The following is a 53,265-nucleotide window of genomic DNA, read 5'->3' on the forward strand; positions in this document are numbered from 1 at the left end:
CAGTGCGGCTAACCCGGCGTCCTGCCGGGTTGCCCACGGATTCAAGCCTGCGTTCGGCCAGCGTGGTTTAACGGGGCGCCTAGGATCAAAAGCAAAAGCGCGGCGGCCTTGGAGCCGACCGGTATCTTGTGCCGAGCCTGGTGAGAATGTGGGAGGGGGCTTGCCCCCGATGGCGGCCTCTGGGCCGACCAGGATGCTGGATTGGACCGAGTACATATCCGTTTCTGCGGTAACGGCTGCTATGGGTTCCGCTTTTACAGCGGCTCACTTTTGAAAAGCGTAAAAGTAAGCAAAACGCTCTTGCCCCACCACTCGGCACCTCGCCTAGGCTCGGTGTGCCCGATCGAAGGCTTGAATCCGTGGGCCGCCGCAATGGGCCATCCATGGCCCAGTGCGGCTAACCCGGCGTCCTGCCGGGTTACCCACGGATTCAAGCCTGCGTTCGGCCAGCGTGGTTTGACGGGGCGCCTGAGATCAAAAGCAGATCAAGAGCGACTCGCTTCGCATCGTGGTTACCGTTGACCGCTATGCATAGCCACGATCCGGGCCGTTCGGCCCCGGCGTTTCTTACGGCACCAATTCAGCGTCTGACACGCCATATTCGCCCAACGAATACAGCAATGTTCCATACCCCAGTTGCTCGTAACCGCCGCTGTCTCGGCCATAATCGCCGCCGCCACCTTCCACCTGGATCTTATTGGCCATGGCTTTCACATTCGGCGCGCTGAGGCTTTTGCCCACGACGTAATGGTTGTAGAGCAGCTCCCATATCGGGCGGATTTCGCCCCGATGGTTGGGCGAGATGACCCTCTGGTTGAACCTGCGATCGAGCACAGGGGTAAACGGAACATCGTGGCCCAGGTTGTACTGGGCCACGTACTCGGCGCCCAGCAGTACGCGGTTGTTCTGGTAGCCGAACAGGTCGTCGCCCTGGCTCCAGGCCATCTGGCAGAAACTGCCGAGCAGGGCGATGTCGAGCAGGGCGTGTGCCTGGTCACGCCCGCTTTCCTGGACTTGACCCAGGCCATTGCCGTGGAGCTTCCAGACCGCGTGTTCGATGGCGCCGTTACCGCTGCCGTGCTTGAAGTAGTCGACGGCCTCGTTGTAGAGGTCGCGGCGATCCGTCAGTACGCCGATGGCCAGTATCGAGTTCATGTTGGCCAGGTCCCAGTGAGCCCCATGACGATCAGGCGGGCTCCCCTCGTGACGCAGCAGGAAGTCATGATTGATGGGATAGAACGCGCTGAGCAACATGCCCTGAAATCGATGAAAGTCCGTCACCTGCCACTTCGGGTAGCTGCGCAGCAATTCGGCCGCGTTGGCCAGTTGATAACCGGCCAAGCCTGCCGCCAGGGACTTGTCGGGCTCGCCCTTGATCGCGGTGAGTGTGGAAGACCACTGGTTCAAAATGCCCACGGCCTTGTCGGCATAGGCGGGGTCTTGCGAGATCTGCCAGCGCAGGGCCAGTGCATAGGCTGCGGCGGCGTCGTTGAACAGTGTGCTGTCGTTATTCAAGCCATCTGAAGTGCGGTACACCACGGGCACCGGATCGGTCTGCCAGGCCAATGATGCATGTGGATTGGCGATCAGCTTTTGCCAGCCGGCCAGCCATGGCGCGTTCTGGTTGGCCAGTTTTTCGCGTATTCGCGTGAAGTCCGCCTGGGTCTGGAGCAGGCCCGGATGGACGAATGCATCGGCGGGCCGGGGGGAGGAGGCTTGGCTGTCGATGCTTGTCGACAGCGCGCCGAGCAGCACGGCCATTGTGCAGAGGTGCTTGAAAGAAATCATCGTGTGTCCAACTCTATCCGGCGTAGACAGCCGTACGAACAGGGCCACGCTCGGCCCCAGGGATGAAAAGGCTGGCGCTTGCATGGAGCCTTTCAGGCGAGTGGATAGGCTTGGACAGCGGTGCGGTGGTGAGCATAGGATCGGTTCGCGAAAGTCGGGCACAGGGCAATCCTGGCAGCGGACTTTCAATAAACCATTCGTAAATTATCAAGGTTTCATCAAGAGGCTTCTTTGTGTCAGGAAAACGTATCCTCATTGTCGAAGACGACGCCGACAGCGCCAGCATTCTCGAAGCCTATCTGCGCCGGGATGGCTATGAGGTGGCCCTGGCCGAAGACGGTCAGCGCGGTCTCGACCTGCACAAAAGCTGGCAGCCCGACCTGATATTGCTCGACGTGATGCTGCCGCGCTTGAGTGGCACCGAGGTGTTGTCCGCCGTGCGCCGCAGCAGTGACACGCCGGTGATCATGGTCACGGCCATGGGCGACGAACCGGAAAAGCTTGGCGCCTTGCGCTACGGCGCAGACGATTATGTGGTCAAGCCCTACAGCCCGCGTGAAGTGGTGGCGAGGGTACAGGCGGTGCTGCGACGCACCACCGGCCACCAGCCGGTGGCACACCTGTTGCGCCATGAGAACCTGCGGGTGGATCTTGACGCTTTTACCGCAGCCATCGAGCAGGGCGATGCACCACCGCAATGGCTGGAGCTGACGCCGACGGAATTCAAGCTGCTGGTGACGTTGCTCCAGACTCCGTCCAAAGCCTTCACCCGTGACGAGCTGCTGGAAATCTGCCTGCCGGAAAGCGAAGCCCTGGCCCGTGTCGTCGATACCCATGTGCACAACCTGCGCCGCAAGCTGGAAACCCATGGCATCGCCGGGGTGCTGGTGACGGTGCGTTCCATTGGCTATCGGTTCAGGTAAACACCATGTTGGATAAACCCATGCCGGATAAATCGCTGAACAACGACAAACCGCTGTGGCGCTGGATCGGCATGCGCATGAGCCTGCTGGCGATCGGCGCCGTGGTGGTGATCTCGGTGTGCATGTGGCTCAACATCACGCTGTCGGATCGGGATTTTGTGCAGCACCTGCCGCCGGGGCTGCGCGAAGAGCTTCAGCAACTGCGCGCCGACCCAGGACTCAACGAGGCGCGCTTGCGTCAATTGGTGGCCCAGTACTACCCGCTGGACTATTTCCAGCCGGCCATCGCCAATCAGGACTGGCTGGTACTGGTTGGCCTGGTGCTGGCCGCCATCCCCATCATCATTGCCTGCGGCCTGTGGTTTTCGCGGCCCTTGTCCAGTCAGTTTTCGACGATTGCCCAGGGCGCCAGGCGCGTCGCCGGCGGGGATTTCCTGACGCGCCTGCCGGTCCATCGCGATGCACCCGACGAGTTGCAACGGCTGGTCGGCGACTTCAACAGCATGAGCACCCAACTGGAGCGCTATGAGCGTGATGTGCGCGAGTCCAGCGCGGTCATTGCCCACGAACTGCGCACGCCGCTGAATGCCGCCATGGGGCGCGTGCAGGGTATGCTCGACGAGGTGTTTCCCAGCGATGCCGCGCAGTTGGGCATGGTCAAGCGTCAGCTCGATCAGTTGAGCAAACTGGTGGATGATCTGCACCTGCTGTCGATGGCCCGGGCTGGCCGGTTGGTGCTCGAGCGCAGCGATTTTCCCCTGATGGCGCTGGTGGCCGAACGGTTGGCCTGGTTTGAGCCGCAGTTGGATCAGGCCGGTGTTCGCACGCAGATTACTATGGCCGATGGACTGCGCGTGCATGCCGATCGCGATCGCCTCGGGCAGGTCATCAACATTCTGGTTGATAACCTGTTGCGTTATGCGGCAGGCGGCGGTGAGTTGAATATCATGGCGTGCCAGGTTCAAGACCTGATCGTGATTGAAATCGGCGATCGCGGCCCGGGTATCGAGGCACAGCACCTGGACAGCGTATTTGATCGCTTCTGGCGGGCGGAACGCTCCCGGGCGCGTTACTCGGGCGGCAGCGGGCTGGGCTTGTCCATCGCCAGGGCGATCTGCCAGGCCCATGGCGGCGCCATGACCGCCAGCAACCTGGCCGAGGGTGGCACGCTGATCAGGGCGCAGTTTCCGGTGTAGGGCTGACTCGGCGTAACATGAGCCTGAGTTCATGCCCTGCCTGTTCCTGCCCACTCGCCGAGACCCTGCCTATGAGAGACCTGCCGCCGACCGCCACCTTGCGCGCATTTGAAGCCGCCACGCGGCATCCGACCTTTACGGCCGCCGCCCAGGAACTGCATGTGAGCCAGAGCGCGGTCAGCCATCAGCTCAAGCACCTGGAAACGCTGTGGGGGCTGCAGCTGTTTGAACGCGGTCAACCGCTGCGCCTCACGGCGGCGGGGGCTACGCTGGCGCCTATCGTGCGCGAATTCTTCATCAGCCTGGAGGCGACCCTGGGCGATCTGCGCGAGCAAAAAGGCCGGGTGCGACTCAGCGTCAGCAGCACCTATTCGTTCGCACTCAAATGGCTGTTGCCGCGCCTGCCGAGCCTGGCCCGTCAGCACCCCGAGCTGCTGGTCTCGCTGGACACCACCGACAAGATCATCCACTTCGCGCAGGGCCAGGCCGATGTCGCGATTCGGCTGGGCAAGGGCAGTTATCCCGGTCTGTACTCGGAGTTTCTGTTCGGCGAGCAGGTGTTTCCGGTGGCCAGCCCCGACTTGTTGCAACGCCTCGGAACCCCGCGTGATCCGGCCGAGTTGTTGCGTTTGCCGCTGCTGACCCGCGATGGCGCCGAGCTGGTGCCGAAATGGGAGGCCTGGTTCCAGTCCGTCGGGCTGGCGTTTTCACCGCTCAGGGAAAGTGTCAGGTTCGGCGACAGCAACATGACGGTCGAAGCCGCGTTGCTCGGCCAGGGCGTAGCGTTGGTGCGCAGCGGCCACGTGGAAAACGAAATCAGCGATGGCCGTCTGGTACGGCTGTTCGATGTGCCGTTCCCATCGCCGCTGGCCTACTATTTCGTCTGCCCCAAGGGCATCGAGGCACAGCCGCACATTCTCAACTTGCGACAATGGTTGATGGGCGAGGCACTGAAAGTGCAACAGGCGGCTCAATAGGGCATGAGTATTCGTTCATGCTGCGATGAGCAAACTTCGCTGTCGTTCCGGTGCCGGGCTGCCTAAGATGGCGCATGCCTATTCATCTTGTTTGCCTGGTTCTTTTCGCCGCGCTCCTGCACGCCAGCTGGAATGCGCTGCTGCGTGGCGGTGCCGACCGGCTGTGGTCGATGACGGTGATGTGCATTGCCATCGCCATCACCTGCAGCGTCGCCGCAGCATTCATGCCAGTACCCGCCAGTGAGAGCTGGGGGTATGCGCTGCTCTCGGCGTTACTGCATGTGGGCTACAACCTGTTTCTGGTGCGCAGCTATCGGGTCGGTGACCTGGGGCAGGTCTATCCGATTTCGCGTGGATCATCGCCTGCGCTGATCACCCTGGGGGCCGCCGTGTTTGCCGGCGAGCGCATCGCACCCGGCCAGTTGCTGGGTATCGCGCTGGTCTCTGGCGGGATCATTTCGCTGGCTTTCAAGGGGCGCAGCCTGTCGGTTCCCAGCCTGCCCTATGCGCTGGGCACCGGCTGCTTCATCGCGGCCTACAGCGTTGTCGATGGCATCGGTGCCAGGCTCTCCGGCGCGCCGCTGGCTTACACTGTGTGGATGTGCGCCTTGTGGGGCGTGCTGATGCCGCTGGTGTACATCGGCCTGCGCGATGCCCGCAGCTTGTTCAGTGTGCGGCCCGGCCTGTTGACCGCCGCGCTCGGCGGGTTGGTCTCCTTGCTGGCCTATGCAATCGTTATCTACGCCATGAACGAAGCGCCCCTGGGCGCGGTGTCGGCATTGCGCGAAACCAGCGTGCTGTTTGCGCTGTTGATCGGTTACCTGTTTCTCGGCGAGACGCTCACCCTGCGCCGCATCCTGGCCTGTGTCGTGATCGTAGCCGGCATCCTCATCATCGGCTGATACAGCCAACAACGCAGGAGGTCATTCAAATGGACAAAGTCACACAGGCACCCCTGATCCTGATCACCGGAGGCAGTCGCGGCGTGGGTGCAGCCACCGCTCGACTGGCCGCCGCCAGGGGCTATGACGTCGCGATCAGCTACGTGGCCAACGAACCGGCGGCGCTGGCGGTGGTGGCGGATGTGCAGGCAGCGGGGCGCAGGGCCCTGGCCGTGCAGGCCGACAGCGCCGACCCCGAACAGGTCGCGCAGTTGTTCGCGGCCATCGACCGCACCTTCGGGCGCATTGATGTCCTGGTCAATAACGCCGGGGTGCTGGCGACCCAGTCGCGCCTGGAGGATCTTGGCCATGAACGCATGCAGCGCATCTTTGCGGTCAATGCCATCGGCCCCATGCTCTGCGCCCAGCAGGCGATCAAGCGCATGGCTTACCGGCACAACGGGGCTGGCGGGGTGGTGATCAATGTCTCTTCCGGCGCCGCACGCCTGGGCAGTCCCAACGAATACATCGACTATGCCGCATCAAAAGGCGCCCTGGAGACGTTTACCATCGGGCTTTCCAAGGAAGTGGCGCGCGAGGGCATACGCGTCAACTGTGTTCGCCCGGGGCACATCTACACCGACATGCACGCCAGCGGCGGCGAGCCGGGCCGCGTCGATCGCGTTAAAGACTCGATTCCCATGGGGCGCGGCGGCCAACCGGAGGAAGTGGCACAGGCCATTCTCTGGCTGGCCGGCGCCGAAGCGTCGTTCGTGACCGGCACCTTCCTTGACGTGACGGGCGGCAAATGAGCGCGCCTCACGTCGGCGCCCGCCAAGGCTTCAGGAATTGATCGAGTGGCTCCCGATTTTCTCGTTGACGCTGACGAGCACCTCGGGGACTACCCTTGATGCCTCCACTGCTTGCTGAAAAAATGATCCGTGTGCAAATACCCAACCCTGCTATGGTGACGATGAGTCGGCAATCAGTTCTGCCCAACTTCATCGTGCCTTAGCTTCGAACGTCTGCCGGCCCCCTCATCGCTGGCATCTGCACCTGCCACCCGCGCCATTGCTGGCCACTTTGCACTGTGCCTGGCTGAGACTGAGCGAGTGTTTTTTCCTTCTTATTTGCACTGCGACAACGTGAGCAGCGTATTGCTGTTTCCGCATGAAACATTCAGGAAGCGGGCCATGACGGGTCACATGCAAAACGTAGAGCCCGAGGCCGCCCTGGAAGCTGCTCTCGCGAACTGCGCCTCTGAGCCGATTCGCATCCCTGGAGCCATACAGCCTCATGGCCTGTTACTCGCGCTGCGCGGTGAGCAGCTGTGTATTGAACAAATCAGTGCTAACTGCGAGACAGTGTTGGGACTCAAGAGCAGTCAGTTACTGGGTAGACCCCTGTCAGCGCTGGTCTCGTCAGCGCAGGCCCAGCTTGTAACACTCGCGTTTTTGAATCCGCGCGGACCTGAGAATGATTCTGTCGTTCTCAGCATTGGCGTTGCAGATTACAACGCCTCCTTCCACCGAATCGACGATGTCCTGATTGTCGAATTGGAACCCTTCGTAGAACCTGTGCATGAGCAGGCCAAGTTGGTCACGCGCGTGCTGCGCAACCTTCAAGCCGCTACGACGCTGGAAACGCTATACGACATCAGTGTGCATGAAATCCAGGCGCTGACCGGGTACGACAGGGTGATGATCTACCGCTTCGAACCGCAGGGGCACGGAAAGGTCGTGGCCCAGGCATTATCGGGCACGTTGCCGAGCTACCTGGGTTTGAACTTCCCAAGTTCCGACATTCCGGCGCAGGCTCGAGCGTTATACCGCTTGAACTGGATCCGGGTTATTCCTGATGCCGCGTATATTCCCGTGCCGTTGATACCGGTTTTGAGGCCGGACAACCATCGGCCACTCGATTTGAGTCTGTCAACACTACGCAGCGTTTCCCCCGTGCATTGTGAGTACCTTAAAAATATGGGCGTTCGATCGTCCATGAGTATCTCTCTTCTCGATAATCGAGAGCTGTGGGGGTTGATTGCGTGTGGTCATCCATCACCCTTGCTCGTGCCAAGGGAAGTAAGGGAAGCCTGTGTGCTTATCGGGCAGTTGTTATCGGCAAAAATTGCCGCAATAGTCGCCTCGCTGATCCAGCAGGAGCGCGAAGAAAAAGTCGTCATGCTTGGGCAGTTGGCGGTCGCGATGAGTTGCGATGAACACGGGGTTCTGGAGGGGTTGGTCGGTACCCCCGATCTACTTCAAGCGCTTACCCACGCTGAGGGCGCTGCGGTTCTGATTGAGGACCGTCTCCACCTGTTTGGTCAATGCCCATCGCCAAATGAGGTTAAAGCGTTGCATGCCTGGATTCGTGATTCGGGCCTCGAACAGCAACGGGCAAAAGAACAGGCGAGGGGGCTGCAAGGCCTGGGAATTTTTCATTCCAATTCGATACAGGCAGACCACTTGCCCAGCGCCGCTTATCGCGAGGTTGTCAGCGGTGTGATCGCCTTTATCCTGCCCAAGCCGGTAGACAATGCGGTGATGTGGTTCAGGCCGCAGCTGACATCCACAATGAACTGGAGTGGTGACCCCACGCGGCATTTGAGCCCCGGCCCCGTTGGTTCGGCAACCCACCGACTGCACCCCAGGCAGTCTTTCGATGTGTGGGAAGAACAAGTCACCGGCTTGGCGCAGCCCTGGTCCATAGGTGATTTGTATGCGGCTGAGGATATTCGCCGTTCGGCCCTGGAGTCGGATCTGGAGCGTCAAGTGCATCGTGAGCAGGAGGCCGTGCGCCTTCGCGATGAGCTGGTTGCGGTGGTCTCTCACGACCTGCGTAACCCGATGTCAATCATCATTATGCAATGCGGGCTGATGAAACGCTGGGCCAGCAAGGATGACTCGGGTGAAAACCGCCATATTCGCCGTGCTCTGGGTACCATCGAGAACGCTACGACGCGCATGAGCAGCCTGTTGGAAGACTTGCTGGACACGGCCAAGGTCGATGCCGGTCGTTATCAGTTGGATTGTCGTCCGTTGAATGTCGTCAACCTGCTTGAGGAGGCGTGCAATCTGCTCGTCACCTTAACGACGGAAAAAGACATAGAGCTCAACTGCACTGCGGCGCCTGGACTGATGATTAATGCTGATTCGGAACGGATTTTCCAGGTGCTGTCCAACCTGGTAGTCAACGCGATCAAATTCACGCCTCAAGGTGGCAAGATCGACATTGACGCGGTCAGCCATGGCAGCGATGTGTTGATCAATGTGAAAGACAATGGGGCGGGTATAGCGCCGGAAAACCTCGCGTACATCTTCCAGCGATACTGGTCGATCAAGGAGGACAACCCCCACGGAAATGGGTTGGGGCTTTATATCTCACAGGGCATTATCGCTGCGCATGGTGGCTTGTTGACGGTGACGAGCGAACCCGGTGCCGGCAGCGTGTTCACGTTCAGCCTGCCAGCCTACCTCGGCACCCACCTTGCAGGTGACACACCCTTTCTCAAGCGAAACGGCACAACTCAGCGGTTGGCCAAGTCCATAGCCATTAAGTTGGAGCGCCAGCAAATGGATGACCGCACTGCGCGTACCGCACTGCTCAACGAGTTAAATCACCGAGTCAAAAATGCCCTGTCCACGGTGCAGGCATTCGCGTCACTGACGGCCAACAGTTCAGATTCGATAGAGTCGTTTCGTAAAAGCTTCGATGCCCGGATATTTGCTTTCAGCCGCGCGCATGATGCGCTCGCGCGTGCCGAATGGCAGTCAACTGAACTAGTCGATCTGGTCGCGCAAATTCGCGAGTCGAGCAACGCTGCAGGCAGGGTGGCATTCGTTGGCGACAATGCAGCCTTGGAACCCCGTATCTCACTCGCTCTGTCGATGGTGCTGCACGAACTGATGGCTAACGCTGTCCAGCATGGGGCGCTGGCCTTACCCGGCGGCCAGGTGACGGTGAGCGCTTTGCTGGATCGTTCCTGCCTCCCGCATGTACTCACGATTGACTGGATTGAGAGCGCAGGGGCACCCGGCCATGCGAGCACCGCCGACAGTACTGGCTTTCGACTGATTCGCCGCAGCATTGAACGAGAGCTTAAAGGCAGGGCAGAGGTGACGTTTTCAAGTGCCGGCCTGCATTGCTCGATATCAATCCCCTGGTTTGAGCCGACGGTGACGCATCCATGATTTCGAAGCCCGTGCCGATCATCACGTCCCCACACGTTTTCATCGTCGAAGACGAGACGATGCTCGCAATATTGATGGAGGACATGCTCGACGAGCTGGGTTACGCGACGGCCTTTCATGCCAGCGCGCTGGGCGAGGGGCTCGCGTATGCGAAAGAGGGGGAGTACGACCTCGCGATCCTGGACATCAATATCATCGGAGGCAGCTCTTTCCCGATTGCTTGCGAAATAGCACAACGAGGCATTCCATTTTTTTTCTGTTCCGGCTATGGGCGCCAGGGAATGCCCGCCGAGTGGACACACCGGCGTTGTCTTGCAAAGCCTATCAGTCTGGAGCAACTGGACGCCGCGATGAGCGAACTGATCATCGCCCGGGATCAAGTACCTCTCCTTGCGCCGACTGATGAAATCCAGCGCTAGCTTATCCCCATTCCCGGCAATGACCGTGAGCTGCTTCACAGGTGCGCTGCAGGATCGCCTTTAAAGAAGAATGCCATGAACAGTTTCTCAGGTGAGTTCGATAGAGTGGAGCCTTCACGTGTGCGTCGGCTTAAGGCTGCGACCGTGACGTCCCATGCCCAGGTTGACGAACTGGTCATGGCCGCCCGGCCTTTTGACAGCGTTTCGCGCTACTCGGGTTTTCTCGGTGTCCAGCATCATTTTCATGGCGCCCTGCACCGTGTTTATGCTGACCCAACGCTGAACGCATGGCTGCCTGGCCTTAGCGCATTGAGCCGCTTGCCTGAAATCGAAACCGACATGGGGGACCTGGGCGTCTGTATCCCGCCTCATCCACCGCATGCTCCCATTACGTCGCCCTGGCAGGCGTTGGGATGGCTCTACTGTTGTGAAGGCTCAAACCTCGGTGCTGCGTTCCTGCTGAAACAAGCGCAGCGCCTGCAGTTGGGAAGCGAGTACGGAGCTCGCCATCTCTCAGCCCACCCACTCGGACGGGGTGCTCACTGGCGAGCCTTCACCACGTTGGTCGACGGGCTGACATTGACCCTGGAGCAAGATCTGCAAGCCGAGGAAGGTGCTCGTGAGGCGTTTGACTTCTACAGGCGTCTACTGGGCCATTCACTCAAATCAGCTGTTTTGCCTTGAACACTCCGCCGTTTCAGGCGGTAAGAGGGCAAAAACGCGCCCGCCATCCATTTTTCATAAAATTGTAACAAAGCTGCTGCACAGTCCCGGGAGCCCGAAATTACACCACGGAGTTCCTGAATGAAAAGCTTGATGAAGTCTGCTGCACTCGCCGTTGCGGTTTCTCTGAGCGCCACTTCGGTGTTTGCTGCCGAAAGCATCCGCCTGACCGGTTCCGGTGCCAGTTTCCCGGCCCCGATCTACCTCACCTGGTTCAAGGATTTCAGCAAGAAAAGCGCGGGCGTCACGGTTGACTACCAGTCCAAGGGGAGCGGGGCGGGTGTGCAGGACTTCCTGAACAAAACCGTCGACTTCGCCGCCAGTGACTCCGCGATGAAAGACGAAGACATCGCCAAGGTTGCCGAGGGCGTGCAACTGCTGCCGATGACCGCCGGTGAAATCGTGTTGGCCTACAATCTGCCGGGCAATCCGAAGGGCCTGAAGCTGCCGCGCGATGTGTACTCCGATATCTTCCTGGGCAAGATTACCCAGTGGAACGATCCCAAGATCGTTGCCGCCAACCCGGACCTGAAGCTGCCGGCTACGCCTATCACCGTCGTGGTGCGTGCGGATTCGAGTGGCACCACCGCGGTATTCACCAAGCACCTGGCGGCGATCAACCCTGGCTTCAAGGAAGCATTGGGTGAAGGCAACACCGTCAACTGGCCGGCCACCGACAAGTTCATCAAGTCGCCCAAGAACGACGGTGTGACCGCCACCGTACGCCAGACCCCTGGTGCGATTGGCTACATCGAATACGGTTTCGCCAAACTGGCCAAGGTTGACTTCGCCCAATTGCAGAACAAGGCCGGCCAGTACGTTGTGCCCAACGCCGAAAGCGGTGCAGAAGCACTGGCTGCGGTGAAGATGCCGGAAAGCCTGGTGGCCTGGCTGCCGGACCCGGACGGTGCCAAGTCCTACCCGATCACGTCCTACACCTGGATGATTTTCCGCAAGGACAACGGCAACCCGGCCAAGGCCAAGGCCATGCGTGAAATGGTCGAGTACAGCCTGACCGAAGGGCAGAAAATCGCTGATTCCATGGGCTACATCCCGCTGCCGCCTTCGGTAGTCGAGCAGGTGCGCAAAGCCTCCGCCAACATTCAGTAAGGCGTGCCAGGTCGCTTCCGGGATGGGCAGTCAGCCATGCCGGGAGCACTTCTTCCCTGTTTCGGAATTAACCCATGAACACACCTTTTGTCGTACCGGGTAACCCGGACTCTGCGTGCCAGCCACCGTCCACCAAGGACTTCGTGATGGATCGCACGTTCCGTGCGCTTGCACGCATCGGCGTGGTGCTGGTGCTGGCGCTGGTCTTCGCACTGGTGTTCGAAGTAGGGCGCAAGGCCCTTCCAGGCATGGAAAAGCACGGTTTTGACGTGCTGCTGGGCAGCGTCTGGGATGTCAACCAAGGCAAGTACGGCATTCTGCCGGCGATTTGGGGCACGCTGTACAGTGCTTTTATCGCGTTGATGATCGCCGGCTTTTTTGGCGTCAGCATGGCGATTTTTCTCACCCAGGATTTCCTTCCCGCCAAGCTGGCTGCGGTGTTTCGCACCATCGTCGAATTGCTCGCGGCGATCCCCAGCGTGGTGTACGGCCTGTGGGGCATCTACGTGGTCATCCCCGCCATCCGCCCGCTGACGGCGTGGCTGAACACGGAACTTGGCTGGATTCCCTTTTTCGGTACATCCCTGAGCGGGCCGGGCCTGCTGCCGGCCGCGCTGGTGTTGGCGATCATGATCCTGCCGACCATTGCCGCAGTGTCCCAGGACGCGCTCACCGCGGTGCCGATGAAAACCAAACAGGCCGCCTACGGCATGGGCACGACGCACTGGGAAGCGATTCTCAAGGTGATGGTGCCGTCGGCCGCCACCGGTATCTTCGGCTCCCTGGTGCTGGGCCTCGGCCGCGCCCTGGGGGAAACCATGGCCCTGGCGATGCTGGTGGGTAACGCAAACAACATTTCCCTGTCCCTGTTTGCACCGGCCAATACCCTGGCGGCCTTGCTGGCGCTGAACTTTCCCGAGGCCGGGCCCAACGAGATCGAGGTGTTGATGTACGCGGCGCTGGTGCTGATGTTCATCACGCTGCTGGTCAACGTGGCGGGTTCGATGCTCATGCTCTACGCCCAGCGGGGGACCAAACAATGACCAACCTCACCACGCCTGCCGCCGCGCTGCCCAGCCTGCAGCGCCGCTTCGAAGGCCGCGCCCTGCGCAGCTTGGTCTTGACCACGCTGGTCTGGTTCGGCGCGCTGCTGGCCAGCGTACCGTTGATCTCCGTGCTGTATATGCTGATCACCCGAGGCGGTGCGCGCCTGAGCCTGGAGCTCTTCACCGAATTGCCGCCGACCGGTTTCGAGACCGGCGGCGGCTTCGGCAACGCCATGGCCGGCACCCTGGTGATGGTCGGCATTGCGGCGGCGATCGCCGTGCCGGTCGGTATTCTGGCCGCCGTCTTTCTTGCGGAACTGGGGCCTGACAGCAAACTGGCGAGCGCTGCGCGCTTTGCCGCCAAGATGCTCACCGGCTTGCCGTCCATTCTGGCCGGGGTGTTTGCCTACGCACTGGTGGTGATGACTACCGGAACCTACTCGGCACCGGCAGGTGGCGTGGCGCTGGCCGTGCTGATGCTGCCAATCGTGGTGCTGACGGCCGAAGAGTCGATGCGCATGGTGCCCAAGATCATGAAGGACGCTGCCTACGGTATGGGCTGCACCCGTTCGCAGGTGATCTGGAAGATCGTCTTGCCTACCGGCCTGCCGGCGATCCTGACCGGCGTCATGCTGGCCGTGGCGCGCGCTGCGGGCGAAACCGCACCATTGCTGTTCACTGCGCTGTTCAGCAACTACTGGATCTACCACGACGGCAACCTGGCCGTCATGAACCCGACAGCCTCGTTGGCCGTGCTGATCTACAACTTCTCCGGCATGCCTTTCGACAATCAGCTTGAACTCGCGTGGGCGGCCTCGCTGGTGCTGGTGATGATCGTGCTGGTCGTGAATGTCGTGAGCCGTATTTTCGGCAAACCCAAGTACTAAAAGCGGGAGCACCTGAATTTTGAACGTATCCACTGCGCAAATAGCCGCTCCGTTTGTGACCGAGTCGCCTGTGGTCATGGACTGCAAGCTGGACAAGATTTTCTACGGCAACTTCATGGCCGTGCGTGACAGCCACGTGCCGATCGAAAAAAACAAGATCACCGGCTTCATCGGGCCTTCCGGCTGTGGCAAAAGCACCGTGCTGCGCAGCCTCAATCGCATGAATGACCTGGTCAAGGGCTTTCGTTTCGAAGGGCATGTGCATTTTCTCGGCCAGGACGTGTACGGCAAGGGCGTTGATCCCGTGGTCGTGCGCCGTTACATCGGCATGGTGTTCCAGCAGCCCAACCCGTTCTCGATGAGCATTTTCGACAACGTCGCCTTCGGTCTGCGCCTCAATCGCTACAAGGGCGATCTGGGCGACCGCGTCAAACACGCGCTGCAGGGCGCCGCCCTGTGGGACGAGGTCAAGGACAAGCTCAAGGTCAGCGGCTTGTCGCTCTCCGGCGGCCAGCAGCAACGCCTGTGTATCGCGCGCGCTATCGCCACCGAGCCGGAAGTGTTGCTGCTGGATGAACCGTGCTCGGCGCTCGACCCGATCGCCACCCGACGCGTCGAGGAACTGATGGTCGAGCTGAAGAAGGATTACACCATCGCGCTGGTGACCCACAACATGCAGCAGGCGATCCGGGTGGCGGACACCACGGCGTTTTTCTCGGTGGATATTTCCCAGGGCACGCGCACGGGGTATCTGGTCGAAATGGGCCCGACCGCGCAGATTTTCGGCAAGCCGCGCGAGCAAATGACCGAAGACTACATCAGCGGCAAGTTCAGCTGAGCCACACCGTCCGGCCTGGGCCGTCGCCCACATGCAAACGCCAAACGGACTTGGCGTGAACCGGTAGATTTTTTACCTCGTGTTTCCAAGGAGTTTCAATGTCTGTAACGCATCGCCTTGACTTACCTGCCATTGAGCGCGCATTGCGGGAAGTGCAGGAGCGCTTCGCCGAGCTTAGCCGACACTTCACCGAGCCGCGTGACCCCTTGACCGACGAAGTGCTGCTCAATGTGCTTGAAGGCTATGCGTTGATTGACGACTATGTCGCACGCGGCGTGGACCTGTTTGATCTTCATCAGCTGAACCTGATGCTGGAAATCAACGCCACGGTGCTGTGCGGTCGAGACCCGGCGCGGCGGGTGGAGTACGCCCAGCACCTGGCGGCGACCGAGGAGCATTTCTTCAACAACGTCGAGGGCGGTATCAAGGACTTGTTCAACTGGTATTGTGCGTATCGCAGCGAATCGGTCTGGAAACGGGCGGCCGGCGTCTATGTGCGCATCCTCAGCAAGCCGCAGCTGTTCATTGAAGGCAACAACCGCAGTGGGTCGCTCATCGTCAGCTATTTGCTCATGCGTGCAGGTTTGCCGCCGTTCGTGCTGACGCTGGAAAATGCCGAGGGTTATTTCAACCCATCCTCGGTGATACGCAACTCTGCCAAACATGGTGTCAAGGCGTTGTATGAATTGCCCAAGATCAAGAAAAAGTATGCAGCCTTCCTGGAGCACCAGGCGCCTGATCCAGGCAAGTTTTTCCTGAGCGGCGCGCGGCTGCCCCTGCGAGAGAGAGGCCACTGATGCGCCGATTCAAGCGTCAACGCCTGCGTATTTCATTTGATATCGATGACACGCTGGCCTGTCAGCTGCACCACTGCGCTGTCGAAACCAGCTGGCTGCCGGCCTGTGTGCATCGTTGGCTGGGGGAGCCGTTGCGCATCGGCACGCGTGCCCTGATCCGCGACTTGCGTCGCCAGGGTTGCAGTGTCTGGGTCTATACCTCGTCCGGTCGCACACCGTCCTACATCCGCCGCTGGCTGTTGCTCTATGGAATCCGCGTCGATGGGGTGGTCAACAGTGTGCTGCATAACCGCGCCCTGACCGGGCACGGGCTGTGCAATGCGCCTTCGAAGTATCCGCCGGCATTCGACATCGACTTGCACGTCGATGATTCCGAGGGCGTGCAGATTGAAGGCGCCGATCATGGCTTCCGCGTTGTCGTGGTCGATCCGCAGGACATACGCTGGACGCAGAAAGTCCTGGATGCCGTGGTCGTTGTCCGCGCGCAGCTCGGTTGGCCGCGGCTGATCAGCCCCAAGGCGCCGCGCAATGCCGGGCTATCGCTTGAGCCGAGCAGGCCTGTCGCCACCTCGGTCCTGGCGCGTGGGCAATGGTCCGGTTGAATGTATCCAGGACAATTCTTTGCGTGTATCAAATGGCGGGCTTAGGCTCTCATTTACATACAGCAGGGAGGCGAACCCGGCGCGCAGGATGCAACCGTTCCAGCGGCGTCGAATCGATTGAGGCATGTTCAGTCACGTTACGGTCGGGTGCACCGACCTCGAAAAAGCAGCTCACCCCCATGGCAGCACGCCTCACAACGCCTGTTACGGCGATCTGGAGCGCCCATGGTAGAGCCATCGACGCTCCTGCTGTTTGCGGGGGCCGTGTTGTTGTTACTGATGTCTCCCGGCCCCAACATGGCCTTCGTGATTGCGCACGGCGCCAGCTACGGCTGGCGTGGCGGCGTGGCTGCTGCGTTGGGAATCGGCGCGGCTGACCTGGTATTGACCGCGCTCACCGCAGCCGGCCTCACGGCCGCCATAGCGCAGTGGCCCCCCTCGTTCGACCTGATCCGCTGGGCCGGTGCGTTCTATCTGCTCTGGATGGCCTGGAACGCCCTGCGGGTGCGTGCCCCACGTTCAACGCATGCCACTCTCCAGGCGTCGCTGATGTCGGTGTTCATCCGAGCAATGCTCAACTCTTTGCTCAACCCCAAAGCGTTGCTGTTTTTCATGGTGTTTTTGCCGCAGTTCGTTGTGCGAGGCAGTTCTGCGGTTGCCCTGCAAATAGTGACGCTGGGGTTGGTATTAACCTTGATCGCGATCATTTTTCACATCGTGCTGGGCCTGATGGGGGGAATCATCCGGGGTTATGCGTCCCACCACGGCGAGTCCGCAAAGTGGCAGTCGCGGGGCCTGGCATTTGTATTGGTGTTGCTGGCAGTTCGCCTGGCGTTCACGTCGCGGCCGGCATGAGTTATCCAGATAGCCGGTGCGTACTTGCATAAAAAAGCCACTCGATCGAGTGGCTTTTTTTTCTGTGAATTTTGATCGTTCCCACGCAGAGCATGGGAACGATCAAGCCATGCTACGACGTTTGTTGACGTTGCTTATTTGAGCGTGACGTCAACCATCGGCGGGATGTAACCGTAGTCATACTCGGCGACCACGAATGTCTGCTGCCCTTTGATCTTGATGCCCACCGTCGGTGCCTCGGTGCCGCCGATGCGCACCTGTGTCCCGCCTTCGCCGGTGGGTACGCTGTCGATGAAGGAGGTCACCAGGCCGTTGGGCATCACGCAGTGCGAGTAGGTCTGGAAGGGCTGGGAAGACGGATTCCCCAGGACCAGGCCGGAACCGTTCAAGGGCACGTAAGGGCCGAACAGCGAGTCGGCGACAAAACCGTACACACCGTCCGGCCCGGTTACCCCGTCGCCATAGGTGAAGGTGTGGCTGATGGTGAACAGATAATACTTGCCGTCCTGGAACACGAAGTGCGGACGTTCGGTCTGGTCGTTGACGCCGACTGCGGTGAGCAGCGGCGGCAGCATTTCCCAGTCGTCGCCGTCTTCGTCACGGGCCACGGCGATACCGACGCAGGCGGTCTGGAAACGCGAGTTGCCGACGTCTTCATAACCGGGCGGCACATCGCCGATTTCTGCCTTGCCCACTTTGTGCGAGCCGCGCTCGCCGGCCACGTTGCCTTCGAACAGCATGTACAGCTTGCCGTCCTTCGGGTCGCGGAACGGCCATGGATCGCGGAAACCCCAGAAGGCGTTCTGCGCTTCGGTCTGGTACATCTTGCCGTCGGCCTCGAACAGCGGCTTGACCTTCTCGAAGCCCACCAGGCTGACGCCATGCTCGGTGGTCACCACGCGACCACGCACCTTGACGATGGTCGCGCCGGGTGTGACGGCGGTGTAGTACAGGTCCACCTCGCCTTGCTCGTTCAGCAGGATCGGCGTGCCGGCCCATTCGCGCACCGTTGGCGAAACGCCTTCAGCCATGACCCGGCCGCCGAGTTTCCAGTCCTTGCCGGTGCGGGAGTACCAGTAGTACATCTTTGCCCGACCGTGGCGATCGGTCCAGTCGCGGGTGATGTCGTAGTCACCGTTCTCATCGAGGTACTGCGGGTCGTTGGGGTGACGGTCTGCGGTCAGGGTGAAGATCACCGACCAGCCATCGACGGAAGTGATATTTCCATCAATGTCGCGCAGCGGCATGGTGTCCCAGATAAACACTTTGTCGCTCAGCACCGGGAAGTCGGCACTGACCAGCGGCTGGGTGGTGGTGGGGTCGTCCGCATGGACTTTCAGCGCATCGGCGCGGGTCCACAGGCTGGGTTGGTGGGGTGTTTTGCCGAATTTTGCAGTGTTGCTTTTCATAGGTAACCTCGTCCGTGAAGCTAAGTTGATACTGTATTTATATACAGTCATTGGACTTTAAAAGACTGGTTCCCTCGGGTCAAGGGCTAAAATGCATTTATGCATATTTTTGCGTGATGCCTTGGCTGACACGTTTCAGCTATGGATTTTTACAGACGTTCGCGTTCGGCCGGGAGGTAGCTAAGGGAGCCGCTACTAAATAAGGAACTTTGGCCCCGCAGGCCTTCTCCATTGCAGATAGCCCCGCCTCAGCCGGCCTGCGCCGGATGATCGCTGACTGCAACCTGCCGCCAGAGCCGCCCATGACCGAATCCAGCCTCAGCCACGCCGAACCTTCCAAGCCGTCCTTGCGCCGCGCCGTAACCGGCCCGATGTTGTTCCTGTTCATCCTCGGCGACGTGCTCGGCGCGGGCGTGTATGCGCTGGCCGGCACCATTGCCGGCCAGGTGGGCGGGGCGATCTGGGTGCCGCTGCTGGTGGCGTTGTTTTTCGCCATGCTCACCGCCGGCTCGTACGCCGAATTGGTGACCAAGTACCCGCATGCGGGTGCCGCTTCGGTGTTCGCCGAAAAGGCCTTCAAGTCGCCGCTGATTTCGTTCCTGGTGGGCTTTTGCATGCTTGCAGCCGCCGTCACCAGCGCCGCCGGTTTATCCCTGGCGTTTGCCGGCGACTACCTGGCCGCGTTCATCGATGTCTCGCCCCATGTGGCGGCTCTGGTTTTTCTGCTGGCGATTGCGCTGTTGAATGCGCGCGGGATCAAGGAATCGCTGGGCGCCAATATGGTCATGACGTGCGTGGAACTGTCCGGGCTGCTGTTGGTGGTGGTCGCTGCGGCCTGGTGTTTCCAGTCCGGCGAAGCGAACCTGGGGCGCGCATTCGAATTCAAGCCCGGCATCAACCCGATGCTTGCCGTGCTCGGTGCTGCGCTATTGGCGTTCTATTCGTTCGTCGGTTTCGAAACGTCGGCCAACCTGGCGGAAGAAATCCGTGGTGTGCGCAGGATTTACCCGCGTGCGCTGTTCGCCGCGTTGATCGTGGCGGGTATCGTGTATATGGCGGTTGGTGTTGCCGCCTCCGTGGTGCTGCCGATGGACAAGCTGACAGCCACGTCGGCACCGCTGCTCGAAGTGGTGCGCGCCTCGGGCCTGAATATTCCACCGCAACTGTTTGCCTTCATTGCCCTGGTGGCGGTCGCCAATGGCGCGCTGCTGACGATGGTCATGGCCAGCCGCCTGACCTACGGCATGGCGCGCATGGGCCTGTTGCCGGAACCGTTGTCACGCGTGCTGCCCAAGCGCCGTACGCCTTGGGTGGCGATCATTGCCAGTACGGCCGTGGCCATAGCCTTGACGCTGACCGGCACGCTCGCGGCATTGGCCGAGACGGTGGTGTTATTGCTGCTGTTCGTTTTTCTCAGTACCAACCTGGCGGTGCTGGTATTGCGGCGTGACACCATCGAGGAGCAGCATTTTCGTGTGCCGAGCTGGGTGCCGGTGCTGGCGATCGTTTCGTGCCTGATCCTGCTGAGCCAGCAAAGCCTGGATACCTGGTTGCGGGGCGGGGCGCTGATTGTGCTGGGCATGGTGCTGTATGGCTGCAATCGATTGGCGACGCCGGCGGTGCAGGCGGGTTGAGTACACCAACCGGGTAGCGACCCATGCCGTCGATGGCGGTGTGTCAGTTGCAGAAGCATTCAAGCCCCCTCCCACAGTTGGTCTTCTGTGTGTTGAAGACTTTGATGGGGGCAAGCTCTAATGCCAGTCAGTCAAGCGTACACGCCGTCTGTAGGAGCGAGCTTGCTCGCGAAAAACGTCAACGATAACGCGTGCTTCCTGAATGAACGCGGTGCCTGTGAGTTTTTCGCGAGCAAGCTCGCTCCTACAGTATTAGGACAAGCCCCCTCCCACAGTGATTGATGTATGGCTTAGAGGTCGCGCACTACGCGGAAACCAATCCAGTCACCGCGCGTCTGCGGGTAGATGTTGTTGCGGTTGCCGGAGCGGGAGAACACTGGCGCCTCGCCCCAGTCATTGCCGCGAATCTGGTAGGACTCGCAGTTCGGTTCCATCCAGGCACTGCCGTCAGTCGGTGCACCGATGTAGTTCGGGTGTTCGCAATCGGCAACCCGTTCATACACATTGCCGTGCATGTCGTACATGCCAAACGCATTCGGCGGGTAGCTGCCCACCGGTGACGAATAGCTGTAGCCGTCCGCCGGGCCGTAGGTGTTGGCGTGCCTGGCAATGCTGTAGCCCTTGCCTTCGTCGAACGGGAAGGGGAACGGCCCGCGGGTGCCGGCGCGGGCCGCGTATTCGCGTTGGGCTTCGCTGACCATGTGGTACTGCTGGCCGGTTTTTTTCGACAGCCAGGCCACGTAGTTTTTAATGTCGTCCATGTCCATGCACACCGCCGGCTGACGCGGGCCCTGGGGGTAGCGGGGCTTGCTGGCGATGCATTCGCGGCCGGGACGATCATCACCATTGGCGATCTTCACCCCGGTCTGGCGGACATAGCTGTCCCATTCACCGGCGGTGATGTGGAAGCGGCTCATGGCGAAGGGCTTGGCGAAGGTCACCTCATGCATCGGGCCTTCGTCCGGCTCGCGGCCGACTTCGTCTTCCGGGGTGCCCATGGTGAAGGTGCCCGCAGGCAAGACCACCATTTCCGGGCAGTCCTTGCAGTCCTTGAAGACTTTGCCCGGTTGCGGTGCCGCCGCCTGGGCCAGGCCCGGGAGCAGGGCGCCGCACAGTGCGGTCAGCGCCAGGGCTGGCAGGGGTTTGAGTCGAAATGGCGTCATGTGAGCGTCTCGTTCAAATAAAAAAGGGTCACAGCCGCTGGCTCAGCAACGCCATGAAGCGCTGGATCTCATCCGAGCTGTTGAGCAGGCCGGGGGAGGTGCGGATCACCGGGCCGACGTCGCGGTCCACGGCGTCGATCACCACTCGGTTTTTCATCATGTAGCTGGCCACCGCATCGCAGTCCTGGCCCTTGACCCGAAAGAAGGTAAAACCTGCCGACAGCGCTGGACTGCGCGGCGTGACCAGTTCTATCTGCGGATGCGCGAGCAGTTGCGCTTTAAGCTCGGCGTTGAGTGCGTGGATACGCGCCTGCACCGCTGCCTTGCCCAGTTGCAGGTGCAACTTGAAGGCTTCGTCGGCGGCCCAGCGATGTTCGAACGCGTGGTAGCCGCCGGGCGTCATGGTGGTGGCGAAATCCTTGTCTTCGGAGAAGGTCGGCACCATCGGTGTGACGTAGGTGTTGTCGGGGCTGCGAGCGCACACCAGGCCGGTGCCGCGTGGGCCGAACATCCACTTGTGGGTGCCGGCGATGAAGAAGTCGCAGTGCATGGCCGGGAAGTCGAGGTTTTCCACGCCGAAACCGTGCACGCCGTCGACCACGTAGAGCAGGCGGTCGTGGTCGTCGCGGTTGCGGTTGTATTCATTCACCAGTTGGCCGATATCGCCAATCGGCAATTTGACCCCGCTGCCCGATTGCACCCAGGTCATGCCCAGTACGCGGGTGTTGGGGCGAATATTGCGCTGGATATTGCCCAGCACTTCATCGGCGGACACGCCGCTGGCGCTGTCGAACAGCCGGATGCGGCGCACCTGGGTGCCTTCCCTGCGCACGCGAAAATCCAGCACGTTCTGCGTCGCGTAATGCTCATGCTCGGTGGTGAGGATTTCCTGGTCGGCGCGCACCTTGATCCCACCGTAAATCATCGCCAGCCCTTCGGAGGTGCTGCCGGTCAGGGCGATCTGTGGCGGTGTGGCGTTCAGGTAGCGGCCCGCCCATTCACGCACCTGGCCTTCGCGTTTCCAGGTTTCCTGCAGGTCCCAGTCCATCGCCAGGCCGGGGTTGCGGTCGATCTGCGCACGGTAGCGCTCGATGGCCTCGCGCACCGGCCTGGGATGCGACGCGACCAGGAAGTTGGAAAAATGCAGGTAATCCGGGTCCTGGTTGAACAGCTGTTTCAAGCCTGTCCATGGGTCGTTCGTGGCGGCGGCCAGCGCCTGGGGCATCAGCGTGTTGCCCAGCGGCAGGCTGGCGGCCAATACGCCGGCCTGCTTGAGGAATGTGCGACGGTCGGTCATGGGCTGACTGCTTGATGAGCCAGGGGTTTGGCGGCTTTCTGGACCTGCTCCCACACCCGCAGGAAGTTGCCTCCCCACAGCTTGGCAATATCGGCTTCGGAATAACCGCGCTGGATCAGTTCGGCGGTGACGTTGCGCACTTCGCCAACGTTCTCCCAGCCCTGCAGGCCACCGCCGTCGTTGAAGTCCGACGCGATGCCGACGTGGTCGATGCCGATCTTGCGCACGGTGTAGTCGATGGCATCGCCCCAGTCCTTGAGGGTCGCCTTGGGTTCTCCCTCGAGAATCGCGTACAGCTCGCTGGCGTACTGGCCGAAGCGCTGTTCGGGCCACGCGGCGATGATCGCATCGCCCGGCATCAAGGCCATCGCCAGGTTCGGCAGCGGCGGCAAGTCGAAGCGGGCGCGCAAGGCGTTGAGCTTGTCCTGGGTCGGCTGGCTCAGGGGGCGCAGGTAGGCAGGAAAGCCCACCACCTGCACCACGCCGCCGCTGCGCTTGATCAGTTGCAGTTCCTTGTCGCTGAGGTTGCGCGGAATGTCCACCGACGCCCGGGGGGCCGAGTGGGACGCTACCATCGGTGTACGGCTCAACTGCGCGACCTGTTCCAGGGCCTTGGTCGACATCTGCGACACGTCGATGATCACTCCCAGGTCATTGAGGCGCTGCACCGCTTGCTGGCCGATGGGCGACAGGCCCTCGAGGGCGTCGGTGGTGTCATTGAAAAACGGCAGCGGGCGCGACGAATCCGACCAGGCGTTATTGCCGATGTAGCTGAAGCCGAACATGCGCATGCCGCGCGCCGCCCACAGGTCCAGCTGGTTCAGGTCGTTACCCAGCGGGTAGGCGTTGAGCATGCTGATAAAGATCGCGAACTTGCCTTCGCCGTGCAGGCGGCGCATGTCGTCCGGGGTGTAGGCGATGCCCACCTGGTGGGGGAAGTCGCGGACCATGCCGGAGATGATTGTGTAGCGCACCTCCTGCTCATGGCGGGCTTCCTCGACAAAACCGTCGGTGGGTTTGTGCGGGGCGTTGGGGCCGTTCCAGATTTCCGGCCAGCCGAAAATGGTCAGGGCCGCGCCGGATAATCGTCCGCGCGCCGCTTTGGCCAGGTCGAACTGGCCGCTGCCATCCTTGTCGGCTTCATTGCCGGCTGTGCCGAAATCCATGGGCACGGTGATGTGGCTGTCGAACGACAACAGGCGATCCTGCATTTCATTGGCCTGCTTGATCACCTCCAGCGGGTAGCCGGCGTTGCCCTTGAACCAATGATCCCAGACCAGAAAGCCGGCCCCGGCAGCGACTGCCAGTGCCAGCGGCACGCCGATATACAGCGCCTTTTTCGAACGTGGTTTTGTCATTGCCATCTCAGTCAGTTGAGGCCTTTGCTATCAGGGAAGAACGAGCGATGACCGGGGAAATTTAGCGGGCGCTGCCCGGGCGGTAAATTTCCCCAGGCTGCAAACGTTCTAGCTCTGATTAAGCCGTTTCCTAAGGTAGACAATGACGATCTCTCGACGTGGGTTCATCGCAGGCCTGGCGCTGACCGGCGCGGCGGTGCCCGCGGCCTTTTATGCCCATCGCGAGCTGACGCGGGAAGAAGAATTCCCGGTCACCCCCGGCGAAGCCACGGTCGACCTGGCCGACACCCAGGGCCAGCATCTGGCGAATACGTTGCGCGGCGTGTGGAGCCTGCGCCTGGAAGGTCGCGATGCCGGCCTCAGGGGCTTGCCGTCCCGGGGCCTGGAACTGCTGCTGGACATCGCGCCCCGTGGCCGTGGCTTGCGCGGTTACCTGGACACCGCCGAGAACCTGCGGGCCGACGGCGAGCCGCGCTACCGCGTATTGGGCGATCTGCTGACGGGCGAGGGCGCCTTGCTCTATTGGCGGCTGATCGACCGCGATTCGGCGGCGGGCATCCCGGCCTACGAATTCAAGATGACCCTCGATGAAGTCTGGGCCGACTTCGGCAATGCCGGCAGCGGCACCCTCAGCGGGCAGATCCTCGACCTCGAGCGGCCCCTGGCATTGACCGAGCGCGACAACCGATTCATCGCCCACAAACAGCTGTTCCCCGAAGCCCGCCAGCGCATAGGCCTCAACCCGACCCTGCTGGCCTGGCTGATTGCCCCCGAACATCGCCTGTTTCACCAGCTGTGGCACGCCACCCGTGACCAATGGCACAAGCTCTCCGAAGAAAAACGCGAGGCCCTGCGCGGCATCGGCTGGCAACCCGGGCCGCGTGGCCGGGAGCGCGATGCACGGGGCAAGCTCAAGGACCGTAACGGCTCGGGCATCGACTTTTTCTTCATGCACCGCCATATGCTTGGCACTGCCCGCTCCATGCAGGAGCTGCCGTCGTGGCCGCATTTCCCCGAGCCCCAGCCGGCGCTGGAGCGCGATCGCCCGGGCTTCGTGCGCTACTTCGATAACCACGACGGCTTTGCGTTGCCGCCGTGCTGGTCGGCGCCGGATGACGCCGATTACACCCAGTGGGTCAGCGACATCAAGGCTGCCGAGACCTACCACAGCAATTTCCAGGTGTGGGAATCCCAATACCGCGACCCACGCTACCTGGCCAGGCTGACCCTGGGCCAATTGGGCTCGGAGATGGAGCTGGGCCTGCACGACTGGCTGCACATGCGCTGGGCTTCTGTGCCGCGCGACCCGTCCAACGGCGCCCCGGTGCCTTTTGCCCGCGACCCTGCGGACTTCGCCGCACGCTGGTACGCACCGGAAAACGACTTCCTCGGCGATCCGTTTTCATCCCACGTGAACCCGGTGTTCTGGCACTTCCACGGCTGGATCGATGACCGCATCGAAGACTGGTTCCGTGCCCACGAGCGGTTCCATCCGGGCGAAGTCACCCGGCTCGAAGTCAACGGCGTAGCCTGGTTCGCACCGGGGCGCTGGGTTGAAGTCGGCGACCCCTGGCTCGGCCCGGATACCCACGGCTGCAGCACCACGCCGGGGTTGCAGCAGGGCCGCTCGTTGGAAATGGACCCGGAAATCATGAAACTGGCCCTGCGCATCACCTTCGGCGCCGATGAGGAACTGCTCAAAGGCCTGTTCAAGCGCGTGCCGAAGCGGCCCTGGTATGCGCGGCATTTGAAGGTCAAGCGCGAGGCCTGAGTGCGGTGTTTTGGCTGCGTGTTCCTTGACATCGCGGCACTGGCGCGCAACGATCAACTCAATTTTTAAAAATTGAGTTTCAGTTGTGGCGAAACTCCATAAACCCACTGATTTCGCGGCTTTGTTAGATCGTCATGGTTTGCAGGTTTTCGAGCTTGCACGCATTTTCAAGGCGGTCGATGACAAAGGCCGATATTTGCACTGGGACGAATTCCGCCGTTACCCGACGCCGGGGGTCAATAAAGAGGCGGCCTGGGCCGCCATCAAGATGTCCCGGGCCTGTGGGAGCAAGACGCTTGAGCTCAAGAGCGAATGCGGCAGTGCTTTTTTCTTGTGCTCCACGGATTTCAGCGATGCGGTGATTCACGCTGTCGAGTCGGTGATATCCCGTTTAGGCGGGGCGGCAGCGTCGTCTCCTCAATACCGTGATAACGCTCAGTACCTGGTCGACTCATTGATGATGGAAGAGGCAATTTCCAGTGCCCAGCTGGAAGGTGCCGCGACCACGCGCAAAATCGCCAAGGACATGCTGGCCAAGGAGCGCCCGCCGCAGAATGACGATGAGCGGATGATCCTCAATAACTATCAACTGATGAAACATGCCAAGTACAACCAGGGCGAAGACCTGTCTGTCGCATTGATCTGTGAGTTCCATGGCATCGCGACAGCAGGGATTGACGAGGACGATACTCGCCCTGGTCATATCAGGGAAACCGACGATATTTTTGTCGGCGGCGCGGGGAATGAAATTGTTCATCAACCCCCTCAGGCCGCATTGCTACCGGACAGGCTTGAGGCACTTTGCAGCTTTGCCAATGACCGCCATGACGGTCAAGGCGGCAGGCACTTTATCCATCCGCTGGTCAAAGCCATCATTCTTCATTTCATGCTGGGTTATGAGCACCCCTTCAGGGACGGCAACGGCCGGACCGCACGCGCGTTGTTCTATTGGTTCATGCTCAAAACTGGTTATTGGCCTTTTGAGTACATTTCCATCAGCGCCTTGCTCAAAGAAGCCCCGATGCAATACGGGCGCTCGTATATCCATACGCAAACCGATGGGTTCGATTTGACCTATTTCGTCATTTATCAATTGCGGGTCATCGAACGCGCGATGAATGAATTCATGCTGTATTTCGAAGGTAAAAGGCAAGAAGCCGTAGAGCTGATGAGCTGGCTCGATACGCTTGATTTAAAAGAAGGGTTGAATTACCGACAGGGCCATTTCCTGAAAAAAGTGCTGCAACACCCTGGGCGCATCTATACGCCCAGGGAACTCACCCATGACTATGACATTTCCGAAAATACGGCACGCAAGGACCTTGAAAAACTGGTCGGTATGAAACTTCTATTCAAGGTACAGGAAGGAAAAAGCCACCTGTACATCGCGCGCGACGATGCGCAGGTCAACCTGAAGAAGCTGACAAGCGCGGGTTGATCGAAAACGAAAAAAAACCGGCTGATCAGGCCGGTTTGGGTTCCCTTCAACAGCAGGGTTATACGTGGTTGCTCAGCAGGCGTTCAGCACCGCCTTCGGCCAGGCCACGTTCCTGCAGACGATCCGCACCGCCTTCGGCCAGGCCACGTTCCTGCAGACGATCCGCACCGCCCTCGGCCAGGCCGCGTTCCTGCAGACGATCCGCGCCACCTTCGGCAACACGGGTTTCAATCATGCGATCCGCGCCGCCTTCAGCGACTACCGGGTGGGCGAAAGCGTTTGCAGCGAGTACCGAGAAAGCGAGGCTAAGCAAGAGTTGGCGTTTCATGATGGTGTGCTCCAAGTGTTTTAGTGAGGTGCCGTTTGGCATGGGTTTGATGTTACGCGTCGCAGTTTTTAAGAGAACTTCATTGCGCTGATGGTGACTATCGACGCCAGCGATGGACCCGCTCAGGGGCCATCACTGCGACCGTCATGGCATCTGCGGCACTTCATTGGGGCGCAGGTCAAACACCAGCACCTCGGCGTCCTCGCCATGGCTCAGGCGAATCTGGCGTTCGTTGCGTACGCGCACGCCGTCGCCTTCCTGCAAGCGCTGGCCATTGAGCTCGACGCTGCCGCGCGCTACGTGGATGTAGGCGTAGCGATCCGGCGGCAAGTCCAGTTGCGCGCTTTCATCACCATCGAACAGCCCGGCATGCACCCGCGCATCCTGGCGAACATTCAACGAACCGTCGGCGCCATCCGGCGAGATGATCAGTTGCAGGCGCCCGCGTTTTTGCGCTTCGCTGAAGTGCTCCTGCTGATAGCGCGGCTTGGCCCCGGCTTCGTTGGGCACGATCCAGATTTGCAGGAAGTGCACACCCAGGCGGTGACTGTGGTTGAACTCGCTGTGGGCCACGCCGCTGCCGGCGCTCATCAATTGCACATCGCCGGGGCGGATCACCGAACCGGTGCCCAGGGTGTCCTTGTGTTCCAGGGCGCCTTCGAGCACATAGGAGAAAATCTCCATGTCACGGTGCGGGTGCTGGCCGAAGCCTTTGCCGGCGGCGACGCGGTCATCGTTGATCACCAGCAGGTCGGAAAACCCTTGTTCATTCGGGTTCCAGTAGTTGGCGAACGAGAAGGTGTGGAACGACTTCAACCAACCGTGATTGGCGGCGCCGCGTTCGGAAGCTTTGCGAAGGGTCAGCATGGTCCAGTCCTCAAGTGAGCGCGGGCTGCGAGATGCAGGGCGCTTGCGTTGAGAAGAAGGTTAATGGTTAACGGTTAATTCATTAAGAAGATGAAATCCGAATAACTGTCGCTTATGAGTTGACAGTACAAGGCATGCCATAATGCCCGTCGCCTTTCTTCTCGATGGACGTTTCCCGCTTATGAAAACCGTGGCCATGGCGCTGTTTCCGGACTTCCTGCTGCTCGACATGGCCGGGCCGCTTGAAGTGTTTTCGATTGCCAACCGCTACCTGCCGGTGGCCGACCACTATCGGATCGTCACCATCGGCACCGAGCCCGGGCCGTTGCGCGCCTCCAATGGCGTCACGGTGCACACCGACCTGCTGCTGGAGCAGGCCCAGGACGCCTATGACGTGCTGCTGGTGCCTGGCGGTCCGGGGGCCTATAACGAATGCCATCCCGCGCTGCTGCCCTGGCTCAAGGCGATGGCGCCACGGGCGCGGCGTTTCGGTTCGATCTGCACCGGCGCCTTTGTGCTCGGACACGCCGGCTTGCTCGACGGGCACCGTGTGACCACCCACTGGCATTACACCGAACGCTTGATCAAGGCATTCCCCAACGCCATCGTCGAGACCGATCGCATCTACCTGCAGGACCGACGCTTGATCACCTCGGGTGGCGTCACGGCCGGTATCGACCTGGCCCTGTCGATTGTCGCCCAGGACCATGGCAAGCAAGTGGCGGTGGACGTGGCCAAGGTGTTGCTGGTGGTGATGAAACGCCAGGGTGGCCAGGCCCAGTTCAGCCCGATGACCGCCGCCGTGGCGCCCCAGGAAACCGCGATCACTCGGGTGCAGCACCACGTGCTGGCGCAACTCGACCAACCCTTTACCATCGAGTCGATGGCCGAACTTGCCGGCATGAGTGCGCGGCACTTTGCGCGCCTGTTCGCCAGGGAAGTGCAGATGACGCCCATGGCGTTCCTGCAAGGCGCGCGCATCGACCGTGCCCGCCAGTTACTGGAAACCACCGACCTGCCGCTCAAGACCGTGGCGTTTCATTCAGGCTTCGGCAGCGTGCGGCATATGCGCTTTCTGTTCAGTGAAAAGCTCGGCCTGAACCCTACCCAATACCGACAACAGTTCAGTTAACGACACCCTGTCCGTCTGAGGCCCCCGATTGTCCGTATCGCTCCCCGTGCCAGCATTGTCCTGTGAACGCCAGCTGGCAAGATAACGTCGAGCCCACGGAAAAAGGATGCGCAGGCACTCAAGCACGGGTGTTTCAGCGCTGTTACGGACATGAATCATTCTGCGGCGGTGAGCTTCGGCGCCTATACGTTTCATCGGCACCAGCGTCTGGTCAGCAAGGCCGGCTGGCCAGTGCCGCTGGGCGGGCGCGCCCTGGATATCCTCGCGGTGTTGCTGGAAGCGCCGGGGCACTTCATCAGCAAGGCGACCTTGATCGAGCGGGTCTGGCCCAACAGTGTGGTTGAAGACAATAACCTGCGCGTGCACATTGCCGCGTTGCGTCGCGCCGTGGATGTGCAGCCTTTGATCCTCAATCACCCGCAGCGCGGCTACTGCTTCGCCGCGCCCGTGCAAGGCGCGCTGCCGACGTTGCCGGCAGCGCACAACCTGGCGGCGCGGCTGAGCCCTGTGGTCGGTCGCGATGAGCTGGTAGGCATGCTGGTACGGCGCATGGCCGGGCAGCGGCTGTTGACCCTGACCGGAGTGGCCGGTATCGGCAAAAGTACCCTGGCCCTGGCGCTCGCCGAGCGCGTGTTGCCACGCTATCGCGACGGGGTGTGGTGGGTCGACCTGGGCGACCTGCGCACGCTGGGCGAACTGCTCGGGCACCTGGCCACGCTCTTGCAGTTGGACGCCGTCGACAGCCTCGATGAGCTGTGCCGGCGGTTGGCCGCGCGCCGGTTGTTGCTGGTATTCGATGGGGCCGACCTGCTGCTCGGAGCCTGTCGCAAGCTGCTGCGCGCGCTGCACGAAAGGGCGCCGGAGGTCAGCGTGCTGGTCAGCAGTCGCGAGGCCTTGCTGGCGCCGGGCGAATGGGTGGTGCGCGTGCCGCCGTTGGGCGTGCCGTCGCCGTCGGCGCTGGGCAGTGTCGAGCAGGCCATGACCTGTCCCGCCGTGCAGTTGTTCGTCGCACGGGCGCGCGCCAGTCAGCAGGGTTTTGTGTTGCGGCCCCAGGAGTTGATGCCGCTGCGCGATATTTGCCGGCGCCTGGACGGTATCCCGTTGGCCCTCGAACTGGCGGCCGCCCAGGTTGACGCCCTGGGTATCGGCGGTGTGCAGCGGCAATTGCGCAGCGGCCTGCACGGGCTGAGCCACGGTCGTCGCACGGCGGTGGAACGCCATCGCTCAATGACCGCCGCGCTGGACTGGAGCTACGAGCGCCTGAGCCTGCCGGAGTGCTGGCTGTTCCTGCAGTTGGGCCTGTTCAAGATGGCGGTGACCCTGCCCACCTTGCGTGAAATGGTCAGCGGAACCGAGCTTGAGCACGCCGATTTGTCCTACCTGCTGGCGCGTCTGGTCAATCTGTCGCTGCTGACCGCCGAGCCTGGCCCGGGCCCGACGCGCTATCGCCTGCTCAATGGCGTGCGCAGCTACGCCCTGGCGCAGTTGCGCGATCCCATTCAGGTCGAGCGCTTGCAGCAAGGTTATGGGCAGTGCCTGGGTGAGTTTTCAGGCCGGCCGTTTGTCCTGCAACTCGTCGAGCAGGCGGCGTGCGCGCAGTAGGTCGCGGGTGGCGAAGCCTTCGGTAAATCGAGCGTAGATCGGCTCCAGCAAATCCCTGGCGGCTTGCCTGCGCCCTTGTTGCTGCCAGCGTTGCGCCAGGCAGCCCGCACAGCGCAACTCCCAGGCCAGGGCACCTTGCCGGCGTGCCAGGCCAAGGGCTTCGAGCAGCAGCGTTTCAGCACCGTGGATATCCCCCTGGAGCGCCGCGTGCCCGGCGTACACCCGCAGGATTTCCGGGGCGCACCAGCCCGCCGTGCCACTGCGCGCGCGGTGCATGCCCGGCTTATCGACCTGCCGCATGCCGAAGGTGACCAGGGTGTCCTCGATCAGTCCCAGGCCCTGCAGATCCTGGTCGCCCAGGATACCGGCATAGTGCCCGGCCCAGGTCTGGAACAGTTGCACCGAATGCTTGTGCGCCTGCTCAAGCAACAGGCGTTGCAAGGCCTGTGCCTCGTCGTCGGCCCCGTTGTAGCGGGCGATGACTACACCAGCCAAGGCCAGGGTGTAGCAGATCGAGGTGCCGTGGTTGATCTGCAGCGCCAGCTCCAGTGCCTGGCTCGCGGTGCGCCAGGCGCGTTCGGGGAAGCCTTGCAGCCAAAGGATGCGCGCCAGGACGGTCAGGGACGCGACGCTCTGGTCGTACTGCACGCCAACGCCATGGGCAAAGCGATTCACGTGGCCGCTGTGGCTCATCCGTTGCAGCACCTGCTCGGCATGATGCCGGGCCAGTGCCTGATCGCCGGTGTAATGCCGGGCGAGGGCGCGCAGGCGTTGGGTGCTCAGGTCCAGCAGCGGCTCGGTGCGCGGGTCGAGGCGATCAAAATGCAGGCTCTGTTGCAGCGCCTGGTCATAGCGCCCGGCACACAGGTTCACCGCCATATGCCCGGAGACCGCGCGCAACTGGCCGGCCAGGTCCTGGCGTTCTTCGGCCAGGCGCGCGGCACCGACAAACGCCGCAATGGTCTGCGGCGCGGCGCCCAGGGCGTGGTAGGAAAGGCTGCCCAGGGCCAATTGCAGTTGCAGGGTCAATTGCGTACAGGGCGCTTCGACCTGATCGATCAGCGCCAGCGCCTTGTCCACATAACCGGCATGCTCGCGCAGCAACGACAGTTCCTGCCACAGGGGCATCGCACTGACCGTCAGGCGGATCGCCAGCAAGTGCCCCGCGTCGTCGGCAAAGCCCCAGTCGAGGGCGGCGCGCACGTCTTCGCGCAGTGGTGCGTAGCGCTCGATCCAGGGCTGGGTGGCGATCAGTTCCCAATCGCCGCGGGCCTGTTCCATCAGCGCCAGGCAGCGTGCCGCGTGGCGTTCGCGCGTGGCTTGCAGTTCGCCGGCGAGGCTGAGCTTTTCCAGGGCGTACGTGCGGGTGATATCCAGCAGGCGATAGACCATCTCGTCCTCGCCGGCGTCCACGTTCAGCAGCGACTTGGCCACCAGTTGCGTGATGGAGCCGAGCACTTCGGCCAGGGCCACGTGTTCCCCGGCGATCACCGCCGCCGCGCTGACCAGGCTGAAGCCCCGACGAAACACCGCCAGCCTGCGCAGGCAGATTTTTTCGCCTTCGGTGAGCAGGTCAAAGCTCCAGTCGAGCGTGGCCCGCAAGGTTTGCTGGCGGGGCAGGGCGTTGCGCCGTCCGCGGGTCAGCAGGCGGAAGTTGTCCTCCATCTGCACCAGCAGCCCCGGCAAGCCAAAGCGCTCGATCTGCGCCGCCACCAGCTCGATTGCCAGGGGAATGCCGTCCAGGCGCTGGCAGATATCAATGGCCAGCGGCAGGTCGGCATCGCTCAGGGCAAAGCTGTCCTGATGGGCCATGGCCCGCTCGATCAGCAATTGCATGGCCGGGTAACCCAGGGCCTGGGCGCGGTTGCCGGTGGCGGGCGGGCAACTCAGCGGCTCCAGGCGTTGCACCGACTCACCTTCGGCGCGCAGCGCTTCACGGCTGGTGGCGAGGATGTGCAGGTGCGGCGCATGGCGCAACAGGGTTTCGCTGATCAGGGCGATGTCGTCGAGCAGGTGCTCGCAGTTGTCGATCACCAGCAGCAACTGGCGTGCCTGCAAGCTGCGGGCGAAGCTTGCCAGCGGCGCATTCTCCCCGGGTGCGGCACCCAGCAAGGCGGCGAGGTTGGGCAGGATCATCGACGCGGCACTGAGCGGCGCCAGGTCCAGCAGATGAATTCCATCGCGGTAATGCCCGATCAGCAATTCCGCGACGCGCAGCGCGACGGTGGTCTTGCCGATGCCACCGGCGCCGGTCAGGGTGATGAAACGTTGCTGCGGCAGTTGCTGCACCAGCGCATCGATCAGGGCCTGGCGGCCGATCATGCGCGTGCGCCGCAGCGGCAGGTTGTGGCTTGGGCGTTGGGGCGCGCCGTCGGTGGGTAGCGTCATCGGTTCGATGCTCAGTGGCGCGACAAAACTGTAGCCGCGCTGGGCGACGGTGACGATATAGCGCTGCCCGGCCTGGCCGTCGCCCAGGGCCTTGCGCAACGCGGCCATGTGCACCCGCAGGTTGCCGTCTTCCACCACGCTTCTGGGCCAGACCCGCGCGATCAGCTCCTGCTTGCTCACCACATTGCCGGCGTGCTCCAGCAGGATCAGCAGAATGTCCACCGCCCGCCGTCCCAGGCGCAGCGGGCGACCGGCCTCCAGCACCAGGCGCTCGCGCGGATGGATGCGGTAGGGGCCGAAGTGCACGGCCTGGTCGCTCAACTCACTCATGGCTGCCCAGGTTCAAAAGTAACGGATGGGCAAGCATATTCCAGGCGCTTGAAGACCACTAGGCTGCGATCACCTCGGGCTTGGAGCGCGAGTGGTGATTTCGCCAGGTCATCGGGTTCACGCCCTCGCTGCGCGTGAACATGTGACAGAAGTGCGCCTGGTCGCAAAAGCCGCATTCCAGGCTGATTTGCGTAAGGCTCAGGGAAGAACCGGTAATCAGTTCCTTGGCGCGCAGGATGCGCTGGTGGCGAATCCACTCCTGGGGCGACACCCCGGTGGAACACTTGAAGGCGCGGGAAAAGTGACTGCGCGACAACGCGCACGCCTGGGCCAGCTCGGCGATGCTCAGGCTTTCGCCGAGGTTGGCGAGGATCAGTTGCTTGGCGATACGCTCGCGCCGGGGGCACAGGCCTCCGGTGGCGGATAAGCGAGGGGCATATTGCTCGAGTCGGGCCATGACAAATATCCGCAGTCGATGGGAGCTTTCCCGTTGAATGGATGCAGTGTAGACGCCGTTCATCTTGTTGCCGGACCGCCTGGCTGACGAGTTAATCGTTGTTAATTTCGCCAGGTGCCGGCGTGGAAAAGACAGCACAGGTGTGCAATCGCGAGCGTGGCGGAACATGCTTCCCTGACCCCCTGCAAACCGCCTGGATACCGCCATGAACCGCAACGACCTGCGCCGCGTCGACATGAACCTGCTGGTGATTTTCGAAGCCCTGATGTTCGAGAAGAACCTGACCCGGGTCGCCGAGAAACTCTTTATGGGCCAGCCGGCGGTGAGCGCGGCACTGGGCCGCCTGCGCGACTTGTTCGACGACCCGTTGCTGCTGCGCAACGGTCGCGGCATGGAACCCACGCCACGGGCGGTGGCGATACTCAAGGAACTGCAACCGGCCATGGACACCATTTCGGGCGCCGTCAGCCGTGCCAAGGATTTCGACCCCTCCACCAGTTGCGCGGTGTTTCGCATCGGCCTGTCCGACGACGCCGAGTTCGGGCTGTTTCCGCCCTTGCTCAGTCACCTGCGCGAAGAAGCACCCGGCATCATCGTGGTGGTGCGCCGGGCCAATTACCTGTTGATGTCGTCGTTGCTGGCCAGTGGTGAAATCTCGGTAGGGGTGAGCTACACCACCGAACTGCCGGCCAACGCCAAGCGCAGGAAGCTGCGCGATATTCCCTGCAAGGTGCTGCGCGGCGATGATGGCGAGGCGCCGCTGAGCCTGGACGATTACTGCGCCAGGCCCCATGCCATGGTGTCGTTCTCGGGCGACCTGAGCGGCAATATCGACCTGGACCTGGCACGCATCGGCCGTTCGCGGCGGGTGGTGCTGGCGGTGCCGCAGTTCAGCGGGCTGCGCGCATTGCTGGCCGGTTCGCAGATTATCGCGACCGTGCCCGATTACGCGGCGTGTGCATTGACCGAGGGCACCCGCCTGCGGGCAGAAGACCCGCCGTTCGCGATTGATGCGGCAGAGCTGTCGATGGTGTGGAGCGGGGTGCATGACAATGACCCGGCCGAGCGCTGGTTGCGGGGCAAGATTGCGCAACATATGGCCGCAGAGGTTTAGCGGTTCAGCGCTGGCGCCGAACGCGGTCTCACCTGGCCGGCCTCGACATACAGCAAAGTCCTAACGATGCGCACGCTTTTTCCGGCTGCCCGCCCGGGGTTGGCCCGCCTACCATGGGTCAACTTTCAGCAGGGGCGGGTAGCGACTATGTATATCTCTCAGAGGCCACAGGTTATTCCACCGGTTACACCACAGCCGGGTCATGACGCGCCCGCTTCGGCGTCGCGGCACCCGGAGTCAATACCCGCGAGCGCTGATTCGGGCGCTGGCGTCGCGGGCTCAACCCGCTCTGTCGTCTCCACGCCGGGGGCTGTGCCGGTGACTGTCGAGGCGTCAAAACTGGACAGGGTGAGCGATCCGCGTCTGGAGATTAAGAAGGAGGCCTCAGCACCCGATGGGATGTACCTCGTTTCCTACACGGTTCCCGGATCAGGCCAGGGGGTGAGCAACCTTACTTTTCCAATCAGTATTGGCGCGGGCGCGCAAAGAACCCCTAGCGAGCCTGCGGGGATCTATTACGCGATGCAGTTCGGCATTAATGACGCACAGGGTAATTCCCTCGGCGACGGGTATATCGGGCTGCAGCCAGGGGAGGACGGCAAGGCGCAGGTGCCGTTTTCCGGGTTCGGGTCGCACTTTACCGCTCCAGACGGCAGTTGCGACGCGGACGGTGGCCCGGGGGCGAGCAACAGTACAACGGTGGATTTCACGTTCGGTCATCAATACAACCTCACGGTGGAGCAAGACCCGCAGAATCCGCAGCGGTTGAGCGGGTATATCCAGGACGTCACGGACCCCGAGCACCTCGGGCCCAGGCAACACGTCAAAGACCTTTACGTCGATCGCAAGGTCAGCTTGACCACGAGCTATAGCGGGTTCGTCGAACACTACGGTAAGGAGATCGATCGCAGTTCGCAGATAGCGCCCACCGCAGGCAGTTTTTCCGCGCCCTTTACCACGGATGACCAAGGCAATATCAAGGTCGGTTCAGTCAAGAGCGAAGGCTTGTATGGTCGGTTCCGCAATTCGATCACCGGCGATCTGCAAGTGACTCGAGTGAACGGCGAGGGTAAGGCACTCAAGTTCTCGTTCCAGGGCGTCGGTTACCAAAAGCCAGGCTGAGCGTCGCGGCAAACAGCACATACATTCAATTCTCCACCGTCTTTGCCCGGCAAACTCCCCCCATCGCTCAATGCCCCGGGGGGAAACATCCATCATGGACCCAACACCCAACACCAGCCCCGACGAAGTCGTCACGCTGGTCGTCAAGCACCGGGTCAAGCCCGGCCGTGAAACCGAGTACGAAGCCTGGCTGCGCCGCATCGTGCGCATCGCCGGTGAACGCCCCGGCCACCTTGGGGTTGACGTCGTGCGCAGCCAGCAGAGCGGCATGGCCCTGTTTACCTGCGTACTGCGCTACCGCTCCACCGACGCCCTGGAGTTGTGGCTCGACTCCCCGCAACGCCAGGCCCTGATCGACGAAGCGGCGCCAATGCTGGCCGACGGCGACCAGACTGAAGTCGGCGCCGCCAATGAATTCTGGTTCGCTCCCCAGGCCGACGGCGCCGCCAAGCCGCCGCGCTGGAAGCAGGCGGTGGTGAGCCTGTGTGTGATCCTGCCGCAAACCCTGCTCCTGCCGTTTATCTGGGGGCCGATCCTGCGGTTGCACCCGTTTCTGTCCAATTACGTGGTCTCCACCTTCCTGGTCACCCTGACCATCGTGCTGCTGGTGGTTTACCTGCTGATGCCGGCGGCCACTCGCCTGTTCGCTCCCTGGCTTGAAGCCTCTGTAAAGGAAACCCCATGAACGCCGATCTGATTCTGTTCAATGGCCAGTTCCACACCGTGGACCGGGAAAACCCCCGCGCCAGCGCGGTAGCCATTCGTGACGGGCGCTTCGTCGCCGTCGGTACTGAAGGTGAAGCCATGGCCCTGCGCGGCAGCGCCACCCAGGTCATCGACCTCAAGGGCCGTACCGTGATTCCCGGCCTCAACGACTCGCACCTGCACCTGATCCGCGGCGGGCTGAACTACAACCTCGAGTTGCGCTGGGAAGGCGTGCCGTCCCTGGCCGATGCCCTGCGCATGCTCAAGGACCAGGCCGACCGCACCCCCACGCCGCAATGGGTGCGCGTGGTGGGTGGCTGGAACGAATTCCAGTTCGCCGAAAAGCGCATGCCCACCCTTGAAGAACTCAACCAGGCCGCGCCGGACACGCCGGTATTCGTGCTGCACCTGTACGACCGCGCCTTGCTCAACCGTGCGGCGTTGCGCGTGGCCGGTTATACCAAAGACACGCCGAACCCACCGGGCGGCGAGATCGTGCGTGACAGCAACGGCAACCCCACCGGCATGCTGGTGGCGCGGCCCAACGCGATGATTCTGTACTCGACCCTGGCCAAAGGCCCGAAACTGCCGTTGGAGTACCAGGTCAACTCCACCCGCCAGTTCATGCGTGAGCTCAATCGCCTGGGCCTGACCAGCGCCATCGACGCCGGCGGCGGTTTCCAGAACTATCCCGACGACTACGCGGTGATCGAGCAACTGGCCAGGGACCAGCAGTTGACGGTGCGCATCGCCTACAACCTGTTCACCCAGAAGCCCAAGGAAGAGCTCAGCGACTTCAAGCACTGGACCGGCAGCGTCACCCTGCATCAGGGCGATGACTACCTGCGCCACAACGGCGCCGGCGAGATGCTGGTGTTTTCCGCCGCCGACTTCGAAGACTTCCTCGAACCGCGTCCGGACCTGCCGCTGACCATGGAGCAGGAGCTGGAACCGGTGGTGCGCCACCTGGTGGAACAGCGCTGGCCGTTCCGCCTGCATGCTACTTACGACGAATCCATCTCGCGCATGCTCGACGTGTTCGAGAAGGTCAACCGTGACATTCCGTTCAATGGCCTGCCGTGGTTTTTCGACCACGCCGAAACCATCACGCCGAAAAACATCGAGCGCGTGCGTGCCCTCGGCGGCGGTATTGCGATCCAGGACCGCATGGCGTTCCAGGGCGAATACTTCGTTGAGCGCTACGGGGCCAAGGCCGCCGAAGCGACGCCGCCGATCAAACGCATGCTCGCCGAAGGCGTACCGGTAGGCGCGGGCACCGATGCCACGCGGGTGTCGAGCTACAACCCGTGGACGTCGCTGTACTGGATGGTCAGCGGCCGCACCGTCGGTGGCCTGGAGCTGCACGCCGAGGGCCTGCCGCGCCTCACCGCGCTGGAGCTGTTTACCCACGGCAGCGCCTGGTTCTCGTCCGAGCAGGGTAAGAAGGGCCAGATCAAGGTGGGCCAATTGGCCGACGTTGCGGCGTTGTCGGCGGATTTTTTCAGCGTCGACGAAGAAGCCATCAAGTGGATCGAGTCGGTACTGACCGTGGTCGGCGGCAAGGTGGTGTATGGCGCCGGCGACTTCGACGATTACGCACCGCCGCGGGTTCCGGTGCTGCCGGACTGGTCGCCGGTGGTCAAGGTGCCGGGGCACTGGCGGCCGACTTCACCGCTGCAAGCTCAAGTACACCAGTGCAGCGGCCCCTGCGGCGTGCATGCCCACAGCCATGAAAAAGCCCGTTTTTCCAGCGTGCCGGTCAGCGACTTCCAGGGCTTCTGGGGCGCGTTCGGCTGCTCGTGCTTTGCCTTCTAACCAACCCCAACGGAGTTAACCCATGACTTACAAGCGCTTGAACAAAGACGACGCGGTTGTCCTGCTGGTCGATCACCAGACCGGCCTGATCTCGCTGGTGCAGGATTTCTCCCCCAACGAATTCAAGAACAACGTGCTGGCCCTGGCCGACGTGGCGAAGTTCTTCAACCTGCCGACCATCCTGACCACCAGCTTTGAAGCCGGCCCCAACGGCCCGCTGGTGCCGGAACTGAAGGCACTGTTCCCGGACGCGCCGTACATCGCCCGCCCTGGCCAGATCAACGCCTGGGACAACGAAGATTTCGTCAAGGCCGTCAAGGCCACCGGCCGCAAGCAGATCATCATTGCCGGTGTGGTGACCGATGTGTGCGTCGCGTTCCCGACCCTGTGCGCCCTCGATGAAGGCTTCGAGGTGTTCGTGGTCACCGACGCTTCCGGTACCTTCAACGAAACCGTGCAACAAGCAGCCTGGGCGCGTATGACCGCTGCCGGTGCGCAACTGGTGAACTGGTTCGCCGTGGCCTGCGAGCTGCAGGTTGACTGGCGCAACGACATGGAAGGCCTGGCCAACCTGCTGTCGCCGCGCATCCCCAACTACCGCAACCTGATGAACAGCTACTCGGCGTTCACCGCCAAGTAACCCGGTCTCAACGTTACCGGTAATCCCTGTGGGAGGGGGCTTGCCCCCGATTGCAGTGTGTCAGTCTCAGTGTAACGACTGAACCACCGCCATCGGGGGCAAGCCCCCTCCCACATTTGATTGTGTTTCACATTGGGTTTGTGGTGTGGTCACTGACCGGTTATAAAACAGCCCATCGTCCACCGAGAAGCGACAATGAACCCCTTCGAAGACATGCGCCTGTTCTGCCAGGTCATGGAGTCCGGCAGTTTCACCGCGGCCGCCGAGCAGTTGGGCCTGTCCAAGCAGTTCGTCAGCCGCCGCCTGATCCAGCTGGAAGACCGCCTCGGCGTGCGCCTGCTCAATCGCTCCACGCGCCGCCTGGATGTCACGCCGCTGGGCCAGAGCTACTACGAATCGGCCTTGCGCCTGCTCAGTGATGTCGAGCAAGTGGAGCAAGGTATCGCCGGCCAGAACAGCGAACCGCGTGGCACCCTTCGCCTCAGCGCGCCTCTGTCGTTTGCCATGGCGCATTTGGGGTGCCTGCTGCCGTTGTTCCTGAAGCGCTATCCCGAGGTGGCGGTGGAAGTCGACCTCAGCGACCGCCCGGTGGACCTGATCGGCGAAGGCTACGATCTGGTGCTGCGCATCGGCACCCTGGAAGATTCCACCTTGATCGCCCGACGTATTGCCAGCATCCCGCGCGTCTACTGCGCCAGCCCCGATTACCTGGCCCTGCGCGGTACGCCGCACAAACCCGATGACCTCGCCGATCACGATTGCCTGCCCTACGGGCACGGTCGCCAGGTGCAATGGCGTTTCAAGGGCAAGCTGCAAGCGCTGCATGTGAGCGGGCGCATGCGCGTCAATAACGGCGATTTGCTGCGCGACGCCGCGATTGCCGGACTGGGCGTGACCTACTTGCCAACCTTTATCGTCGGCGATGCGTTGAAGGACGGCCGCCTGGTCAGCGTACTGGATGCGTTCGCGCCCGAAGCCCTGACCTTGTCGGCGGTGTACCCCCAGCACCGGCAGAGTTCGCGGCCGGTACAGGCGTTGGTCGAATTCCTGCGCGAACGCCTGGCCGGCGGTTGCTGAGCGACTGCCCGCTGGGTTTAACGGGGCGCCCCAAGATCAAAGCACGGCGGCCTTGGAACCGACCGATATGCTGTGTCGATCCCGGTCCAAATGTGGGAGGGGCGGTGCGACGATTCGACTTGCCCCCGATGGCGGCCTCAGGATTGGCCAGTATTTTGGATCAGATCGAGTACATATCCGTTTCTGCGGTCATGGCTGCTATGGGTTCCGCTTTTACAGCGGCTCACTTTTGAAAAGCGCAAAAGTAAGCAAAACGCTCTTGCCCCACCACTCGGCACCTCGCTTAGGCTCGGTGTGCCCTCTCTCCGGCTTGAATCCGTGGGCCGCCGCAATGGGCCATCCCTGGCCCAGTGCGGCTAACCCGGCGTCCTGCCGGGTTACCCACGGATTCAAGCCTGCGTTCGGCCAGCGTGGTTTAACGGGGCGCCGGAGATCAAAAGCAGATCAAGATCAAGAGCGACTCGCTGCGCATCGTGGTTAGCGTTGGGCGCTACAAAGTTGTGTAGATACCTATGCCCCGATGGCGGTGCATCAGTCACATCATCCTTGACTGACACTTCGCTATCGGGAGCAAGCCCTCTGCGCATTGGCGCGGTTTATTCCGCCCGGTTGTGCTGGATCTGCTGCTTGGCCAACCCCACCACATTTTCCACGGTGAAGCCGAACTTTTCCTGCAACTTCGCCAGCGGCGCCGAAGCGCCAAAGCTGTTCATCACCACTTTGGCCCCGGTCTGTCCGACGTAGCGGTCCCAGCCCAGGGGACCGGCCTGCTCGACCACCACGCGGGCCTTCACGGTCGGCGGCAAGACGCTGTCGCGGTAGGCCTGGTCCTGGTCCTCAAACAGTTCCCAGCTGGGCATCGACACCACCTGCGCGGCAATGCCTTCGCCGGTGAGTTGTTCATAGGCCGCCACCGCCAGGCTGACTTCACTGCCAGTGGCGAGCAGGATCACCTCGGGCTTGTCCGCACCCGCCAACACATAGGCGCCCTTGGCCGCGCCTGCGGCCGACGCGTAGCGGCTGCGGTCCAGGGTCGGCAGCGGCTGGCGCGACAGCACCAGGCAACTCGGCCGATGGGTTTGCGCCAGCGCCACCTTCCACAACTCAAGGGTTTCATTCGCATCCCCTGGGCGCAGGGTCAGCAAGCCCGGGGTGGCGCGCAGCTGGGTCAGGTGTTCGATGGGTTGATGCGTCGGACCGTCTTCGCCCACGCCGATGGAGTCGTGGGTAAACACGAATATCACCGGCAGCTCCATGATCGCCGCGAGCCGGATCGGCGGTTTCATGTAGTCGCTGAAGACCAGGAACGTCGAGGTGTACGGCCGCAGGTAGGACAGCGCCAGGCCGTTGGCAATCGCGCCCATGGCGTGCTCGCGTATGCCGAAGTGCAGGTTGCGCCCGCTGTAGTCGTCGGCACTGAAACGGCCTGCGCCGTCGAACGTGAGGTTGGTCTTGGTCGACGGCGACAGATCCGCAGAACCGCCCAGCAACCAGGGAATATTTTGCGCGAAGGCGTTCAGCACCTCGCCGCCTGATGCGCGGCTGGCGACGCCCTTGGCATCGGCCGCAAAGCTCGGCAGGTCGGCCTGCCAGTGCTCGGGCATTTCCCCGGCGCGCATGCGCTGCAGCTCATCGGCGCGTTGCGGGTCGAGGGCGGCCAGGGTCTGGTTCCACTCGGCGAACAGCGGCTCGGCACGCTCAACGAGTGCATCGCGCAACGTTGTGCGCGCTTCATCGGGCACCAGGAAGCTGGCGTCCTGAGGCCAGCCATAGGCGGCCTTGGTCAGGCGAATTTCGTCTTCGCCCAACGGCTCGCCATGGGCGGCGGCGGTGTTGTGTTTGTGCGGCGAGCCGTAGCCGATCACGCTGTCGACCACAATCAGGGTCGGTGCGCCGGTATTGGCCTTGAAGGTGTCCAGCGCCACACTCAATGCCTGCAGATCATTGGCATCGGTGACATGCACGGTGTGCCAGCCATACGCCTGGAAGCGCTTGACCACATCTTCACTGAAGGCCAGTTCGGTGTGACCCTCGATGCTGATGGTGTTGTTGTCGTAGATCCAGCACAGGTTATCGAGCTGCAAATGCCCGGCCATCGACGCCGCTTCGCTGCTGATGCCTTCCATCATGTCGCCATCACCGCACAGGGTGTAGACGTCGTAATCGAACAGCACCTGGCCGTCGCGGTTGAATCGCTTGGCCAGCCAACGCTCGGCCATGGCCATGCCCACGCTGTTGGCGCAACCCTGGCCCAGGGGGCCGGTGGTGGTTTCCACGCCGGTGGTCATGCGGTACTCGGGGTGCCCCGGGGTCTTGGAACTCATCTGGCGGAACTGCTTGATGTCGTCCAGGCTGACCGCCGGCTCGCTGGAACGCTTGCCGTGGGCGTCGATCTCCACCACGCCGGCCAGGTGCAGCAGCGAATACAGCAGCATCGACGCATGCCCCACCGACAACACAAAGCGGTCACGGTTGGGCCAGTCGGGATGCTCCGGGTGATAGCGCAGGAAACGACTCCACAGCGTATAACCCACCGGGGCCAGGCCCATCGGTGTACCGGGGTGGCCCGAGTTGGCCTTCTGCACGGCATCCATGGCCAGGGTGCGGATAGTGTTGATGCATTGCGTGTCGGCGGCGGTTGCGGTGTGATTCATGAAACCGGTCTCCCTCGAGTGGCGATCTACAGTGGAGGGCAGCGCAGGGCAAAAGGTTTGATCCCATCGCCAGGGTTGCGACGAACGGGGCTGTATCGACTGCAAACATGACAACACCCCGGTCAATGGGCTAGCTTCAAGGGGTAGGCCATTGATCAACTTGTGGAGGTAAGTCATGCCAGTGAAACACGACCTGTATCAGGACTTGGGGTTGAGCAAGGAAGTTGTCCACGAGCGCAGGGCGGGGGACAAACGGCTGGACTCGCTGCTTACGCAATACGACGCTGCCGACGGGGAGGTGCTGAAGGCTGAATCGGCAAGCGCCAGTGATGAGGACGTGGAGAAGTTGAAGAAGAAACGGTTGCTGATCAAAGACGAAATTGTCGCGAAGTTGGGTTAAGCAAAAATCGCTGCCGGTGGACGCTCTGGTTATATCTGCAGCGTTTTATACCGGCAGCGTTTTTATACCAGCAGTGCTCTCACACACGCCTCGACGGAACGCTGCTGCGTTTCGTCATATAACTGCAACTCGTCAATCGTGCTGCGGCCCAGCGCCTGTTCGAACTCGGCCTTGTTTGAATGGGCCGCGTAGTGGCTCTGCGCGGCATCGCCCAGGTTCGACTGGAAGATCCCCGCTGCGCTCACCGGCAGGAAGTCCTCGTACACCAGCGGCTCCACCTCCACGTGCCCTGCGCTGAGCAAGGCCTGAAGCGTGCGCGGTGAGTCGGGCTGGCCGCGGGCTGCGAGGCCTTTTTCGCTGGGGAAATAGCGAAAGTAGGCCAGGCCTTGTTCGCGCATCTGCGTGTGGTTGTCCGGAAATGCCTGGAAGTGTTGCTCCAGCAATTGCCCGTAGCGCGCCGCATTGGCCTCGTTGGGTGCCGCGCCGAGTTCATCGCGGGCGGCATTCAGCAGCTGGTCGTACAGGGCGCGGCCCTTGGGCGTGAGCGCGACGCCGCGTTGTTCGATTTCACCGAAGCGCGCGCTGTGGCGGCCCTGGGCATCGGTAAAGGCAATGGGTTCGTCGAGGGCCTTGAAACTGGTCTGGCGCAGCAGGATCGGGCAATGGCGTCGCGGTGGGCCTTCGATCACGGCTTTGGGGGTGATGCCGTGGGCGGGCATGGCGGCCTGTACCTGATCGATGTCCAGGGTGCGCGGGGTGAGGTGGTTGATGTGCGGGCCCTTGAAGGCCACCACGTCGGCGATCAGTCGATGCTGATCGCTGAGTTGCCGGTACTGTTCGGCCGTGACGGTGGCGCTGTGGTGCCAGCGAAAGGTCTCCAGCGCCTGGCGAATAAATGCCTCGGCATCCTCGGCATCGAGGCCGCCGTCGGTTTCGGCCTGCTCGATCAACGCCAGGGCCCCTGGGGTGAAGATCGACCGCTTGGCCAGGGCGGTTTCGGCGAAGCTGCGCAGCGCGGGGTTTTCGATCAGCTCCAGGCGCAGCAGCGAGGTGAACACGCGGAACGGGCTGGCTTGCAGTGACTGCTCATGCACGGCGCGAAAGGCGGTGGAATGCACCGGCACGCCCGCCGGTGTCAGGTCGTAGTAGCCCACCGGTTGCATGCCCATCACTGCAAACAGACGGCTGATGGTCGCCAGTTCGGCGGCGGTGCCCAGGCGGATCGCACCGTGGCGTTCCATGCCCAGGCGCTGGATTTCGCCGGTACGGTGCAGGTGCCCGGCCAGGCCCCGGTCGCTCTCCAGCACGTGGGCATTGGTTTGCGCCACCAGCTCCAGCAGCGCGCCGTACAACGGAACTTCATCCCGGTACATGTCGGACATCGCCTTGGAAAAGCCCTTGCGGATCTCGTCGGGGCTGACATGTGCAGTGGCGTGCATAGAAAAATTCCTGATGGCTGGGATGACAAAAGTGGCCTTGTCCCGATTTTGTTGAGCGCCACGCCGGCTTGCAAACGAAGAATCCTCTGGACTTCATTCTGCAAATGAATGAGATGAGATGAACATGACCACAATCGGGCAAACGCACCGGCACCGCCGACCAGGCCCGCCTGAGTCTTCATGTGCATCCGGGCGTCATTGGGTTCTACACTGCTGCTCATCCGGCAGGCGATGGAGCACTCAATGACGGCCACACCCACACACCCGATACTCGACACCCTCGAAGGCCAGCGGCTGGCGACAGAGGGTGCCGAACGCTGGCGCGAGTGGGGGCCTTACTTGAGTGAACGCCAATGGGGCACGGTGCGCGAGGACTACAGCGCCGATGGCGACGCCTGGGCCTACTTCCCCCACGAGCACGCCCGCAGTCGCGCCTACCGGTGGGGCGAGGATGGCCTGGCCGGTTTCAGCGACAAGGCGCAACGCTGGTGCCTGGGTTTGGCGCTGTGGAACGAGCGTGACAGCATCCTCAAGGAGCGCCTGTTCGGCCTCGACAACGCCGAGGGCAACCACGGAGAAGACGTCAAGGAGCTGTACTTTTTTGTCGACGGCGTGCCCAGCCATGCCTATATGCGCATGCTCTACAAATATCCCCATGCGGCGTTTCCCTATGCCGACCTGCTCGCCGAAAATGCCCGCCGTGGGCTTGAGGATGCCGAGTACGAAGTGCTCGACACCGGCGTATTCGAAGACAACCGCTACTGTGATGTAACGGTCGAATACGCCAAGCATCAGCCTGACGATATTTTCATGCGCGTCACCGTGCACAACCGCGCGGACCAGCCGACGCGTGTGCAGGTGTTGCCCCAACTGTGGGCGCGCAATGACTGGAGCTGGACCTTTGACGCGCCCAAGCCGCAGTTGCGCCTGGACGGTGAGCGGGTGCTGGCCCGGCATCATGAGCTGGCTGACCGTCACCTCAGCGCCTGGGGCCAGGACGGGCTGGAGTGGCTGTTCTGCGAAAACGAAAGCAACGTCCCCAAGCTCAATGGGCAACCGGCGCCGGGGCCGTTCAAGGATGGCATCAACGACTATGTGGTGGGCGGCGCAGACTCGGCGATTCGCCGCGACACGGGCACCAAGGTCGCCGCGCGTTTCAGCCTCGAACTGGTGGGCCAGGAGAGCAAAACCCTGTACCTGCGGTTTGCGCCGGTGGACGCGCCCGAGGTCAATGCACGCAAGCTGTTCGAGCTGCGCCGCCAAGAAGCGGACGACTTCTACGCCGCCTTGCAGCAAGGCATTGCCGACGCTGACGCGCGCAATGTGCAGCGCCAGGCCCTGGCCGGGTTGCTGTGGTCCAAGCAGCTCTACTACTTTGATGTAAACCAGTGGCTCGACGGCGACCCGGCCCAACCCGCGCCGCCGCCCGAGCGCCTGCATATCCGCAATACCCATTGGCGGCACTTGTCCAATTTCGACATTTTGTCCATGCCCGACACCTGGGAATACCCGTGGTACGCGTCCTGGGACCAGGGCTTCCAGGCCGTGGCAATGGCGCTGATTGATCCGGGGTATGCCAAGCAACAGTTATTGTTGCTGGTTAAAGATCGCTTTATGCATCCCAATGGCCAGCTGCCGGCGTATGAATGGCGTTTCGACGACGCCAACCCGCCGGTACACGCCTGGGCCAGTTGGCGCGTGTATCAGCAGGACAAGGCGCTGACCGGCGTGGGCGACATGGACTTTCTCGAGCGGATTTTCCACAAGCTGCTGCTGAATTTTTCCTGGTGGGTCAACCGCAAGGACGCCGAGGGCCGCAACCTGTTCCAGGGTGGCTTCCTGGGCCTGGACAACATCGCCTTGTTCGACCGCTCGGCCACCTTGCCGCCCGGCTACCAGCTGGATCAGGCCGACGGCACCGCGTGGGTCGCGGCGTATGCCCTGGACCTGATGCGCATTGGCCTGGAACTGGCCAGGCGCAATGGGGTGTACGTGGATATCGCGGTGAAGTTCTTTGAGCACTTCCTGTACATCGCCGGCGCGATCAACCGCGTGGACGACAGCGCCGAAGGCTTGTGGGATGAGCAGGACCAGTTCTTCTACGATGTGCTGCACCGCCCGGACGGCCAGAACGAGCCGGTGCGCCTGCGCTCCATCGTCGGCCTGATGCCATTGTTTGCCGTGTTGGTGCTGGAGCAGCGCGAGCACGAAGGGCTGCAAGGCCTGCGTGAGCGACTGCTGGGTTTCATGAAACACCGGCCGGACCTGGCCAAGCTGGTGTCGCGCTGGAACGAACCGGGGCAGGGCAACCGCCTGTTGCTCGCCTTGCTGCGTGGCGAGCGCACCAAGGACCTGCTGCGGCGCATGCTCGATGACCATGAGTTTCTGTCGACGTTTGGCGTGCGCTCGTTATCCAAGGCCTTTGCCGAACAGCCGCTGGCGCTGAAGATGAACGGCGACACCCTGTGTGCGCGCTACCAGCCCGGCGAGTCCGACTCACGCTTGTACGGCGGCAACTCCAATTGGCGCGGGCCGTTGTGGATGCCGGTGAACTACATGTTGATCGAATCGCTGCGCGAGTTTCACCGCTACTACGCGGATAATTTCTCGGTGGAGTACCCCACGGGCAGCGGTTATCTGGCGTCCCTTGAGGAAGTGGCAAACAGCCTCAGCCAGCGCCTCACGCGCTTGTTTCTACGCGATGAAAACGGCCTGCGCCCTTCGATGGCGGGGTATGCGCAATTGGAAGCGGACCCGGCCAGTCGCGATCTGGTGTTGTTCCATGAGTATTTTCATGGGGAGACCGGGCGTGGGTTGGGGGCGTCGCATCAGACGGGGTGGAGTGCGTTGGTGGCGTTGTTGCTCAATGTTCCGCTCAAGGCATGAATCAGGTAGATTTGCCCACCCCCCCAACCTTACATGGATGTAGATCATGCTTAAGTGCTTCACCCTTTCAAATCCGGCCAGCCGCTTGGGCATCTTGCTGGGCGCCGGTGTATTGGTCTCCTGCCTGTCTGTCGGCAGCGCCAGTGCGGCCTCGATGAGGGCAGCGTGTCTGCGCTGTCAGGATTCAGAAAGCGTCGATGCCTCCAAATGGGTCAAAAACGGCACGTACCGTCTCGAGTCAGTGACACTGTCGCTGGACGACGAAGTACGGGGAGCGGACCCTGATTCGGTGCGCAAGATGACCCGGCTCAAGCCTGTGGCCATAAGCGCCGATGCCAATGACGCCCTGGTCGAAGAAGCCATTCGTGCGATGGACATCGTGGGTGAGGACGGGGATGTCGCTGTACTGGAGGCGCAGTGGCCCAACCTGGCCCGTCGTGCGCGTTATGCCTACAGTATTTTCATCACTGAAGATCAGTTGGTGGATTTCTATAACGTGTATGTGCGCGTTGGGCGCAACAAGTATGTGCTGGTGATCGGCCGGGATGTGGAGTCCGGGGAGTTCCAATTGAAGCCGGGGGAGGGGCGTCTCATCAACCGGTACGGTACCGAGGGCAAGCCACGGGATCTGGAACAGTTCAAAAAGGTCGACGCCGCCGCAGGTGGCTGACAGCCGGGCCTGTGCGTTTAAATGGAAAAATCCCGCCTTCAGCGTAATGCCGTTCAGTCAAGCCTATATCGCCCCCTGTAGGAGCGAGCTTGCTCGCGAAAAACGTCAACGATAACGCGTGCGTCCTGAATAAACGCGGCGCCTGTGGTTTTTCGCGAGCAAGAGCTAGGCGCCCCCCTCGTTCCTACAAAAAGCCTTAACTGAACGACATTACGCCGGAAGGCGGGATTTTTTTGAGCGCGGCGTGATCAGGAAGGGAACAACTCGCTCAGCTTCATCGCCAGCATCATGTCGCCTTCGGTGCGCAGTTTGCCGCCCATGAAGGCCTGCATGCCGTCGGTGGAACCGTCGACGATGCCTTCCAGGGTTTCGCTGTCCATGACCAGGGTCACTTGGGCGTCCGGGTTTTCGCCTTCCTGCAGTTCGCAGGTCTTGTCCTTGACCACCAGCGAGAAATTCTTGGTGTCGTCGATACGGAAACCGAATACCAGGTCCAGGCCTTCGGCAGCGCTTGGGTTGAATTTGGCTTTCATTGCTTCTACAGCTTTGGCTACGTCAGTCATGGTTTCGATCCTTTAGGGTGGAGTCCAGTGACCTTGGGGTCACGGTTGGCCGCAGTTCATCGGAAAGTGATGAGCTGCGGCGCCTTCAACAGCTGCAAGTGGGCATGACTGTTGAAGGAAGCCAGTACCACCTCGCGACCACGGAATTTCAGCTGGTTGAGCGAGGTGTTAACAATTTGCCAGTTCAGTTCGAACGCCTGGGCGACCGGCATTCGGGTAATCAGGTGGAGCAGGGCGGTGATGGTGCCGCCGGAGGTGAACACCGCAATCTTTTGCGAGCGGTCGGCTGCTTCAAGGATACGCTGCAAGCCGCCCTCGACACGTTCGACAAATCCCTGCCAGCTTTCCAGCCCCGGTGGGTCGTAGGTGCCGGCCAGCCAGCGTTCGATGATCAGGGCGAAGATGCGCTGGAATTCGCTGCGGTTCTGCGCGCCATTGCGCAGGACGTGCACGGCGTCGGGTTCGGCGCCAAGCAGGTCGGGGAGCAGGCCGCGAATGATCGCCTCGCCGTCGAACTCGTTGAACGCGCTGTCGATTTCCAGGGGCGGAACCGGCAGGCCGAGGGCGCGGTATTGATCGAACGTGGCGGTGGCGGTGTGCTGCTGGCGGCGCAGGTCGCCCGACAGGCAGCGATCGAACGTCAGCCCCAGCTCTGCCAGGTGGCGACCGAGTACCTGGGCCTGTTCCACGCCGACGGGCGACAGGACGTCATAGTCGTCTGCACCGAAGGAGGCCTGGCCATGTCGAATCAGATAGATGCTGCCCACGTCCGTTTTCCCGGTACGTTGAAAGTCTGGCGAGGTTATGAGGATGCCCGCGAGCTGTCAATGAAAAAACATACGCTTGTTTTAAAAGTCCGTTAGAGGTGCGCTGCTGTCGGTTTGGGCACTGGTCCGCAGGCATTGGCGCCGGTATGCTGGGCCATCCGCGCCTGGCGCAGTGCATTCTTAAGGAGACATATGGATTTTTTGGCCGAATACGCGAGCTTTCTGGCGAAGACCTTCACCCTGGTGGTCGCTATTCTGGTGGTGTTGATCAGCTTCGCGGCCCTGCGCAGCAAAGGGCGTCGTAAAGCCGCCGGCCAGTTGCAGGTCAGCAAGCTGAACGATTTCTACAAGGGCCTGCGTGAGCGCCTCGAATCGTCGCTGCTCGACAAGGACCAGCTCAAGGCCCTGCGCAAATCCGAAAGCAAAGCCGAGAAAAAGCAGGGCAAGAACAAGCCTGAGGCCAAGCCGCGGGTGTTCGTGCTGGATTTCGACGGTGACATCAAGGCCTCGGCCACCGAAAGCCTGCGCCATGAAATCACCGCATTGCTGAGCCTGGCTACGCCAAAAGACGAAGTGGTGCTGCGCCTGGAAAGCGGCGGCGGCATGGTGCACAGCTACGGCCTGGCGTCGTCGCAACTGGCGCGTATCCGCCAGGCGGGCGTGCCGTTGACCGTGTGCATCGACAAGGTCGCGGCCAGCGGCGGCTACATGATGGCGTGCATCGGCGAGAAGATCATCAGCGCACCCTTTGCCATCCTCGGCTCCATCGGCGTGGTGGCGCAGTTGCCCAACGTCAACCGCCTGCTGAAAAAGCACGACATCGACTTTGAAGTGCTGACTGCCGGCGAATACAAACGCACCCTGACGGTGTTTGGCGAAAACACCGAGAAGGGCCGCGAAAAGTTCCAGGAAGACCTGGACATCACCCATCAGTTGTTCAAGAACTTTGTGTCGCGCTATCGCCCGCAGCTGGCCATCGATGACGTCGCGACCGGAGAAGTGTGGCTGGGTGTTGCAGCGCTCGATAAACAACTGGTCGACGAACTGCAAACCAGCGACGAATACCTGGCGACCAAGGCCAAGACGGCCGAGGTGTTCCACCTGCACTACGCCGAGCGTAAAAGCCTGCAGGAGCGTGTAGGGCTGGCGGCCAGTGGTTCGGTGGATCGGGTGTTGCTGACCTGGTGGAGCCGGCTGACCCAGCAGCGGTTCTGGTAAAGGCTGCTCCATGGCGGCGGGCCTTCAGACCGCTTGTATGCGTGCGCCACCGGAACCGGTGGCCGCTGTGAGTACCGACGTTCGAATGATGGCTGGAATACCTACCAGGCTTCCTTAAGGTGCTGACGTGAAGCGTGATACCCGTCTTGTGATGCTTTTGCTGTTGGTCATCGGCTGTTCCCTGACTTCGTTGACGATCTGGAAAGTCCTGTCTTCCCGTGAGCGGGCGCTGGCGGAAGTGGGCGTGCATGGCTTGAACCTGACCCAGGCGCTCAACACCTACACCGAAGGCATCGTGCGGCAAAGCGCGCTGCTGCTGCTGGGGCTGGTCGAGCGCCTGGAAACCGAAGGCAGTGGCCCGGCGCAGATCGAGCGCATCAACGCGTTGATCCGTCGACAACAGCCGCTGATGCCGCAACTGAGCGGCATCACCATCTACGACCAGCAGGGCGGTTGGCTGATGTCCTCCAATCGCTTGATTGCGGCGGGTGCCAACAGCGGCACGCGTGCCTATTTCATCCATCATCGCGAAGACCCGAGTCGTGAGCCTTTCATCGGCCCGCCGATTCAGAGCCATACCAACCGAGAGTGGGTGGTGACCATCAGCCGCCGCTTCGATGACGCGGCCGGCCACTTCGCCGGGGTGGTCGCCGTGACGCTGGGGGTGGAAAACTTTCTGCGGGTATTCGGCAAACTCGACATCGGTCAGGAAGGCGCCATCGGTTTGTCTTATACCGACGGCACCCTGCTGGTGCGCTACCCCTTCCGCGAGCAGGACATGGGCCGCAACTTTTCCAAGTCGCCGATCTATTCCCAGTATCTGATCGACCGCTCCGTCGGCACCGCGTCGTACACCTCCAGCCTGGATGGCGTAGAGCGGCTGTATGCCTTCCGCAAAAGCGAAAGCCTGCCATTGATCACCACTGTTGCCCTGGGCAAGCACGAGTCGCTGGCGGCCTGGCGTATGGAAGCGGTGTTGTCGGCGGTGGTGGTGGCGGGGCTGCTTGGGCTGACGGGTTTGATCGGCTGGTTCCTGATCCTCGATATCCGCCGGCGAACCCAGGTGGAAGAGGCGCTGCGTATCGCCCAGCAACAGCTGCTCGAGTCCAACCGGCAGCTTGAATTACTGGCGATGAAGGACGCGCTGACCGGCCTGGCCAACCGTCGCTGCTTCGATGAGACCCTGGCCCTGGAAGCACGCCGGGCGCAACGCGATGGCACTTCATTGGCGTTGTTGATGATTGATATCGACTATTTCAAGCGTTACAACGATGCCTTGGGTCACGTCGCCGGCGATGCCTGCCTGCAGCGGGTCAGCGCCTTGTTGGAGACCTGCGTGCGCCGCCCCTCGGATCTGATGGCGCGTTACGGCGGAGAGGAATTAGCCATCATCATGCCCGCGACCGACAGCGATGGCGCGGTGGTGGTGGCACAACTGATCATTGATCGGCTGCAGCGGGAAAACATCGAGCATCCGGGCAGCCCGTTGGGGCGCGTGAGTGTGAGTATCGGTATTGCCACGGCGGGGGGCATTGAACTGGAGCGCTTGCTCAGCTTGATCGAGGCGGCCGACAAGGCGCTTTATGGGGCGAAGTCGGCAGGTCGCAATGGCTTTGCGCTGAATTGATCGCAATCCAAGTGTGGGAGGGGGCTTGCCCCCGATGGCGGCCTCAGGGCCGACCAGGATGCTGGATAAGACCGAGTACATATCCGTTTCTGCGGTAACGGCTACTTAGGGTTCCGCTTTTACAGCGGCTCACTTTTGAAAAGCGCAAAAGTAAGCAAAACG

The 53,265-nt window shown here is 61.9% G+C and carries 44 protein-coding genes; 31 read left to right on the top strand and 13 right to left on the bottom strand.

Annotated elements, in window-relative coordinates:
* Nucleotides 1-567 precede the first annotated feature (567 nt).
* The gene (locus BFQ00_RS26940; RefSeq protein ID WP_065935253.1) at nt 568-1,788 is read right to left on the bottom strand and encodes an alginate lyase family protein; all 1,221 of its coding nucleotides are present in this window, start codon (nt 1,786-1,788) and stop codon (nt 568-570) included.
* A 233-nt stretch (nt 1,789-2,021) separates the two neighbouring features.
* Here BFQ00_RS26940 and BFQ00_RS26945 point away from each other — a divergent pair, with 233 nt between their 5' ends.
* From BFQ00_RS26945 to BFQ00_RS27015, 15 genes are all read left to right on the top strand, one after another.
* Nucleotides 2,022-2,711, top strand: a complete 690-nt coding sequence (locus BFQ00_RS26945; RefSeq protein WP_065935254.1) for a response regulator — start codon at nt 2,022-2,024, stop codon at nt 2,709-2,711.
* A gap of 20 nt (nt 2,712-2,731) precedes the next feature.
* A complete protein-coding gene (locus BFQ00_RS26950; RefSeq protein WP_065935322.1) occupies nt 2,732-3,907 on the top strand; it encodes a sensor histidine kinase in 1,176 nt (391 codons plus the stop codon).
* Nucleotides 3,908-3,978: 71 nt separating this feature from the next.
* Nucleotides 3,979-4,884: a LysR substrate-binding domain-containing protein gene (locus tag BFQ00_RS26955; RefSeq protein ID WP_065935255.1), complete on the top strand. Its 906-nt coding sequence runs from the start codon at nt 3,979-3,981 to the stop codon at nt 4,882-4,884.
* 74 nt (nt 4,885-4,958) lie between these two features.
* Complete coding sequence (locus BFQ00_RS26960) at nt 4,959-5,786, top strand: DMT family transporter (protein WP_065935256.1); 828 nt, start codon at nt 4,959-4,961, stop codon at nt 5,784-5,786.
* A 29-nt stretch (nt 5,787-5,815) separates the two neighbouring features.
* Nucleotides 5,816-6,577 (top strand): SDR family oxidoreductase, encoded by a 762-nt coding sequence (locus BFQ00_RS26965; RefSeq protein ID WP_065935257.1) that lies wholly within the window; start codon nt 5,816-5,818, stop codon nt 6,575-6,577.
* Between the two features lie 381 nt (nt 6,578-6,958).
* A complete protein-coding gene (locus BFQ00_RS26970; RefSeq protein WP_065935258.1) occupies nt 6,959-9,955 on the top strand; it encodes an ATP-binding protein in 2,997 nt (998 codons plus the stop codon).
* Nucleotides 9,952-10,374 (top strand): response regulator, encoded by a 423-nt coding sequence (locus tag BFQ00_RS26975; protein WP_065935259.1) that lies wholly within the window; start codon nt 9,952-9,954, stop codon nt 10,372-10,374. The genes BFQ00_RS26970 and BFQ00_RS26975 overlap by 4 nt, the downstream gene beginning before the upstream one ends.
* 75 nt (nt 10,375-10,449) lie before the next feature.
* Nucleotides 10,450-11,058, top strand: coding sequence for a biliverdin-producing heme oxygenase (locus tag BFQ00_RS26980; RefSeq protein ID WP_065935260.1), 609 nt, complete (start codon nt 10,450-10,452; stop codon nt 11,056-11,058).
* A gap of 120 nt (nt 11,059-11,178) precedes the next feature.
* Nucleotides 11,179-12,207, top strand: coding sequence for a phosphate ABC transporter substrate-binding protein PstS (pstS, locus tag BFQ00_RS26985; protein WP_057725519.1), 1,029 nt, complete (start codon nt 11,179-11,181; stop codon nt 12,205-12,207).
* Nucleotides 12,208-12,281: 74 nt separating this feature from the next.
* Complete coding sequence (gene pstC / locus BFQ00_RS26990; protein WP_065888296.1) at nt 12,282-13,250, top strand: phosphate ABC transporter permease subunit PstC; 969 nt, start codon at nt 12,282-12,284, stop codon at nt 13,248-13,250.
* A complete protein-coding gene (gene pstA / locus BFQ00_RS26995) occupies nt 13,247-14,140 on the top strand; it encodes a phosphate ABC transporter permease PstA (RefSeq protein ID WP_065888297.1) in 894 nt (297 codons plus the stop codon). The genes pstC and pstA overlap by 4 nt, the downstream gene beginning before the upstream one ends.
* A gap of 76 nt (nt 14,141-14,216) precedes the next feature.
* Complete coding sequence (pstB, locus tag BFQ00_RS27000) at nt 14,217-14,978, top strand: phosphate ABC transporter ATP-binding protein PstB (protein ID WP_065888298.1); 762 nt, start codon at nt 14,217-14,219, stop codon at nt 14,976-14,978.
* Nucleotides 14,979-15,076: 98 nt separating this feature from the next.
* Nucleotides 15,077-15,775: a hypothetical protein gene (locus BFQ00_RS27005; RefSeq protein ID WP_065895572.1), complete on the top strand. Its 699-nt coding sequence runs from the start codon at nt 15,077-15,079 to the stop codon at nt 15,773-15,775.
* A complete protein-coding gene (locus BFQ00_RS27010) occupies nt 15,775-16,377 on the top strand; it encodes a hypothetical protein (protein WP_065935261.1) in 603 nt (200 codons plus the stop codon). The genes BFQ00_RS27005 and BFQ00_RS27010 overlap by 1 nt, the downstream gene beginning before the upstream one ends.
* A 225-nt stretch (nt 16,378-16,602) precedes the next feature.
* Nucleotides 16,603-17,232 (top strand): LysE family translocator, encoded by a 630-nt coding sequence (locus BFQ00_RS27015; protein WP_065935262.1) that lies wholly within the window; start codon nt 16,603-16,605, stop codon nt 17,230-17,232.
* Between the two features lie 134 nt (nt 17,233-17,366).
* Here the strand turns inward: BFQ00_RS27015 and BFQ00_RS27020 are convergent, their stop codons facing one another.
* Nucleotides 17,367-18,641, bottom strand: coding sequence for a glycoside hydrolase family 68 protein (locus BFQ00_RS27020; protein WP_065935263.1), 1,275 nt, complete (start codon nt 18,639-18,641; stop codon nt 17,367-17,369).
* Between the two features lie 302 nt (nt 18,642-18,943).
* Here BFQ00_RS27020 and BFQ00_RS27025 point away from each other — a divergent pair, with 302 nt between their 5' ends.
* Entirely contained in the window at nt 18,944-20,275 is a 1,332-nt protein-coding gene (locus BFQ00_RS27025; protein WP_065935323.1) for an APC family permease, read from the top strand.
* A 290-nt stretch (nt 20,276-20,565) separates the two neighbouring features.
* On the opposite strand, the gene BFQ00_RS27030 is transcribed toward BFQ00_RS27025, so the two are convergent.
* From BFQ00_RS27030 to pvdM, 3 genes are read right to left on the bottom strand one after another with little or no spacing between them, the layout of a single operon-like run.
* Nucleotides 20,566-21,438, bottom strand: a complete 873-nt coding sequence (locus BFQ00_RS27030; RefSeq protein ID WP_065935264.1) for a dihydropyoverdine dehydrogenase — start codon at nt 21,436-21,438, stop codon at nt 20,566-20,568.
* A 28-nt stretch (nt 21,439-21,466) separates the two neighbouring features.
* On the bottom strand, nt 21,467-22,735 hold the full coding sequence (locus tag BFQ00_RS27035) for a pyoverdine-tailoring periplasmic protein PvdN (RefSeq protein WP_065935265.1): 1,269 nt from the start codon (nt 22,733-22,735) through the stop codon (nt 21,467-21,469).
* The gene (pvdM, locus tag BFQ00_RS27040) at nt 22,732-24,093 is read right to left on the bottom strand and encodes a pyoverdine-tailoring dipeptidase-like protein PvdM (RefSeq protein ID WP_065935266.1); all 1,362 of its coding nucleotides are present in this window, start codon (nt 24,091-24,093) and stop codon (nt 22,732-22,734) included. Before pvdM ends, BFQ00_RS27035 begins: the two co-directional genes overlap by 4 nt.
* 142 nt (nt 24,094-24,235) lie before the next feature.
* Here pvdM and BFQ00_RS27045 point away from each other — a divergent pair, with 142 nt between their 5' ends.
* Both BFQ00_RS27045 and BFQ00_RS27050 read left to right on the top strand, forming a co-directional pair.
* A complete protein-coding gene (locus BFQ00_RS27045) occupies nt 24,236-25,864 on the top strand; it encodes a pyoverdine maturation tyrosinase PvdP (protein WP_065935267.1) in 1,629 nt (542 codons plus the stop codon).
* Between the two features lie 85 nt (nt 25,865-25,949).
* On the top strand, nt 25,950-27,302 hold the full coding sequence (locus BFQ00_RS27050; protein ID WP_065935268.1) for a Fic family protein: 1,353 nt from the start codon (nt 25,950-25,952) through the stop codon (nt 27,300-27,302).
* A 58-nt stretch (nt 27,303-27,360) separates the two neighbouring features.
* Here the strand turns inward: BFQ00_RS27050 and BFQ00_RS28800 are convergent, their stop codons facing one another.
* Both BFQ00_RS28800 and BFQ00_RS27060 read right to left on the bottom strand, forming a co-directional pair.
* On the bottom strand, nt 27,361-27,630 hold the full coding sequence (locus BFQ00_RS28800; RefSeq protein ID WP_083208163.1) for a hypothetical protein: 270 nt from the start codon (nt 27,628-27,630) through the stop codon (nt 27,361-27,363).
* Between the two features lie 144 nt (nt 27,631-27,774).
* Complete coding sequence (locus BFQ00_RS27060) at nt 27,775-28,497, bottom strand: pirin family protein (RefSeq protein ID WP_065935269.1); 723 nt, start codon at nt 28,495-28,497, stop codon at nt 27,775-27,777.
* A 181-nt stretch (nt 28,498-28,678) separates the two neighbouring features.
* Between BFQ00_RS27060 and BFQ00_RS27065 the strand changes: the two genes are divergently transcribed.
* Both BFQ00_RS27065 and BFQ00_RS27070 read left to right on the top strand, forming a co-directional pair.
* The gene (locus tag BFQ00_RS27065; protein WP_065935270.1) at nt 28,679-29,629 is read left to right on the top strand and encodes a GlxA family transcriptional regulator; all 951 of its coding nucleotides are present in this window, start codon (nt 28,679-28,681) and stop codon (nt 29,627-29,629) included.
* A 150-nt stretch (nt 29,630-29,779) separates the two neighbouring features.
* On the top strand, nt 29,780-31,231 hold the full coding sequence (locus BFQ00_RS27070; RefSeq protein ID WP_065935271.1) for a winged helix-turn-helix domain-containing protein: 1,452 nt from the start codon (nt 29,780-29,782) through the stop codon (nt 31,229-31,231).
* On the opposite strand, the gene BFQ00_RS27075 is transcribed toward BFQ00_RS27070, so the two are convergent.
* Together BFQ00_RS27075 and BFQ00_RS27080 are read right to left on the bottom strand one after the other, a co-directional pair.
* On the bottom strand, nt 31,178-33,949 hold the full coding sequence (locus BFQ00_RS27075) for an ATP-binding protein (RefSeq protein ID WP_065935272.1): 2,772 nt from the start codon (nt 33,947-33,949) through the stop codon (nt 31,178-31,180). The genes BFQ00_RS27070 and BFQ00_RS27075 overlap by 54 nt on opposite strands.
* A gap of 58 nt (nt 33,950-34,007) precedes the next feature.
* On the bottom strand, nt 34,008-34,406 hold the full coding sequence (locus BFQ00_RS27080) for a helix-turn-helix domain-containing protein (protein ID WP_065888313.1): 399 nt from the start codon (nt 34,404-34,406) through the stop codon (nt 34,008-34,010).
* A gap of 205 nt (nt 34,407-34,611) precedes the next feature.
* Here BFQ00_RS27080 and BFQ00_RS27085 point away from each other — a divergent pair, with 205 nt between their 5' ends.
* From BFQ00_RS27085 to BFQ00_RS27110, 6 genes are all read left to right on the top strand, one after another.
* A complete protein-coding gene (locus BFQ00_RS27085; RefSeq protein ID WP_065888314.1) occupies nt 34,612-35,520 on the top strand; it encodes a LysR family transcriptional regulator in 909 nt (302 codons plus the stop codon).
* A gap of 522 nt (nt 35,521-36,042) precedes the next feature.
* On the top strand, nt 36,043-36,642 hold the full coding sequence (locus tag BFQ00_RS27090) for a hypothetical protein (protein WP_065895611.1): 600 nt from the start codon (nt 36,043-36,045) through the stop codon (nt 36,640-36,642).
* Nucleotides 36,643-36,736: 94 nt separating this feature from the next.
* Entirely contained in the window at nt 36,737-37,327 is a 591-nt protein-coding gene (locus tag BFQ00_RS27095; RefSeq protein ID WP_065888315.1) for an antibiotic biosynthesis monooxygenase, read from the top strand.
* Nucleotides 37,324-39,162 carry an amidohydrolase gene (locus BFQ00_RS27100; RefSeq protein WP_065935273.1) on the top strand — a complete coding sequence of 613 codons (1,839 nt, stop codon included), beginning with the start codon at nt 37,324-37,326 and terminating at the stop codon, nt 39,160-39,162. The genes BFQ00_RS27095 and BFQ00_RS27100 overlap by 4 nt, the downstream gene beginning before the upstream one ends.
* A 22-nt stretch (nt 39,163-39,184) precedes the next feature.
* Nucleotides 39,185-39,802, top strand: a complete 618-nt coding sequence (ycaC, locus tag BFQ00_RS27105; protein ID WP_065888317.1) for an isochorismate family cysteine hydrolase YcaC — start codon at nt 39,185-39,187, stop codon at nt 39,800-39,802.
* A gap of 195 nt (nt 39,803-39,997) precedes the next feature.
* Complete coding sequence (locus tag BFQ00_RS27110) at nt 39,998-40,879, top strand: LysR family transcriptional regulator (RefSeq protein ID WP_065935274.1); 882 nt, start codon at nt 39,998-40,000, stop codon at nt 40,877-40,879.
* Nucleotides 40,880-41,475: 596 nt separating this feature from the next.
* On the opposite strand, the gene tkt is transcribed toward BFQ00_RS27110, so the two are convergent.
* Nucleotides 41,476-43,533: a transketolase gene (gene tkt, locus BFQ00_RS27115; RefSeq protein WP_065935275.1), complete on the bottom strand. Its 2,058-nt coding sequence runs from the start codon at nt 43,531-43,533 to the stop codon at nt 41,476-41,478.
* 175 nt (nt 43,534-43,708) lie between these two features.
* On the opposite strand from tkt, the gene BFQ00_RS27120 reads away from it, so the two are divergent.
* Complete coding sequence (locus tag BFQ00_RS27120) at nt 43,709-43,933, top strand: DUF465 domain-containing protein (RefSeq protein ID WP_065888320.1); 225 nt, start codon at nt 43,709-43,711, stop codon at nt 43,931-43,933.
* A gap of 62 nt (nt 43,934-43,995) precedes the next feature.
* On the opposite strand, the gene BFQ00_RS27125 is transcribed toward BFQ00_RS27120, so the two are convergent.
* The gene (locus BFQ00_RS27125) at nt 43,996-45,372 is read right to left on the bottom strand and encodes a 2-oxoadipate dioxygenase/decarboxylase HglS (RefSeq protein ID WP_065935276.1); all 1,377 of its coding nucleotides are present in this window, start codon (nt 45,370-45,372) and stop codon (nt 43,996-43,998) included.
* A gap of 243 nt (nt 45,373-45,615) precedes the next feature.
* On the opposite strand from BFQ00_RS27125, the gene BFQ00_RS27130 reads away from it, so the two are divergent.
* Both BFQ00_RS27130 and BFQ00_RS27135 read left to right on the top strand, forming a co-directional pair.
* A complete protein-coding gene (locus tag BFQ00_RS27130; protein ID WP_065935277.1) occupies nt 45,616-48,258 on the top strand; it encodes an MGH1-like glycoside hydrolase domain-containing protein in 2,643 nt (880 codons plus the stop codon).
* A 46-nt stretch (nt 48,259-48,304) separates the two neighbouring features.
* Nucleotides 48,305-48,928, top strand: a complete 624-nt coding sequence (locus tag BFQ00_RS27135; protein ID WP_065935278.1) for a hypothetical protein — start codon at nt 48,305-48,307, stop codon at nt 48,926-48,928.
* Between the two features lie 248 nt (nt 48,929-49,176).
* On the opposite strand, the gene BFQ00_RS27140 is transcribed toward BFQ00_RS27135, so the two are convergent.
* Nucleotides 49,177-49,491: an SCP2 sterol-binding domain-containing protein gene (locus BFQ00_RS27140; RefSeq protein WP_005788868.1), complete on the bottom strand. Its 315-nt coding sequence runs from the start codon at nt 49,489-49,491 to the stop codon at nt 49,177-49,179.
* Nucleotides 49,492-49,547: 56 nt separating this feature from the next.
* Nucleotides 49,548-50,258, bottom strand: coding sequence for a histidine phosphatase family protein (locus BFQ00_RS27145; protein WP_065935279.1), 711 nt, complete (start codon nt 50,256-50,258; stop codon nt 49,548-49,550).
* 192 nt (nt 50,259-50,450) lie between these two features.
* Between BFQ00_RS27145 and sohB the strand changes: the two genes are divergently transcribed.
* The gene (gene sohB / locus BFQ00_RS27150) at nt 50,451-51,476 is read left to right on the top strand and encodes a protease SohB (RefSeq protein WP_065935280.1); all 1,026 of its coding nucleotides are present in this window, start codon (nt 50,451-50,453) and stop codon (nt 51,474-51,476) included.
* Nucleotides 51,477-51,603: 127 nt separating this feature from the next.
* The gene (locus tag BFQ00_RS27155) at nt 51,604-53,103 is read left to right on the top strand and encodes a sensor domain-containing diguanylate cyclase (RefSeq protein WP_065935281.1); all 1,500 of its coding nucleotides are present in this window, start codon (nt 51,604-51,606) and stop codon (nt 53,101-53,103) included.
* Nucleotides 53,104-53,265 lie beyond the last annotated feature (162 nt).

It is taken from the genome of Pseudomonas sp. 28 E 9, assembly GCF_900004785.1.
Taxonomy (GTDB): Bacteria; Pseudomonadota; Gammaproteobacteria; order Pseudomonadales; family Pseudomonadaceae; genus Aquipseudomonas; species Aquipseudomonas orientalis_A.

Coding starts and splice junctions, on each gene's coding strand:
- tkt (WP_065935275.1), bottom strand. CDS start 43,533: ATGAATCACACCGCAACCGCCGCCGACACGCAATGCATCAACACTATC.
- BFQ00_RS27005 (WP_065895572.1), top strand. CDS start 15,077: ATGTCTGTAACGCATCGCCTTGACTTACCTGCCATTGAGCGCGCATTG.
- BFQ00_RS27035 (WP_065935265.1), bottom strand. CDS start 22,735: ATGACCGACCGTCGCACATTCCTCAAGCAGGCCGGCGTATTGGCCGCC.
- BFQ00_RS26940 (WP_065935253.1), bottom strand. CDS start 1,788: ATGATTTCTTTCAAGCACCTCTGCACAATGGCCGTGCTGCTCGGCGCG.
- BFQ00_RS27120 (WP_065888320.1), top strand. CDS start 43,709: ATGCCAGTGAAACACGACCTGTATCAGGACTTGGGGTTGAGCAAGGAA.
- BFQ00_RS26960 (WP_065935256.1), top strand. CDS start 4,959: ATGCCTATTCATCTTGTTTGCCTGGTTCTTTTCGCCGCGCTCCTGCAC.
- pstC (WP_065888296.1), top strand. CDS start 12,282: ATGAACACACCTTTTGTCGTACCGGGTAACCCGGACTCTGCGTGCCAG.
- BFQ00_RS26955 (WP_065935255.1), top strand. CDS start 3,979: ATGAGAGACCTGCCGCCGACCGCCACCTTGCGCGCATTTGAAGCCGCC.
- BFQ00_RS27065 (WP_065935270.1), top strand. CDS start 28,679: ATGAAAACCGTGGCCATGGCGCTGTTTCCGGACTTCCTGCTGCTCGAC.
- BFQ00_RS27015 (WP_065935262.1), top strand. CDS start 16,603: ATGGTAGAGCCATCGACGCTCCTGCTGTTTGCGGGGGCCGTGTTGTTG.
- BFQ00_RS27070 (WP_065935271.1), top strand. CDS start 29,780: ATGAATCATTCTGCGGCGGTGAGCTTCGGCGCCTATACGTTTCATCGG.
- BFQ00_RS26980 (WP_065935260.1), top strand. CDS start 10,450: ATGAACAGTTTCTCAGGTGAGTTCGATAGAGTGGAGCCTTCACGTGTG.
- BFQ00_RS27010 (WP_065935261.1), top strand. CDS start 15,775: ATGCGCCGATTCAAGCGTCAACGCCTGCGTATTTCATTTGATATCGAT.
- BFQ00_RS27125 (WP_065935276.1), bottom strand. CDS start 45,372: ATGCACGCCACTGCACATGTCAGCCCCGACGAGATCCGCAAGGGCTTT.
- BFQ00_RS27110 (WP_065935274.1), top strand. CDS start 39,998: ATGAACCCCTTCGAAGACATGCGCCTGTTCTGCCAGGTCATGGAGTCC.
- pvdM (WP_065935266.1), bottom strand. CDS start 24,093: ATGACAAAACCACGTTCGAAAAAGGCGCTGTATATCGGCGTGCCGCTG.
- pstA (WP_065888297.1), top strand. CDS start 13,247: ATGACCAACCTCACCACGCCTGCCGCCGCGCTGCCCAGCCTGCAGCGC.
- pstS (WP_057725519.1), top strand. CDS start 11,179: ATGAAAAGCTTGATGAAGTCTGCTGCACTCGCCGTTGCGGTTTCTCTG.
- BFQ00_RS27045 (WP_065935267.1), top strand. CDS start 24,236: ATGACGATCTCTCGACGTGGGTTCATCGCAGGCCTGGCGCTGACCGGC.
- BFQ00_RS26950 (WP_065935322.1), top strand. CDS start 2,732: ATGCCGGATAAATCGCTGAACAACGACAAACCGCTGTGGCGCTGGATC.
- BFQ00_RS27095 (WP_065888315.1), top strand. CDS start 36,737: ATGGACCCAACACCCAACACCAGCCCCGACGAAGTCGTCACGCTGGTC.
- BFQ00_RS27020 (WP_065935263.1), bottom strand. CDS start 18,641: ATGAAAAGCAACACTGCAAAATTCGGCAAAACACCCCACCAACCCAGC.
- BFQ00_RS26965 (WP_065935257.1), top strand. CDS start 5,816: ATGGACAAAGTCACACAGGCACCCCTGATCCTGATCACCGGAGGCAGT.
- BFQ00_RS27085 (WP_065888314.1), top strand. CDS start 34,612: ATGAACCGCAACGACCTGCGCCGCGTCGACATGAACCTGCTGGTGATT.
- BFQ00_RS27140 (WP_005788868.1), bottom strand. CDS start 49,491: ATGACTGACGTAGCCAAAGCTGTAGAAGCAATGAAAGCCAAATTCAAC.
- BFQ00_RS26970 (WP_065935258.1), top strand. CDS start 6,959: ATGACGGGTCACATGCAAAACGTAGAGCCCGAGGCCGCCCTGGAAGCT.
- BFQ00_RS27100 (WP_065935273.1), top strand. CDS start 37,324: ATGAACGCCGATCTGATTCTGTTCAATGGCCAGTTCCACACCGTGGAC.
- BFQ00_RS27025 (WP_065935323.1), top strand. CDS start 18,944: ATGACCGAATCCAGCCTCAGCCACGCCGAACCTTCCAAGCCGTCCTTG.
- BFQ00_RS27080 (WP_065888313.1), bottom strand. CDS start 34,406: ATGGCCCGACTCGAGCAATATGCCCCTCGCTTATCCGCCACCGGAGGC.
- BFQ00_RS27135 (WP_065935278.1), top strand. CDS start 48,305: ATGCTTAAGTGCTTCACCCTTTCAAATCCGGCCAGCCGCTTGGGCATC.
- BFQ00_RS27090 (WP_065895611.1), top strand. CDS start 36,043: ATGCAGTTCGGCATTAATGACGCACAGGGTAATTCCCTCGGCGACGGG.
- sohB (WP_065935280.1), top strand. CDS start 50,451: ATGGATTTTTTGGCCGAATACGCGAGCTTTCTGGCGAAGACCTTCACC.
- BFQ00_RS27075 (WP_065935272.1), bottom strand. CDS start 33,949: ATGAGTGAGTTGAGCGACCAGGCCGTGCACTTCGGCCCCTACCGCATC.
- BFQ00_RS26975 (WP_065935259.1), top strand. CDS start 9,952: ATGATTTCGAAGCCCGTGCCGATCATCACGTCCCCACACGTTTTCATC.
- BFQ00_RS27030 (WP_065935264.1), bottom strand. CDS start 21,438: ATGACGCCATTTCGACTCAAACCCCTGCCAGCCCTGGCGCTGACCGCA.
- pstB (WP_065888298.1), top strand. CDS start 14,217: ATGGACTGCAAGCTGGACAAGATTTTCTACGGCAACTTCATGGCCGTG.
- ycaC (WP_065888317.1), top strand. CDS start 39,185: ATGACTTACAAGCGCTTGAACAAAGACGACGCGGTTGTCCTGCTGGTC.
- BFQ00_RS27130 (WP_065935277.1), top strand. CDS start 45,616: ATGACGGCCACACCCACACACCCGATACTCGACACCCTCGAAGGCCAG.
- BFQ00_RS27060 (WP_065935269.1), bottom strand. CDS start 28,497: ATGCTGACCCTTCGCAAAGCTTCCGAACGCGGCGCCGCCAATCACGGT.
- BFQ00_RS28800 (WP_083208163.1), bottom strand. CDS start 27,630: ATGAAACGCCAACTCTTGCTTAGCCTCGCTTTCTCGGTACTCGCTGCA.